This is a genomic window from Snodgrassella sp. W8124 (assembly GCF_016100875.1).
Taxonomy (GTDB): Bacteria; Pseudomonadota; Gammaproteobacteria; order Burkholderiales; family Neisseriaceae; genus Snodgrassella; species Snodgrassella alvi.
Window position 1 is genome coordinate 1419025 of record NZ_JACFRP010000001.1, and the last position, 57671, is coordinate 1476695.

General features: G+C 42.6%; 55 protein-coding genes (1 of these 55 running past the window's edge). 25 read left to right on the plus strand and 30 right to left on the minus strand.

Annotation, left to right across the window (positions count from 1 at the left end; translation table 11 throughout):
* On the plus strand, positions 1 to 513 hold the 3' portion of the coding sequence (locus H3U73_RS06240) for a LysR family transcriptional regulator (protein WP_198190199.1). It extends 456 nt beyond the left edge of the window; the window shows 513 of its 969 coding nt (coding positions 457-969); its start codon lies off the left edge, out of view; the stop codon is at positions 511 to 513.
* Positions 514 to 704: 191 nt separating this feature from the next.
* Positions 705 to 1715: an aldo/keto reductase gene (locus H3U73_RS06245; protein ID WP_078475075.1), complete on the plus strand. Its 1011-nt coding sequence runs from the start codon at positions 705 to 707 to the stop codon at positions 1713 to 1715.
* 73 nt (positions 1716 to 1788) lie between these two features.
* Here the strand turns inward: H3U73_RS06245 and H3U73_RS06250 are convergent, their stop codons facing one another.
* The 5 genes from H3U73_RS06250 to H3U73_RS06270 form a co-directional block, all read right to left on the minus strand.
* Positions 1789 to 2832: a zinc-dependent alcohol dehydrogenase family protein gene (locus H3U73_RS06250; RefSeq protein WP_198190200.1), complete on the minus strand. Its 1044-nt coding sequence runs from the start codon at positions 2830 to 2832 to the stop codon at positions 1789 to 1791.
* A 456-nt stretch (positions 2833 to 3288) separates the two neighbouring features.
* On the minus strand, positions 3289 to 3966 hold the full coding sequence (locus H3U73_RS06255; RefSeq protein WP_025330257.1) for a protein-L-isoaspartate(D-aspartate) O-methyltransferase: 678 nt from the start codon (positions 3964 to 3966) through the stop codon (positions 3289 to 3291).
* A complete protein-coding gene (gene surE / locus H3U73_RS06260; protein ID WP_198190201.1) occupies positions 3960 to 4712 on the minus strand; it encodes a 5'/3'-nucleotidase SurE in 753 nt (250 codons plus the stop codon). The genes H3U73_RS06255 and surE overlap by 7 nt, the downstream gene beginning before the upstream one ends.
* A 455-nt stretch (positions 4713 to 5167) precedes the next feature.
* Positions 5168 to 6304, minus strand: coding sequence for a polyamine ABC transporter substrate-binding protein (locus tag H3U73_RS06265; protein ID WP_096765742.1), 1137 nt, complete (start codon positions 6302 to 6304; stop codon positions 5168 to 5170).
* 176 nt (positions 6305 to 6480) lie between these two features.
* Positions 6481 to 8097, minus strand: a complete 1617-nt coding sequence (locus H3U73_RS06270; protein WP_198190202.1) for an inorganic phosphate transporter — start codon at positions 8095 to 8097, stop codon at positions 6481 to 6483.
* Positions 8098 to 8719: 622 nt separating this feature from the next.
* Between H3U73_RS06270 and H3U73_RS06275 the strand changes: the two genes are divergently transcribed.
* Positions 8720 to 10363, plus strand: coding sequence for a lactate permease LctP family transporter (locus H3U73_RS06275; protein WP_096765744.1), 1644 nt, complete (start codon positions 8720 to 8722; stop codon positions 10361 to 10363).
* A gap of 71 nt (positions 10364 to 10434) precedes the next feature.
* Here the strand turns inward: H3U73_RS06275 and moaA are convergent, their stop codons facing one another.
* Positions 10435 to 11409, minus strand: a complete 975-nt coding sequence (gene moaA, locus H3U73_RS06280) for a GTP 3',8-cyclase MoaA (RefSeq protein WP_198190203.1) — start codon at positions 11407 to 11409, stop codon at positions 10435 to 10437.
* A gap of 186 nt (positions 11410 to 11595) precedes the next feature.
* Between moaA and H3U73_RS06285 the strand changes: the two genes are divergently transcribed.
* The 4 genes from H3U73_RS06285 to glp are packed head-to-tail and all read left to right on the plus strand — an operon-like array spanning position 11596 to position 14096.
* Positions 11596 to 11844: a MoaD/ThiS family protein gene (locus tag H3U73_RS06285; protein WP_174829913.1), complete on the plus strand. Its 249-nt coding sequence runs from the start codon at positions 11596 to 11598 to the stop codon at positions 11842 to 11844.
* A gap of 1 nt (position 11845) precedes the next feature.
* Positions 11846 to 12307: a molybdenum cofactor biosynthesis protein MoaE gene (locus H3U73_RS06290; RefSeq protein ID WP_174829912.1), complete on the plus strand. Its 462-nt coding sequence runs from the start codon at positions 11846 to 11848 to the stop codon at positions 12305 to 12307.
* On the plus strand, positions 12298 to 12909 hold the full coding sequence (gene mobA / locus H3U73_RS06295; RefSeq protein WP_198190204.1) for a molybdenum cofactor guanylyltransferase: 612 nt from the start codon (positions 12298 to 12300) through the stop codon (positions 12907 to 12909). The genes H3U73_RS06290 and mobA overlap by 10 nt, the downstream gene beginning before the upstream one ends.
* Positions 12906 to 14096: a gephyrin-like molybdotransferase Glp gene (gene glp, locus H3U73_RS06300; RefSeq protein ID WP_198190205.1), complete on the plus strand. Its 1191-nt coding sequence runs from the start codon at positions 12906 to 12908 to the stop codon at positions 14094 to 14096. Before mobA ends, glp begins: the two co-directional genes overlap by 4 nt.
* Before the next feature lie 202 nt (positions 14097 to 14298).
* On the opposite strand, the gene H3U73_RS06305 is transcribed toward glp, so the two are convergent.
* On the minus strand, positions 14299 to 14871 hold the full coding sequence (locus H3U73_RS06305) for a TetR/AcrR family transcriptional regulator (RefSeq protein WP_198190206.1): 573 nt from the start codon (positions 14869 to 14871) through the stop codon (positions 14299 to 14301).
* Positions 14872 to 14955: 84 nt separating this feature from the next.
* Between H3U73_RS06305 and H3U73_RS06310 the strand changes: the two genes are divergently transcribed.
* Positions 14956 to 16023, plus strand: a complete 1068-nt coding sequence (locus H3U73_RS06310) for a hypothetical protein (RefSeq protein WP_198190207.1) — start codon at positions 14956 to 14958, stop codon at positions 16021 to 16023.
* Between the two features lie 265 nt (positions 16024 to 16288).
* Here the strand turns inward: H3U73_RS06310 and H3U73_RS06315 are convergent, their stop codons facing one another.
* Positions 16289 to 16687, minus strand: coding sequence for an HPP family protein (locus H3U73_RS06315; RefSeq protein ID WP_198190208.1), 399 nt, complete (start codon positions 16685 to 16687; stop codon positions 16289 to 16291).
* Positions 16688 to 16949: 262 nt separating this feature from the next.
* Here H3U73_RS06315 and H3U73_RS06320 point away from each other — a divergent pair, with 262 nt between their 5' ends.
* Positions 16950 to 17498, plus strand: coding sequence for a TetR/AcrR family transcriptional regulator (locus H3U73_RS06320; RefSeq protein WP_198190209.1), 549 nt, complete (start codon positions 16950 to 16952; stop codon positions 17496 to 17498).
* Here the strand turns inward: H3U73_RS06320 and H3U73_RS06325 are convergent, their stop codons facing one another.
* The 7 genes from H3U73_RS06325 to fdnG all read right to left on the minus strand — a co-directional run bounded on the left by H3U73_RS06325 (position 17499) and on the right by fdnG (position 26386).
* Entirely contained in the window at positions 17499 to 18062 is a 564-nt protein-coding gene (locus tag H3U73_RS06325) for a hypothetical protein (protein ID WP_198190210.1), read from the minus strand.
* A gap of 88 nt (positions 18063 to 18150) precedes the next feature.
* Positions 18151 to 19080: a formate dehydrogenase accessory protein FdhE gene (locus H3U73_RS06330; RefSeq protein WP_198190211.1), complete on the minus strand. Its 930-nt coding sequence runs from the start codon at positions 19078 to 19080 to the stop codon at positions 18151 to 18153.
* 244 nt (positions 19081 to 19324) lie between these two features.
* Positions 19325 to 20650 carry a cation:dicarboxylate symporter family transporter gene (locus tag H3U73_RS06335; protein WP_037393559.1) on the minus strand — a complete coding sequence of 442 codons (1326 nt, stop codon included), beginning with the start codon at positions 20648 to 20650 and terminating at the stop codon, positions 19325 to 19327.
* A 100-nt stretch (positions 20651 to 20750) separates the two neighbouring features.
* Positions 20751 to 21551, minus strand: coding sequence for a formate dehydrogenase accessory sulfurtransferase FdhD (gene fdhD, locus H3U73_RS06340; RefSeq protein WP_198190212.1), 801 nt, complete (start codon positions 21549 to 21551; stop codon positions 20751 to 20753).
* A 141-nt stretch (positions 21552 to 21692) separates the two neighbouring features.
* Positions 21693 to 22352, minus strand: coding sequence for a formate dehydrogenase subunit gamma (locus tag H3U73_RS06345; protein WP_025330240.1), 660 nt, complete (start codon positions 22350 to 22352; stop codon positions 21693 to 21695).
* Positions 22352 to 23266, minus strand: coding sequence for a formate dehydrogenase subunit beta (gene fdxH, locus H3U73_RS06350; RefSeq protein ID WP_025330239.1), 915 nt, complete (start codon positions 23264 to 23266; stop codon positions 22352 to 22354). The genes H3U73_RS06345 and fdxH overlap by 1 nt, the downstream gene beginning before the upstream one ends.
* A 12-nt stretch (positions 23267 to 23278) precedes the next feature.
* Complete coding sequence (fdnG, locus tag H3U73_RS06355; protein ID WP_078475091.1) at positions 23279 to 26386, minus strand: formate dehydrogenase-N subunit alpha; 3108 nt, start codon at positions 26384 to 26386, stop codon at positions 23279 to 23281.
* A 462-nt stretch (positions 26387 to 26848) separates the two neighbouring features.
* On the opposite strand from fdnG, the gene modA reads away from it, so the two are divergent.
* The 4 genes from modA to H3U73_RS06375 all read left to right on the plus strand — a co-directional run bounded on the left by modA (position 26849) and on the right by H3U73_RS06375 (position 29911).
* The gene (modA, locus tag H3U73_RS06360) at positions 26849 to 27616 is read left to right on the plus strand and encodes a molybdate ABC transporter substrate-binding protein (RefSeq protein ID WP_198190213.1); all 768 of its coding nucleotides are present in this window, start codon (positions 26849 to 26851) and stop codon (positions 27614 to 27616) included.
* 65 nt (positions 27617 to 27681) lie between these two features.
* Positions 27682 to 28362 carry a molybdate ABC transporter permease subunit gene (modB, locus tag H3U73_RS06365; RefSeq protein WP_025330236.1) on the plus strand — a complete coding sequence of 227 codons (681 nt, stop codon included), beginning with the start codon at positions 27682 to 27684 and terminating at the stop codon, positions 28360 to 28362.
* Between the two features lie 72 nt (positions 28363 to 28434).
* Complete coding sequence (locus H3U73_RS06370; RefSeq protein WP_198190214.1) at positions 28435 to 29130, plus strand: ATP-binding cassette domain-containing protein; 696 nt, start codon at positions 28435 to 28437, stop codon at positions 29128 to 29130.
* Entirely contained in the window at positions 29117 to 29911 is a 795-nt protein-coding gene (locus H3U73_RS06375) for a TOBE domain-containing protein (RefSeq protein ID WP_198190215.1), read from the plus strand. Before H3U73_RS06370 ends, H3U73_RS06375 begins: the two co-directional genes overlap by 14 nt.
* 366 nt (positions 29912 to 30277) lie before the next feature.
* On the opposite strand, the gene H3U73_RS06380 is transcribed toward H3U73_RS06375, so the two are convergent.
* The 4 genes from H3U73_RS06380 to H3U73_RS06395 form a co-directional block, all read right to left on the minus strand.
* Complete coding sequence (locus tag H3U73_RS06380; protein WP_232336205.1) at positions 30278 to 30832, minus strand: TPM domain-containing protein; 555 nt, start codon at positions 30830 to 30832, stop codon at positions 30278 to 30280.
* Between the two features lie 427 nt (positions 30833 to 31259).
* Positions 31260 to 32177 (minus strand): DnaJ domain-containing protein, encoded by a 918-nt coding sequence (locus tag H3U73_RS06385; RefSeq protein WP_198190216.1) that lies wholly within the window; start codon positions 32175 to 32177, stop codon positions 31260 to 31262.
* A gap of 124 nt (positions 32178 to 32301) precedes the next feature.
* Positions 32302 to 33165, minus strand: coding sequence for a YgcG family protein (locus H3U73_RS06390; protein ID WP_232336206.1), 864 nt, complete (start codon positions 33163 to 33165; stop codon positions 32302 to 32304).
* Positions 33166 to 33560: 395 nt separating this feature from the next.
* Positions 33561 to 34151, minus strand: a complete 591-nt coding sequence (locus tag H3U73_RS06395) for a LemA family protein (RefSeq protein WP_078475098.1) — start codon at positions 34149 to 34151, stop codon at positions 33561 to 33563.
* A gap of 143 nt (positions 34152 to 34294) precedes the next feature.
* Here H3U73_RS06395 and H3U73_RS06400 point away from each other — a divergent pair, with 143 nt between their 5' ends.
* Entirely contained in the window at positions 34295 to 34516 is a 222-nt protein-coding gene (locus tag H3U73_RS06400) for a YdcH family protein (protein WP_025330229.1), read from the plus strand.
* 69 nt (positions 34517 to 34585) lie between these two features.
* Here the strand turns inward: H3U73_RS06400 and H3U73_RS06405 are convergent, their stop codons facing one another.
* The 5 genes from H3U73_RS06405 to H3U73_RS06425 all read right to left on the minus strand — a co-directional run bounded on the left by H3U73_RS06405 (position 34586) and on the right by H3U73_RS06425 (position 39570).
* Positions 34586 to 35026, minus strand: coding sequence for a thioesterase family protein (locus H3U73_RS06405; protein WP_025330228.1), 441 nt, complete (start codon positions 35024 to 35026; stop codon positions 34586 to 34588).
* A gap of 2 nt (positions 35027 to 35028) precedes the next feature.
* Entirely contained in the window at positions 35029 to 36069 is a 1041-nt protein-coding gene (pyrC, locus tag H3U73_RS06410; RefSeq protein WP_084551835.1) for a dihydroorotase, read from the minus strand.
* Positions 36070 to 36210: 141 nt separating this feature from the next.
* Complete coding sequence (locus H3U73_RS06415) at positions 36211 to 36450, minus strand: sulfurtransferase TusA family protein (protein WP_025330226.1); 240 nt, start codon at positions 36448 to 36450, stop codon at positions 36211 to 36213.
* A 324-nt stretch (positions 36451 to 36774) separates the two neighbouring features.
* The gene (gene recN / locus H3U73_RS06420) at positions 36775 to 38436 is read right to left on the minus strand and encodes a DNA repair protein RecN (RefSeq protein WP_100125213.1); all 1662 of its coding nucleotides are present in this window, start codon (positions 38434 to 38436) and stop codon (positions 36775 to 36777) included.
* A gap of 243 nt (positions 38437 to 38679) precedes the next feature.
* Positions 38680 to 39570: an NAD(+) kinase gene (locus tag H3U73_RS06425; RefSeq protein ID WP_078475100.1), complete on the minus strand. Its 891-nt coding sequence runs from the start codon at positions 39568 to 39570 to the stop codon at positions 38680 to 38682.
* A 701-nt stretch (positions 39571 to 40271) separates the two neighbouring features.
* Between H3U73_RS06425 and miaA the strand changes: the two genes are divergently transcribed.
* The 5 genes from miaA (at position 40272) to H3U73_RS06450 (ending at position 45706) form a co-directional block, all read left to right on the plus strand.
* A complete protein-coding gene (miaA, locus tag H3U73_RS06430; protein ID WP_084587181.1) occupies positions 40272 to 41216 on the plus strand; it encodes a tRNA (adenosine(37)-N6)-dimethylallyltransferase MiaA in 945 nt (314 codons plus the stop codon).
* A gap of 356 nt (positions 41217 to 41572) precedes the next feature.
* Positions 41573 to 43090, plus strand: coding sequence for an acetyl-CoA hydrolase/transferase family protein (locus tag H3U73_RS06435; RefSeq protein ID WP_037475978.1), 1518 nt, complete (start codon positions 41573 to 41575; stop codon positions 43088 to 43090).
* A gap of 318 nt (positions 43091 to 43408) precedes the next feature.
* Positions 43409 to 44659 carry a serine hydroxymethyltransferase gene (gene glyA, locus H3U73_RS06440; RefSeq protein ID WP_025330221.1) on the plus strand — a complete coding sequence of 417 codons (1251 nt, stop codon included), beginning with the start codon at positions 43409 to 43411 and terminating at the stop codon, positions 44657 to 44659.
* Between the two features lie 293 nt (positions 44660 to 44952).
* Complete coding sequence (locus tag H3U73_RS06445) at positions 44953 to 45159, plus strand: hypothetical protein (protein WP_025330220.1); 207 nt, start codon at positions 44953 to 44955, stop codon at positions 45157 to 45159.
* Between the two features lie 295 nt (positions 45160 to 45454).
* Positions 45455 to 45706 (plus strand): GlsB/YeaQ/YmgE family stress response membrane protein, encoded by a 252-nt coding sequence (locus H3U73_RS06450; RefSeq protein ID WP_084551839.1) that lies wholly within the window; start codon positions 45455 to 45457, stop codon positions 45704 to 45706.
* A 54-nt stretch (positions 45707 to 45760) separates the two neighbouring features.
* Here the strand turns inward: H3U73_RS06450 and H3U73_RS06455 are convergent, their stop codons facing one another.
* Positions 45761 to 46378 carry a phospholipid-binding protein MlaC gene (locus H3U73_RS06455; protein WP_198190217.1) on the minus strand — a complete coding sequence of 206 codons (618 nt, stop codon included), beginning with the start codon at positions 46376 to 46378 and terminating at the stop codon, positions 45761 to 45763.
* A gap of 85 nt (positions 46379 to 46463) precedes the next feature.
* Entirely contained in the window at positions 46464 to 49091 is a 2628-nt protein-coding gene (alaS, locus tag H3U73_RS06460; protein WP_198190218.1) for an alanine--tRNA ligase, read from the minus strand.
* Between the two features lie 318 nt (positions 49092 to 49409).
* On the opposite strand from alaS, the gene H3U73_RS06465 reads away from it, so the two are divergent.
* A complete protein-coding gene (locus H3U73_RS06465; protein WP_038648710.1) occupies positions 49410 to 50573 on the plus strand; it encodes an extracellular solute-binding protein in 1164 nt (387 codons plus the stop codon).
* Between the two features lie 89 nt (positions 50574 to 50662).
* Here the strand turns inward: H3U73_RS06465 and H3U73_RS06470 are convergent, their stop codons facing one another.
* Positions 50663 to 51157 (minus strand): hypothetical protein, encoded by a 495-nt coding sequence (locus tag H3U73_RS06470; protein ID WP_198190219.1) that lies wholly within the window; start codon positions 51155 to 51157, stop codon positions 50663 to 50665.
* A 234-nt stretch (positions 51158 to 51391) separates the two neighbouring features.
* On the opposite strand from H3U73_RS06470, the gene H3U73_RS06475 reads away from it, so the two are divergent.
* Positions 51392 to 52027, plus strand: coding sequence for a flavin prenyltransferase UbiX (locus H3U73_RS06475; protein ID WP_198190220.1), 636 nt, complete (start codon positions 51392 to 51394; stop codon positions 52025 to 52027).
* Between the two features lie 201 nt (positions 52028 to 52228).
* Entirely contained in the window at positions 52229 to 52804 is a 576-nt protein-coding gene (locus tag H3U73_RS06480) for a hypothetical protein (protein ID WP_232336207.1), read from the plus strand.
* Between the two features lie 18 nt (positions 52805 to 52822).
* On the opposite strand, the gene H3U73_RS06485 is transcribed toward H3U73_RS06480, so the two are convergent.
* A complete protein-coding gene (locus H3U73_RS06485; RefSeq protein WP_198190221.1) occupies positions 52823 to 53215 on the minus strand; it encodes an Lrp/AsnC family transcriptional regulator in 393 nt (130 codons plus the stop codon).
* 105 nt (positions 53216 to 53320) lie between these two features.
* On the opposite strand from H3U73_RS06485, the gene H3U73_RS06490 reads away from it, so the two are divergent.
* The gene (locus tag H3U73_RS06490; protein WP_198190222.1) at positions 53321 to 53866 is read left to right on the plus strand and encodes a cysteine hydrolase family protein; all 546 of its coding nucleotides are present in this window, start codon (positions 53321 to 53323) and stop codon (positions 53864 to 53866) included.
* Between the two features lie 314 nt (positions 53867 to 54180).
* Here H3U73_RS06490 and H3U73_RS06495 read toward each other — a convergent pair whose 3' ends face one another.
* Both H3U73_RS06495 and rsmI read right to left on the minus strand, forming a co-directional pair.
* Complete coding sequence (locus H3U73_RS06495; RefSeq protein ID WP_025330209.1) at positions 54181 to 55116, minus strand: peptidoglycan DD-metalloendopeptidase family protein; 936 nt, start codon at positions 55114 to 55116, stop codon at positions 54181 to 54183.
* A 150-nt stretch (positions 55117 to 55266) separates the two neighbouring features.
* Positions 55267 to 56145, minus strand: a complete 879-nt coding sequence (rsmI, locus tag H3U73_RS06500; RefSeq protein WP_198190223.1) for a 16S rRNA (cytidine(1402)-2'-O)-methyltransferase — start codon at positions 56143 to 56145, stop codon at positions 55267 to 55269.
* Between the two features lie 259 nt (positions 56146 to 56404).
* Here rsmI and H3U73_RS06505 point away from each other — a divergent pair, with 259 nt between their 5' ends.
* Positions 56405 to 56992: an SIS domain-containing protein gene (locus H3U73_RS06505; RefSeq protein ID WP_025330207.1), complete on the plus strand. Its 588-nt coding sequence runs from the start codon at positions 56405 to 56407 to the stop codon at positions 56990 to 56992.
* 30 nt (positions 56993 to 57022) lie between these two features.
* A complete protein-coding gene (locus tag H3U73_RS06510) occupies positions 57023 to 57649 on the plus strand; it encodes a BON domain-containing protein (protein ID WP_025330206.1) in 627 nt (208 codons plus the stop codon).
* Positions 57650 to 57671 lie beyond the last annotated feature (22 nt).

Genomic DNA, 57671 nt, shown 5'->3' on the forward strand with positions numbered 1-57671 from the left:
TTAGCTGAATTTAATAAAAGCAATATTGATCTGGTTATTATTTCAGATTATAAAAAAAATAATGATCAGGCAAATAGTTTATTAGTCTATCAGGAAAAACTGGTACTGGCCTTACCTGAAAACCACCCTGCCTGTTCACGGGATGAAATAGATTTAAATACAGTAATAGACTTACCTCTGTACTGGTGTAAACGGTACCAGAATCCGGGATTGTATGATCAACTGCAAAAAGTCATCAGCAACTTAACTGCTTCTCTGGTTTTACAACCGAAATTACCTAATTTCTTAACCATGCTGATGGAAATTGCCATGGGCAGAGGCATGTTATTACTTCCGGCTTCTATGGCACAGGCACATATCCCGGGAGTGGTATATAAAAAATTAACTACTGAATATGAACAGCAACTATCAATCGATATACATCTGCTCTGGCATCAGCAGGCTGAAAATACTGTGATACAAACCATTATTGAGTATTTTAAGCACCATAATTCAGTTAATACACCATTGTGACATGTATATTTCCGGAAGGTTCAGAAACTCAAATCATTGATATATTTTTTATATCAATGATTTTATATTTCTCTTAGCAAGGTTAATTAATTACTATCACTATCAGTAATTAACAATTATCTGACCGCAGTCGAATAAAAGCATTATTTGATTAAGCGTTTCAGATATAACTAATCTGAGGATAGAAAATAATGAGCCATTCTTTACCACAACGAAAACTTGGACAAAACATTACCGTATCTGCAATGGGCTATGGAGCAATGGGTCTGAGCGAATTTTATGGTGATATGGATACAGCACATGCCCGCACAATGATGCACAAAGTTATTGATAGCGGTGTTACGCTGATTGACACAGCAGATATGTATGGTCGGGGTGAAAACGAAAAACTGATCGGTGCAGTATTGAAAACTCTGCCTGCTTCAGTACGGGCACAACTTACTATCGCAACCAAATGCGGTATTGATAGAAACAATACTTCCGGCTATAACCGCAGCATTAATAACCACCCTGAATATATTAAACAATGCTGCGATGACTCTCTGGCCAGACTCGGCATTGAACAGATCGATTTATTTTATATTCATCGTTTAGATCCTAATGCTGCAATTGAAGATACGATGCAGACTCTGGCAGAACTGGTACAGGCAGGGAAAATAGCCCATGTCGGTTTATGTGAAGTTTCTGCCCCTGTTTTGCAGCGTGCCCATGCAGTTCATCCGGTTGATGTGGTGCAAACAGAATATTCGCTGTGGACACGTCATATAGAAGATGATTCAGTGCTGCCATTACTGAAAGAATTGAATATCGGTCTTGTACCCTACTCACCTCTCGGGCGCGGTTTTCTGACCGGTAAAATTCAGAATAAAAATGAATTGGCTGAAAATGATTTCCGCCGTACCAACCCACGTTTTCAGGATGATAATCTGGAACATAACAAACGTTTGCTTCAGGCATTAGAACCCATGACTGTTAAATATAATTGCACTATGGGTCAAATCGCACTGGCCTGGCTGCTTGCTCAATGGGAACATATTGTACCGATACCGGGAACCAAAAGTGAAAAATACCTGAATGAAAATAATCAGGCTTGCCAGTTAAAACTGGATACAGCAGATATTCAGACATTGAATGAGCTGAAAAATCATATCAATATTCAGGGAGAACGCTATACACCAGAAGGTATGAAAGGAATTTTCTGATCAGACCGATAGAATAAGCGTTGCTGTTCATACAGATAACTCCCGCAGCTTGTTAAGCTGCGGGAGTTATCTATTATTCATGGCTGACAATAACTAATGATTTAATCGCCTGACGCTGATCCATAGCCTGATAGGCAGCCTGAATATCGGTTAAATCAAACCGATGGGTAAATACTTTCCCCGGCTGAATTTCTTCATTTAATACAGCTTGCAGTAATAAATTTTTATCATAAGTGGTGACACTGGCAATACCGCCGCGTAATCCAATATTCCGCCAGAAAACATCGCTGGTTTTAATTTCTGTGTCATGCTGTATACCAACACAACCAACAATTGCTCCGGGGCGGGCTACAGCAACTGCTGTTTGCAGTGATTGCTGAGTTCCCACACATTCCAATACTGCATCAGCACCAGCCTGCCGGGTAAGCGACAACACTTTTTCTGTCGCTTCATCGCCACGCTCAGGCACAATATCAGTTGCTCCGAACTCCTCTGCCAGTTTTGCCCGGTCAGGATGACGGCTCATTGCAATAATTCGTTCAGCGCCGCGCAGTTTCGCCGCAATGACTCCGCACAGCCCAACTGCTCCATCGCCCATCACCACTACTGTATCTCCCGGCTTAACTTCAGCACTGGCAGCAGCATGATAACCGGTAGCCATAACATCGGCCAAGGTAAGTAACGAATTCAAAACAGCATCAGAATAATCCTGCGGCTGACCGGGAATTTTCACCAAAGCCCAGTCTGCATTAGTAAAGCGCAGATATTCACCCTGATACCCGCCATTGCGCTCATCTTCTTTATTCTGACAATTACCATCAAAACCTGCATTACAGGCAGCACAATGACCACAACCATGCGTAAACGGTACAATAACAAAATCACCATTTCGGACATGAGTTACTGCGCTGCCGGTAGCTTCAACCACACCAATAGCTTCATGGCCGACAATTCGTTCCGGCTCACAGGTACTGATTCCGCGATACCACCATAAATCAGAACCGCAAACACAAGCACGAACAATGCGGATAATGGCATCAGTAGGTTTCTGAATAACCGGCTTTTCCATTTCCCGTATAGCTACTTTTCCGGGTTCAACGAATACTGCTACTTTCATAGTTATTTTCCCAGATTACTGTGATTTACCTGTTTCTGACAGCCAAATCACTTTATATAACATAGTGAATCAGTACTATTCAGATTAAGCCGGAAGGAGCCAAAGAATTTTTCCGGCTTTTTCTGTATTGTTTAGCAATAACTCTTTGCTATCATTATTTTTTCCATTAAAAAATATTAAGACAAGATTATTTTACGCTATTTACTGAGTTTTTCATCAAGCAATGCACAGTAGCAGCCGGTTTGGTTATAACCCATATTATTTATTCGTTATTTCATAACGATAACTATTTTTATACATTTAATGGTGTTCAGTTATTTGATACTGTGATCCCGTTTACTCTTTCAGACTCTTCTGACAGTAAAGGGGATCAGTCAGTTTGACAGGCATTGTATCTATGCCTGGATTCAAGTGGTTATGTAAACCGGCAAAATAAAATGACAGAATGCTTTTGGTTTAATTATCATTTACCAATGGTACAAATAAAGTCTGTTGCACACAGGTTTCCTGAAAACCTTCAGCAGTTTTGTCGATTACCCATAAAAACTGCACCCCGCCTTCATCCAGAGGTAAAACCATACGCCCACCAATTGAAAGTTGCTGTAATAAAGGCAAAGGCACCTCTTTCGGCGCAGCTGTCAGTATAATGCCATCAAAAGGTGCTTCCTGCGGCAAACCCAGATAACCATCTCCACAGACCAGCCGTGCATGAGCCAGTAAACGTACTGCACGTAAATTCTGTTTGGCACGCTCATGCAACGGACGCAAACGCTCTATTGAGTAAATTTCACGTAAACCCAGTGCCTGTAAAATAGCTGTCTGATAACCGCAACCGGTACCGATTTCCAGTATCCGCAGATTATTTTGTATTGGCCGTCTGGCAAACAATAACTGCGTCATGACTGCGACCGTATATGGCTGGGAAATAGTTTGCCCTAAACCCAGCGGCAGAGACATATCATCATAAGCATGAGAGCGCAAAGCCTCTTCAACGAATACATGCCGCGGCACAGCAGACATAGCAGCCAATACTTCAGCACGGGTAATACCCATCTGTTTCAGCCGTTCTACCATTCGTGCACGCCGGAATTCATATCCGGTCCAGCTTACGCCCTGTCCCACTTCTGTCACCATTGTATGTCGTGTAAAAATGTACTGACTGCACCCATTTGCTGATAATTAGTTAAGTCCAGCGATAATGGCGTAATGGTAATAAAACCTGCTTCGTTATCACTAAAATCGGTTTCCTGCCAGCGAGTATCAGCGGCACCTACGCCACCAATCCAATACAGGGTTTCGCCGCGAGGACTGCTATACGGCACAATACACTGGTCATGGTGTCGGCGCCCCAGTTTAGCCACACGATAGCCCTGCACTGATTCTGCTTTTACAGCAGGAATATTAACATTCCATAAAACCGGTTCAGCCGGCGGCTGTACACATACTTTTTCCAGAATAGTCATGACGGCTTTTTCAGCCGTTGCCCAGTACTCACCGCTGCGATCATTAATTGAAAATGCCAGTGCAGGTATGCCCATCAGAAAGGCTTCAGTAGCTGCAGCCACTGTACCGGAATACAGCACATCATCACCCATATTGGCACCATGATTTATACCGGACAAAACCAAATCAGGTTTAAAGTCAGTCATGGTATGCATAGCTACATGGATACAGTCAGTTGGTGTGCCATTAACATAATAAAAACCGTTTGCGGCTTTTTTAATCGACAGAGGCCGGTTCAGAGTAAATGAATTGCTTACGCCGCTCTGATCACTTTCCGGAGCAACAACTCTTATTTCAGCAAATTTAGATGCTACCAGTGCCAGTAAAGCAATCCCATCTGATAAATAACCGTCATCATTACAAATTAAAATTTTCATAACCATCCAATTTAAAACTTTAAAACCTTTATCCTGCTAACGCTGCTGCCCTTTACACTTTTTATCCGGCCGTGGTCAGCCAGTCAGATTAAAGATTAAACGTAAAAATTTCAGAACAAACTTTTATTTTAAATGAATAAAAAACCATTACTTCCGATAATGACTGATAATTTCATTGATTTACTATCTGCTATATGAAAATATGCTGATATTCACTCTCAAATTTTGTCTGACCTTCAGCAGTCAGAACTGGTGCTGTAGCCTCTGATTATAAGTGTTTACCCATATTCTGACAGCTAATATCTATAACGATTCTGCCATTATCAGCATACTACACCCTTACAAAGAGTGTTATGTTCCGATAACTCTCCAAGATAAACTAATCATCCTAAATAAAAAACGAACCGGAACGATTCGTTTTTTTATTGAAACCTGCGTGCGCGAATATCAAACAGCTACTGCCCTGCTTTTACCTGCTGGAACAGGCGCACAGCCAGACGCACGGCATCCTGTGATTTCGGTGATACGATAAAACTCTTATCCAGTACTTCCTGAGTGGGAAATATGCTGGGGTCGCTAGCAATTTCACTTCTCATCAGTGCTCGTGCCGGTTTACTGGCTGGTGCAAAAGTCACATAATTACCATTTTTCGCTGCAACTTTAGGTTCGAGTGTGTAATTGATGTATTTCAGAGCATTGGCTACATTCTGGGCATCTTTAGGAATCATAAACGAATCAACCCAGATTCCAACCCCTTCTTTCGGTGCCAGCACCTGTAAATGCACGCCACTTTTAGCATCCTCAGCACGTTTTTTAGCGATGTTTAAATCACCACCGTAACCGGTAGCCACACACAGATCACCGCGAGCCATATCATCAATATAGCCTGATGAGCTAAAACGTTTCACATCATTACGTACGGATTTAATCAGATTGGTTGCAGCACGGATATCATCCGGTTCACTGCTGTTCGGGTCTTTACCTAAATAATGCAAAGCCAGCGGATACAGCTCTGTAGGGCTGTCAAACAGAGAAATACCGCAATTTTTCAGTTTATGTGTATATTCCGGATTAAATACCAGATCCCAGAGATTATCCGGTAATTTGCCATCAAGTGCTTTCTCTACCATAGCGGTATTGATACCGATAGTATTAATACCCCAGAAATAAGGCACTGCATATTTATTACCCGGATCTACCTTATCCATCATTTTCAACAGATTCGGGTCGATATTATTGTAATAGGACAGCTGGCTTTTATCTACCGGCCGGTAAGCACCGGCTTTAATTTCCCGGCCGACATTGGCAATGGATGGTACAACCAGATCATAGCCGGAACGACCAATCAGAATTTTGGCTTCCAATGTTTCGTTACTATCATAATAATCGTAACGAACCTTGATATTATTTTCTTTTTCAAAACTTTTTACTGTATCGGGATCAACATAGTCAGACCAGTTATAGATATTAAGCTGGTCAGTTGGATTCATGACTCCGTTATTGGAAGCAGCATCTTTATTTGCTGTACCGGCATCCGAGCAGGCAACTATCAGCAAGCTTACGATAGCTGACAATACCAGTAATTTTTTCATACACGATTTCCAATTTGTATGCCCCGTTATAACGGGAGGAAGCAAGTATCTATGACGTGCACCAGCACAGCCACCACTAAACCGACATTAAACTGTGAAATACCGTACCATGCAAGAGCATTTGGCAAATTATTACAGAGTTTATAACCACTCAGAACACAAATAGTAATACATACTCAGAAAATCATCCGAAAAAACCAGAATAAGCCTCCAGCCAGCAGAATGGAAACCGGCAGAGTAAGTACCCATGCCATCACCAGATTACGAATTGTGGATTTTTGCAGGCCACTTTTATTGGCAGCCATCGTACCGGCTATACCAGAAGTCAGTACATGTGTTGTGCTTACTGGCAGACCAAAGCGATCAGCAGCAAAAATCAGCGCCGCCGTTACCAGTTCTGCAGAAGCACCCTGTGCATAGGACAAATGGGTTTTGCCGATTTTTTCACCCACTGTTACCACAATCCGTTTCCAGCCAACCAGTGTACCCAGTCCGAGTGCCAGTGCAACCAGTACCTTTACCCAAACCGGAATATACTTAGTGGCATGATCAATTGACGTGTGATATGTCTTTAAACTGTCCATCTGTATCGGATTAAGACTGTATTGATGAACCAGGGCATTTTTTTGCAACAAGGTCATTGATTCAGACACCAGATACATATCGTTGCGAATATTACCTACCTGTTCAGGCGGTAAATTACGCAGACTGTCGCTTTTACTCACATCCTGCGCCACAATTTCTACCAGCTGAGCCAGTGCGTCCAGTTGTTCCGGCGTACCCTGTTTATTTTCCACTAAAGCCGTTACCTGTGCCCGCACATCTGTACCTTGTTGCAACACGAAGCCCACTGGCAGCAAATCATGGATGGTTTTCTGTGCAGCCACTGAATGAGCTGAAAATTTTGCCCATTCTTCCTTGGGTACAGTATGGTTAAGAGCATACGCCATGGGCACGGTACCAATCAGAATCAGCATAATCAGACCCATACCCTTTTGTCCGTCATTTGAGCCATGGGCAAAACTTACTGTAGTACAGGTAAAAATCAGCAGCAGACGAATTGGCCAGGGTGGTGGCATATCATTTTCCGGTGCTTTATATAAAGCAGGGATACGCAATAATTTTTTAGACAGAATTAACAGTAAAGCAGCCAGAATAAAACCGAGTAACGGCGAAAATAATAACGATTCACCAACATTAATTACCTGATTCCAGCTTACGCCGCTGGTTCCCTGATGTGCCGACATCAGCTGATTAGCCACCCCTACACCGATGATTGAGCCAATCAGGGTATGCGAGCTGGAAGCCGGTAAGCCAAGCCACCAAGTGCTCAGATTCCAGATAATGGCTGCTGAAAGCAAAGCAAAAATCATCGCATAGCCAACATCACTGCCCATATGCAGAATCAGCTCTACTGGCAGTAAAGAAATCACACCATAAGCCACGGCACCGGTAGACAGCATCACCCCGAGAAAATTGAACGTTCCAGACCAGATTACCGCAGTATTGGGTTTAAGCGAACGTGTATAGATAACACTGGCCACTGCATTAGCGGTGTCATGAAAACCATTCACAAACTCAAACGCCAGCGCAATCAGAAGTGCTACTGTTAATAAGGCATATACCAACAATGAAGAAGTGGGAATTCCCTGCAAATCATGATAAATACAAACGCCGGCATAGGCCAGACCACCCATTAGTATCAGCAGGAATAAAATTTTACTTACTTTACTGGTTTTACTAGATGCAGACATAATTGCCCCAGACGACGAAGCCGCAGACGAAGCAGACACAGCTTTCTCCCTAATGTTAGGAATTACCCTGACTTATTGTAAAAGACCAACATGACAACTTTGTGACAAACACAATTTTATTGCCAATGCCGGAATTCTCCTTATTACCTAAATTTGGCTGATAAAAGACAATCGGTATACAAACAGCTGCTTTTCTGCGCCAGCACAATATTCATATTATTCTTGCCGCACAGCAATCAAGTACTGTACATCTATCATTCTGCTGTATCAGTATACAGACAGTAATTAAACTCTGCTATCACTAGCATACATCAAATTAACAATATAGTTATAAATCACCTGATCAAACCAGCCTATAATTAAAAATAATCTGCTTTCTCAGATACTAAAATCTAATAAAATAAATAATTAATATATTATCATTGAAAATTTATCTTCTGGTTGAGCAGAAAAAAGACTTATTCAGCCGCATCGGCTTTAATTACAAAGATTAAAATATAAAATACAAACATTGACGTTAACATTTTTATTTTTTAAAGTAACAGCCTGCAAGGCATTATGCATTAGTTAGCATTAAAAAAATTAATAGTACTCAGCATTTTCAAAAACGCACATACCAATCAACTTATCACACACAGACTCATACATTGAGGAGAAATATATGCACCAATGGGTACAAAGTTACTCGGCATTAGGCAACAGCATTTATCTCACATTGCTGGCAGCCCTTTTACCTATCATATTTTTTTTTGCAGCACTCACCGTTTTGCGCATGAAAGGCCACGTTGCCGGAGCCATTACGCTGATTCTGTCAATTATCGTGGCTGTTGCCGCATATAAAATGCCGGTCGCTCTCGCCCTGTCCTCTGCCTTGTATGGTTTCTTTTATGGTCTGTGGCCAATTGCCTGGATTATTATTACCGCAGTTTTTCTCTATAATCTTACGGTTAAAAGCGGACAGTTTGACATCATTCGCTCATCTATTCTGTCTATTACTAAAGATCAGCGTTTGCAATTGCTGCTGATTGGTTTTTGCTTTGGTTCTTTTCTGGAAGGTGCAGCCGGATTTGGTGCACCTGTTGCCATCAGTGCAGCACTACTCGTAGGTCTTGGTTTCAAACCATTATATGCAGCCGGACTGTGTCTGATTGCCGATACCGCACCAGTAGCATTCGGCGCACTGGGCATTCCGATTCTGGTTGGCGGACAAGTATCAGGTATTGATCCGTTTCATATCGGCCAGCTTGCTGGCCGGCAGTTACCTATGATGTCTGTCGTTATTCCGTTTTATCTGATATTCATCATGGACGGGATGCGCGGTATTCGTCAGACATGGCCTGCTTTACTGGTTTCCGGTGTTTCTTTTGCCGCTACCCAGTTCATCACAGCCAATTTTGTCGGACCTGAATTGCCGGATGTGACATCTGCCCTGGTTAGTATGGTGTGTCTGGCACTGTTTCTTCGGGTCTGGCAGCCGAAACAGATATTTACGTTCAGTGGCATGCAGCAACCTGAAAAACAACGCAGTACTTCAGAATACTGCGCCAAACAAATTGCCCTGGCCTGGTCGCCTTTCATTATTCTGACTGTTTGTGTTGCGGTCTGGACAATCAAACCGCTGCAAGAATGGTTTAACTCATTCAGCCTGATTAAAATTCAATGGCCGTGGCTTGATAATCTGGTGATTAAAACCGCACCTATCGTAACGGAAAACACCCCTATCGCAGCCGAATTTAAACTTAATCTGTTAGGAGCAGTGGGCACATCCATACTGCTGGCTGCCATTATTTCCATATTGCTATTAAAAATAAAACCACGTCTGGCTGTCGACACATTCAAACATACTCTGTACGACTTACGCTACCCCGTACTGTCTATCGGATTAGTACTGGCTTTTGCATACGTGGTTAATTATTCCGGTCTTTCCTCCACACTGGCTCTGGCGCTGGCTGATACCGGCAAAGCATTTCCGTTTTTCTCACCATTCCTTGGCTGGGTAGGCGTTTTCCTCACTGGTTCAGACACATCTGCCAATGCTCTGTTTGGCGCCCTGCAGGCTAATACTGCTATGCAGGTAGGTATGGATCCGGTACTGGCTGTAGCAGTTAACTCAGTTGGTGGTGTAACCGGTAAAATGATTTCACCGCAGTCTATTGCCATTGCCTGCGCTGCTGTGGGTCTGGCCGGTAAAGAATCAGATCTGTTCCGCTTTACCGTACGTCATAGCCTGCTTTTCTGTGTAATCGCCGGCTTATTTACCGTCGTACAAACTTATCTGCTACCGTGGACACTCATCCTGTTCTGATTTATTTCTAAACCAAAAGCCCGCTCTCCTGAGCGGGCTTTTGTTCTCCGATAACAGCAATAACCAGGATACTAACCACCGGTTTTGGCCATAATGCGCACAATTTTATCCGGTTTTTCATTGAATTCATGTTTTTCCGGTTTTAAATCCACTGCCTGCTGAATTGCCTGCTCCAGCAGAGTATCAGAACAATTTGCCATTAATAAAGGTTTTAATGCCATACTCTGCTCCTGCCCCAGACACAAATACAATGTCCCATCAACAGACATACGTACCCGGTTACAGGTGGCACAGAAATGCTGGGAACGTGGTGTAATCAGTCCTAAAGTAAATCGGCCATCCGCACTTTCCCAGTATTTAGCCGGCCCGCCGCCATAGACACGTTTACTTTCATACAACTGATATTTCGGGCGCAGATTTTCAATCAGTTCCAGTAAATTAAAATAATCCAGTCCGCGGGCGCTTACACCCATCGGCATTACTTCAATCAGGCGCAGAATAAAACCATTGGCAATACAGAACGCCACCATATCCTCTATATCACCGGTATTAACCCCCGGCAGCGGCACCATATTAATTTTAATCTGCTCAAAGCCTGCATCGCGTGCCGTCTGAAGACTATTTATTACCTTATCAAAGCTATCCTTACCGGAAATCTCCTGTACACATTCACGCCGCAGTGAATCCAGACTCACATTCAATCGGTTCAATCCCGCTTTGCGTAAATCATATGCAAACCTGTCCAGTTGCGTGCCATTGGTGGTTAACGACAAATCTGAAACCCCGGGCAATGCCGCCAGCCGTGCAACCAGATCGGGCAGATTTTTGCGCAATAGTGGTTCACCGCCGGTTAAACGGAAACGTGACACGCCCATACGGGCAAATGCGCCGGCAACACGCTCAATCTCAGCAAACGACAGCCAGTTGACCGGTTTTTCAAACTCTGTGAATCCCTGCGGAATACAATAAGTACAGCGCAAATCACATTTATCCGTTACCGAAATTCGTAAATAATCAATACGTCTGTTGAAGCGGTCAATCAGCATGAGATAGGTAAAAGCCTGTTATCAGAAAAAATTTCAGAATAAGGCAAATGATTGGAATGATTAAGAAAAGAACGGCATTTTATCCTAAATTATTACTTAAATCCAATAGCATTGGCAGCAGCTATCTGCCACAAAAAGAAAAAACACGGCATAATAACCGATTATTGGTTTAACTATGTCTTTATCATGATTACGGTTATTTATCTGGCACGATTTGCCGAAGAACTAGGCATGGCACAGGAAGAGCTTGCATGCAGTTTTGATGACAGCGATACCCTGCTCGCCTATCTGCGGCAGCGCGGAATACCGTTCTCCGAGGTACTGGCCGAGGGAAAAGTATATAAAATTGCTGTAAATAATATTATTCAGCATGGCAACACAGCCATTAGAGACGGAGACAGCATCGCACTGCTACCACCAGTAACCGGAGGTTAAAATGCAGACACGCATACAAATACAGACAGAAGACTTCAACCTCAGTCAGGAACTGGCACTGGCTGAAAAAAATGCGCCGGATTGCGGAGCTGTAGTCAGTTTTATTGGTAAAGTGCGCGGCAACGATAACCCGCAGCAACCACTGAGTCATCTGTATCTCACTCATATGCCGGAAGTAACCGAGCATGAAATCAGCAAAATTATCACCCGTGCCGGCGAACGCTGGTCTTTACCCTACGCCTGCGTCATTCATCGTGTGGGTGAATTACCAGTAGGCGCACAAATAGTACTGGTACTTACTGCCAGCGGCCATCGCGAACATGCTTATCAGGCCAATCATTTTATTATGGACTACCTCAAAACCGAAGCACCATTCTGGAAAAAAGAATGTTTTGCCAATGGTCAGCAGCACTGGGTAGAAATGAAACATACAGACCGGCTGCGCACACAGTCATGGGAATAAATGCAAAGCTCGGGCTGATTATTCTGGCCGGCGGACTCGGTACCCGTGTAGGTGGTGCCAATAAAGCCCTGCTCACATTAAATGGTCAGCCATTGCTGGAACATATTCTGCATCAGCTTGGTCACTGCAGCGAGCACATTATTATCAGTGCCAACCGGGATATTGCCCGAATAGAAAAATACGGCTACCCCGTATATTCTGATCTGCCGGCCTATAGCGGGATGGGACCACTTGCCGGTATCATCAGTGCTGCACAATATTTACCGGAAACTATTGAATATCTGCAAATAGTACCGTGTGACCTGCCATTACTCAACACCGATATCATTGCCGGTTTGTATCAGAAACTATCCGGCCAGCCTGAACTTGATATTGTTTGCGCCGCAGATTCTTTCACTCTGCACCCTGTCGTTTGTCAGATGCGGCGTCGTCACTTACAGCATATCCGGCAACAGCTTAACAGTACCGGCAAACACAGTGTCCGCTCCGTCATTCTGCCTTACCGGCATGCTATCGTTACCTTTGCCGACAATATTCCGTTTACCAACTATAACAGCAGCGCAATGTTTACCAGCATGCGCAGCGGAGAAACAACCTTATGATGGATTTTTACCAAGGGCAGGAAGCCCTGTTGCAACAGGCAAGCCGCATAGTCGAAACTGAAACCGTACCGCTTAATCAGGCTGCCGGGCGTATTCTCGCCCAAAGCATTATAGCTACTACAGACTCTCCCGCATTCGACAACAGCGCTATGGATGGCTATGCAATATGCGGACTCGATTGCTCTGAATGGCAACTAACCGATACAGCCGCAGCAGGAGATACACGACAGCTAACCCTGCAACACGGTCAGGCTATGCGTATCTACACTGGTGCCGGAATTCCGGTAAATACTGATGCAGTAATTATGCAGGAGAACACCTGCGTTGAAGGACTCACCCTCAGCTGCACCAGCACACCCGTTGCCAATGAAAATATTCGCCGTCAGGGCGAAGAGCTGAAACAAGGGGCAACTTTACTGGAAAAAGGTGCATTACTTAATGCTCAGGCAATCGGACTGGCCGCCTCACAGGGATTCAGTGAACTACAGGTTTACCAAAAACTGCGTGTAAGCGTATTTACCACCGGTGATGAACTGATAAGCGGCAATAGCCAGTTACAGCAACATCAGATATATGATAGTAATCGCCCCATGTTGCTGGCCTGTCTTCAAACTTACACATTTATTGAAATCATTGACGGCGGTATTCTGCCGGATAATCTCGATACCATCACCGAAACCCTTTCCAAAGCCGCCACCAGCAGCCACAGCATTATTATTTCCGGTGGTGCTTCTGTAGGTGATCGTGATCTGGTTAAACCGGCACTGCAACAATTAGGCAGTATAGAACACTGGAAACTGGCGATAAAACCGGGCAAACCCTTTGGTTGGGGCAGTATCGGTGAATGTCGTGTCATGCTTCTGCCCGGCAATCCGGTAGCCAGCTTTGTTACCTTCAAACTGCTTGGACTACCGGCACTGCAAACAGCCGCCGGGCGTCATATTCTGCAAGCACTACCCGAATGCTATCAGGCCAAAGCTGCTTTCAGCATAACCCCGAACCGGCAAAAACGACGCGAATTCCTGCGCGGAACCTTGCGCTTTACCAATAATGGTCCGGAGGTTATTCCATTAAATAAACAGGGTTCACATATGCTTTCCGGTTGCGTGAATGCACAGGTATTAATCGATATTCCCGCACAAACTGATATTCAGCAGGGACAGTGGCTGACAGTTTATCCTATATAAAAAAAATTATTCAGCAAAAATAAGGCCGGAAAGAGCAAGAGAGCTTTTTCCGGCTTTCATATAATCAGGATTTTTCTGATTTTATTATCTGATTAGCCAAATAATCTGATAACCCGAGCAGAATTTTAATTTGCTAATGGCCGACTATATTTAGTTTAAATTACTGCTCAATTTGTTTTTATAAATATATTGCGCATCGTGATCAGGTGCTGCTGATAATCAGATTAATCGTATGCAGTAAATCTGCCTTAATTTTATCCAACTCAATGCTCGAGCGTTTTTTCCCCGCAACCACCCATATACCTTCGAGCAAACTAACAATGATTAATGCACGCCGCTGTATTTCATCATTATTGAGTAAAGTATTCTGTGATTGGACGAAACAAGCTATTTTTTTTAAATATTCCTGATAAAACAAATCAATAGCATGATGAGCTTCTGTTGTTCGTTCAGACAGTGCCCAGATTTCCCACATTAACTGACAATTGTAAACATCATCAAGTTCTGAGCAAATGATATCTATCAGTACACTCATCGTTTCAGCATCACTTTTTAGCGCAAGATTTATTTTCCGCTCAACCAGTAGCAGCATATTTTCAACCAGCGCGCTAAAGAGTTTGTCCAGCGTAGGGAAATAATATTGCAGATTACTTAGCCGTATTCCCATTTCATCTGCCACTATCCGCATACTGAAATTCACCCCACCCCGTATCGCCAGCAACCGCGCGGCAGTAGTCAGTATTTGTTCTTTTTTTGGAGATAATTTAGCCATCATGATTTTTATAAATAGGTCAATTGACCAAAAATAAATTATTTAGTATATTATTTTAGGTCAATCAACCTAAAATAGAAAGTCTGCATGAACAATCAGCTGTCAGTATTATTAATCGGTGGCTATGGTGTAGTAGGCAAACAAGTAGCGGCACTGTTAAATCAATATTATCCGGATGTACATATTATTATTGGCGGGCGCAATATACATACTGCAACTGCATTTGCCAGTACCTTATCCAAAGCATCTGCAATACAATTCGATATTAATGCACCACAGCTTCCAGACAATATCCGGCCCCAATTAATCGTAACCCTGGCCAATGATCCCGATAACCGCGTACTGCATTTTGCCATCAAAAATCAGATTGCCTATCTTGATATCACCCGCTGGACGGATAAATTAAAAACAGCGATTACCTATACCCATACATTCGACCAGTTGCATGCTCCCATAGTATTTTCTTCCACATGGATGGCTGGTGTAGCTGCCAGCCTGATACTCCGGCAGGCACTTAAATTCAAGCAGATAAACAGCATAGATATTAATATTCTCTATTCTATGCAAGATAACGCAGGAATCAATTCTGTAGATTATATGGACAGAATGCTGATTCCTTTTGAAGTCATCGCCGAGGGACACACTCAAAGCTGTATGCCATTTTCAGACAGCAGGCTGGTCAGCTTTACAGATAAAAAACGTTTTCGGGTTTATCGCTTTGATACACCTGATCAGTTAACCTTGCCAATGTTAACCCAAGCCAGATCAGTATCCACACGAATTGGTTTTAACAGCAATATAACCAACCGTCTTTTCTATGTATTAATTCATAGTGGCTTCTGGCGTTTAATCTCAGCGCAACGTTTTAAATCATTTCGCCAGAAACTGCTATACAATCCGGGTAAAGGTGATGAGCACCGCATTTTAATCAATATCACAGGTAAAGATTCGGCCAACCGGCCAGCTCAATCCGTCTTATCCATTACAGATCCTAAAGGTCAGTCTCATCTCACCGCTATTGGTGCATTTAACCAGATACATTCGATATTCACTCAGCAATTATCTAATCGGGTTTACTTCGGCGAAACACTGCCGGATATAAATATTGCAACTAATATACTTAAAAAAGAAGGCGTAAAAATTGATTTCGACTAATATTTCTCTGAATTTTATCAAAGTCTTCAGACAATAAATTCTGAAATATTTTAATTAAACAAAAGATTATGATTTATTAATCAGCAGATGAAATGATTAATAAATCATTTCAACTAAGATTTTTTTAACAACTGATTCAACAGATAGTACGAGCTTATCATAAGCTGATATACACTGGATTACCTACCTTTCTGACCAATTTTCTGCGCCAAAAAAGTATCACACAGTTTTTCAATTTACTGATAACAACATGATAGGTTTATTATTATTTTTCATTTTCTTTAAAGAGTGCCAGCCAATAGACAGGCCAATGCGTTTTATTAAAAAGATTATTAACTAAATAAGCAATTGCTACCAATATTACTGACCCGGACAGCACTGGAAACAATAGAAAAGTAAAATCATAATCTATTTTATCTGCTGTTAATAAAATGACTAATGGATTAGCACCGGCTGGTGGATGCACTGCCCGAAAATATTGCATAGCGATAATTGCTATGCCTACAGCCAAAGCAATAGTAATGACATCATGACCGAATAGTTTTAAAAACAGTAACCCGCAAAAAGCTGAAATTAAATGTCCCAGAATAACATTTCTTGGCTGCGCAAGTGGTGATTGAGATACAGCAAACAAGAGTACACAACTTGCTCCAAATGGTGCCATTATTAAAGTATAGCCGGTTACCCGACTAAACCAGAACAGAAAAAATATAGCTACAAAACCACCGGTCAGACTTTGCAATAATTCACTATTTGTGGGCTTTGGTGGCAGTTTCTCCTTGCCGAAAAAAAATGGTTTCATTATTCTTTATATCCTATAAGATTAGCTTGAGTGTTAGCAATTAGTGCCAGCACAAAAGTGAACAAATCTGTTCACTTTTATAATAGTACAGATCTGTCCACTTATCAAACACTTTGGATAATAAATGAAAAAAACATACAGATTAATTGCTGATACAGCAGAACAACTCTTTTATCAAAAGGGTTTTGGCAATGTAGGAGTCGATGAAATAAGAGACCAGTCAGGTTGTTCTAAAACAACGCTATATAAACATTTTGGCAATAAAGACAATTTAATCTTTGAAGTTTTAAAACTAAGAGACTTGCGATTTAAACAAGAACTTACCGAAGCAATAGCTAATCTTGACCAGCAACAGTCCATTATTCAGATATTTAAATGGCATTTAGACTGGTACAATCAAGACGATTTTAATGGCTGCTTATTTGTCAGAGCAAGAGAAGAAATCCATAACGACAATGCAATCAAAGAGCTGGTTATGGAGCATAAAGAATTTATTCGAAATTTAATCCGCGATAAACTCCGGCAAAACCCACAAAATGAGGCAATAACCAATCAATTAATGGTTATATTAGAAGGTCTGAGTAATATCAGTCTTATTTATAAAGATAATAAATTACTTTACGATGAAATAATAAAAAATAGTTTTAATTGGGTATCAGAAATACTTCTTTAATTATTTATCAAGCCTGTTTTTTAAAAAAATTTTATTCCAATAGCTGATTAGAGTAAGAATAATTCCCCCTATAATAATAAAAAAACCTTCAAAAAAGCCATAAGGGCTGGGAATTTCATGAAGAACTTTTGCATATGTCGCGGGTAAATTTATATTTGGATTAGCCGGGTCAAAAATGATTTCTTCTGAAAAAAATTCAGCTGAGTTCAGGCCTCCTGCAGGAAAATAGCGCAGTCCGGTTTTGGTAAAACCAAAACCTTCACTAAAAACACGCAAATCATCATTAATATAGGTTTTATCTGCTATCCGGAAATAATAGCGAAAATGATAAATTGGTGTACTGATGGATTTAGCAGATATATTTTCCGGATGGTTATATATCATCTTCCCCTGTGTAGTGCATTGGCTTGGTGCACAATTCAATGATAAAAGATATTTGGCTTTATTTTGCAAAGGAAGATAATAGTGCTGGTGATTGCTTTTACTTTCAGCTAAACAGATTATCCCCAATACGATAATTAAAGGACCAATTACTCTGGAAAAAAACTTCTCCGCTTTTTTCATCTTTATTATCCATCTGTTAGATCAGATTTTCTTATTTAAGCTGTTTGACTCCCTATCATTTATTCAAGCCAAACAGCTTTAGCTTAATTTAATGTCTGGGTATTTTTCCCATCAGTAAAAACGGATTAGCTCCGCCACGCTGCCATCCCTCTTCATTCAACAGTATATCCAGAGCTAAAGAGGCCAAATCATCAGCAATCGGATCAGCATATTGTTGCCTGGCCAGGCGATAACGTTTGCGGTAAGCATGGCAGCCGGGGCAGCATTCCGCCTCTGCACCAGCCAATACACCTTCTTTCACCTGTTCAATCCGGTGTACGCCCAGATCACGGCTATTATCACAAAAACTACAGCGTGCCCGTACACTGTGCCAGCGACTATTGCATACACCACAACACAAATAGCGCAACCCTTCAAGTTCACCCTGTCCGACTATTACTGAACCCACAGCATCAGTACCACAGCAGGGGCAAAAACCCGGTTCAGACAGAGGTTTTACCGTTGTAACAGCCAGATTTAACGCTGCATGAGTATAAACAATCTGCACCACTGCATTTACCCAGACCTGATAATCCTGCTGAGCTATTCCGAGCTGCTGATTAAATGCATGCTGGCATAACTGGTTGCGGCTTTCACTGTCGAGCTGCAATAACTCTTTCCATACCTGCTGAGCAGTTGGTGACAAATCTGCTTGCAATAAAGCATGTAAATCGGTAAACAGACGCTCTGTCAGGTCTCTATTGGCACTCAGTAATGCCAGAGTAAGCGGAACTTCATCTTTATCAGTATCAGGAATTACCCAGGCTTCCTGTGCATATTGCTCAAGTAAATTTTGCTGAGCATTATTGATAACAGCCAGTAGCTGTAAGTATGGTTGCCAGTCACTATTGTCTTCTGCAGCCAATTCATTCAGCCGTAATGCGCGCCGGCTGAAAATATCAACAGGAGGCTGCTGCCAGAACGGGATATGAAAAAATTCCTGTGCTTGTATGGTTTCTGGTGTTGCTTGTGTTTTCATGTATCAACGCGGTTATATAACGGTATTACTTGTTCAGGTAATGGTACCGTTATCATTATCAACAAATTAAATAACCAAGTTTAACCAAAAATAGGTATTCTGTCTGGATTTACTGTCTATGATTTTCTATATGCCATCAATAGAGAAAGATAATGTCTCTTATCAATTTGTTTTTCAAAATGTGATAAATCGGATAACAAAAAAGGTTCAGAAATTTCTGAACCTTTTTATTACTGAAAACTAATTATTTAATACCAAGTGATTTCTCATATTCCCGCGCTTTTTCATCATCAAAATCATGTTCCCAGCGCGAAATAACCAATGAAGCCAGAGCATTACCGATTACATTAACTACAGTACGTCCCATATCCAGAATACGGTCGATACCCAGAATAAAGCCCAGACCTTCTAACGGAATGGATGTTGTAGCCAGCGTGGCAGACAGTACCAGAAACGATACACCCGGTACACCGGCAATACCTTTAGAAGCCACCATCAGCGTAATCACAATCATTACCTGATCACTTACCGACAGAGAAATACCGTATAACTGTGCCAGAAAGATTACTGCAATACTCTGATACAACGTAGAACCATCCAGATTAAATGAATATCCGGTAGGAATCACAAAGCTGGTAATAGATTTCGGCGCGCCATATGCTTCCATTTTCTCAATCATTTTTGGCAGCGCAGTTTCTGAGCTGGAGGTTGAGAAAGCCACTATCAGCTCATCTTTCAGAATTTTGATAATAGTGAAAATGTTAAAGCGGCAGAAATAGGCCACGCCACCCAGAATCACCAGAGTAAATACTATCATCGCCAGATAAACTATTAAAATCAGTTTCATCAGCGGAATCAGCGAACCGAAACCGAATTTACTGATGGTAACAGTCATCAGACCAAATACCCCGATAGGTGCGTAACGCATAATCATATTGGTGATTTTGAACATTACGTCTGAAATCACTTTCAGAAAATCTGAAAAGAACAGGCGCTGATTATCAGGTAGCTTAGTTAAGCCCAGACCAAAAAACACACAGAAAAAGATTACCGGCAGAATTTCACCGCTGCTAAGCGAATCAAATATATTATGCGGAATCATGTCCAGAATCATTATAACCAGACCATGAGGCTTCTCGGCCAGTGCTTCACTTTTTTGTACGTACTGACTGACATTGCTGTGGTGCAGATTGGAAATATCAATGCCGCTACCCGGGTGAAACAGATTACCGAAAAGTAAACCCACACCAATGGCGATAGTAGTGATAATTTCAAAATACAGAATGGTTTTACCGCCCAGTCGCCCCAGACTTTTGGAGTTACCAAGTCCCGCGATACCCAATGTCAGCGTACTGAGAATGATGGGCAGCACAATCATTTTAATCAGGCGGATAAAAATATCCCCCATCGGTTGTAATACATTGATTACCCACGACTGATAGGTTTTGTAGTAGGGATGAGAAGGATCTGAAAAAGTATGCAGATATAATCCCAGTGCTACCCCCATAATCAGTGCGATTAAAATTTGCCAGGCCAAATTACGGCTATATCGTTTGATAATCGATAACATAGTCGTCCTTACTGTAAGTGGTAATATAGTTCTTATTCAATCTAAAAAGCGAAACAAAAACAATAGAGTATATTCTATTATTTTTTGTTTTAAACATGCGTTAAGGATGAAAAAATTGAGGATGGGTATAAATTACTTGGCGATTATGACGCGCAAAACCCACCAGCGTGATATTGGCCTTGTGAGCCAAATCAATGGCATAGGTGGTGGGCGCAGATACGGCCACGATACACCCGATACCGGTTATTGCTGATTTCATTACCATTTCAAAACTAGCGCGACTGGACAATACCACAAAACCATGCTTCCAATCCACTTTTGCATGCAATCCCCAGCCAATAAGCTTGTCTAAAGCATTGTGCCGGCCGATATCTTCACGGACGGTTACAATCTTTCCAGTCATATCAGCCCACGCCACACCGTGAACTGAACCAGTTTGCGCCCGCAGTTGCTGATGATGGTTAAAATCGGTCAAAGCACGCCCGATTATGCTAAATTCTACATGCCAATCGCGTAAAACCGGTTCTATTTCTGGCTGAACAGCTGCCAGACTGTCAATACCGCACAGTCCGCAACCAGTGCGTCCGCTCATCTGGCGACGGCGACTTTTCAAACGTGCAAATGCTGCGCTGGCCAGCTCAATCTCAGCCACAATTCCATGCAGATGTTCAGTAATTTCAATCGCATAAATTTGCTCTGCATTTTCAATGATGCCTTCACTCAGGCTGAAACCCAATGCCAGTTCGGCAATATTAGCGGGTGTAGCCATTAATACGACATGGGAGATACCGTTATAAACAAGTGCTACCGGGATTTCGGCACTGATATTATCACTGGTACTACTGCATTCTCCAGCCTGTGCCACCCAGACAGTGCGATTTTGGGCGGGGGTGTAATTCATGAGGTTTCTGTATTTATGAACCGGTAACAGCCAGAAAAGACCTGTACCGACATATTAACCGGATTACGCAAGAAGATAAAATATTACTGTCTGTATGACAATACACCATACAGACAGCACTACAGATGATGATTATTTAAATTATTCAGTTGTCTGTGAAGTGGAATTTTGCTGCGCTTTGGCTTCTTTTTTTGCCATCATTTCGCGGTACCAGCGTGGATGGTGCTTTTTCGCCCATTCCTGACTAACCACTCCTTCCACCATCGCCGGAATTGTGCCTTTAATCCACAATGCGGCATATACATGAATAATAATACCGACAATCAGCAGGATAGCAGAGGCAGAATGCACCAGCAAAGCGATACGTACCACCCAGATTGGAAAATATCCGGAAAAAAACTGCCGCCAGGCAATCAGCCCGCTGATAAGCAGCAGTGCCATACTGATGGACATCAGCCAGAACATACATTTTTGTCCAGCATTATATTTGCCAGTATCACCAATTTCTCTTCCCAGCAGAATATGCTTAATTCCCAGTAACCATTTAATATCATCCCGCTCAAAAAAATTATATTTTACATAGCGGAAAAACTGGATAAAAAAGCCCAGAAACATCACCACTCCGATGAACGGATGCAGGATGCGTGCCAATTGCGGAGAACCGAAAACTTCAGTGAGCCAGAAAAAAGACGGATAGAAAAAACCCAGACCGGAAACAGCCAGCAGCACAAAGCAGCCGGCTACTACCCAGTGGTTAAACCGCTCGGATTTTTTATATCGCTGAATTAATAATCTTTTCATTATGCGTCCCCTTTATCTTTGAGGATTTCGCCTTCACGATTCAGAACCTGTTCTTTATCATCGTCAGGGCGATTCGGACCAATGGTAATGTAGTGCAGCCAGCCGGCAAAAGCAGCGGTAGCAATACCGAATGCTGCTATCGGTTTGAGCATACTCTTCCATAATTTAACGGTGGTACTGATACGCGGATTGTCCGGCAGACCATGGTACAGGCTGGGTTTATCCGCATGATGCAGTACATACATAACATGGGTACCGCCCACACCCTGTGGATCGTAGAGCCCTGCCTGCTCAAAACCGCGCTGTTTTAAGTCTTTTATACGCTCCCCGGCCAAAGACTTCATGTCTTCTTTGCTGCCGAAATGAATAGCGCCGGTAGGACAAGTTTTCACACAGGCCGGTTCCTGCCCGACGGCCACACGGTCTGAACACAGGGTACATTTGTAAGCGCGGTTATCTTTTTTCGAAATACGCGGAATATTAAACGGGCAGCCGGAAATACAGTAACCGCAACCAATACAGTTTTCCTGATGGAAATCGACGATACCATTTTCATACTGAATGATTGCACCCGGTGACGGGCAGGCTTTCAGACAGCCCGGGTCAGAACAGTGCATACAGCCGTCCTTACGAATCAGCCACTCCAGCTTGCCGTATTGCTCGGTTTCAGAAAACCGCATTACCGTCCAGCTATCCGCACTCAGGTCAATCGGGTTATCGTATACACCATGATTGGTGCCAACTTCATCACGAATGTCATTCCATTCCGAACACGCAGCCTGACAGGCTTTGCAGCCTATACAGGTCGAAACATCAATCAGTTTGGCAATTTCAATGGGTTTTCTTGCCTGTGGTAGCGGCGTGAGCTGATTAGTAGCCGAACGACGTTTTATATCCAAAGATTGTAAAGCCATGACTTATTCCCCTCACGCTTTTTCGATATTGCATAAAAAGGTTTTGTATTCTGGTGTCTGTGTATTGCAGTCACCAACAAATGGTGTGAGTGTGTTAATGAGAAACTGTTTTTTCTCACCAACATTCACCCAGCCACCATGCAGGGGAATACCTATCTGATGGACGGTCTGCCCGTTAATTTCCAACGGACGCAGGCGTTTGGTTACCACGGCTTTAGCCTCTACCCAGCCGCGCTTAGTACTGATTTTAACCGTATCGCCTTTAGCAATATTTTTTTGTGCTGCCAGCTCTTCGCTGATTTCAACAAACTGTTCGGGCTGAGCAATCATCAGCAATTTCACGGATTTCGTCCAGAACTGAAAATGCTCTGTCAGACGATATGTAGTGCCGACACAAGGAAATTCATCTTTATTGCCGATACGACCTTTAACGCTGTCAAACAAGCGCACTGCGGGTGTATTCAGCACTTTAGGATAGAGCAGGTTTTTACCAACTGGTGATTCAGTAGGCTCATAGAATGTCGGAAACGGGCCATCTACCAGTTTTTTGGTACAGAACAGACGACCAACACCCTCCTCATTCATGATAAACGGATTCATATTAGTGTCAGGTGCCTGATCTGCCTTGTAGTCAGCCACATCCGCCCCAATCCATTTGCTGCCGTCCCAGTGAATTAATATTCTGTCAGGATCCCAGGCTTTGCCGGACGGATCGCAGGAAGCGCGGTTATACAGAATACGGCGGTTTGCCGGCCAGGCCCACGCCCAGCCCGGGGTATTACCCAGTCCGGCATTGCTGTTATCACGCCGTGCCATCTGGTTGCCGTTTTTAGTCCAGGAACCGGCAAAAATCCAGCAGGCGCAGGCTGTTGTGCCGTCATCGCGTAACTGAGCAAAGCTATCCAGTTGCCCGCCTTTAGGCACGATAATATTACCCTGCTCGTCTTTAATATCTGTGAGTGCCCAGCCATTGGATTCCTGTGCCATTTCTTCCGGTGTCGGTGAATGCGGTACCTTATACGGCCAGCTCAGGTTCAGAATCGGTTCAGGTACTTTACCGCCCTCTTTCTCATACAGAGCTTTAATACGTAAATGCAAATCAGCCAGAATCTCAAGATCGGCTCTGGCTTCTTCCGGAGCTTCGGCTCCGGCATAATGCCATTGCAGCCAGCGTGAAGAATTGACAATCGAACCATTTTCTTCTGCAAAACAAGGGACAGGCAGGCGGAATACCGTCGTCATGATAGAGCGGGAATCTACGTCATGCGCATCACCATGATTTTCCCAGAAGGTAGCCGTTTCGGTATTAAGCGGATCCATTACTACCATCCACTTGAGGCGGGAAAATGCTTCGATGATACGGTTGGAATCCGGAAAGGAACCCATGGCATTGAAACCTTGTACCAGTAATCCGTGCATCTGGCCCTGATACATCATTTCGGTCATTTGCAGCACATCATACATTTTGTCCCACTTCGGCAGCCAGTCATAGCCCCAGTCATTTTCTTTGGTAGCCTTATCACCAAAGAACCATTTGAGCAGGCTTACCATAAATTTGGGCGTATTGCTCCAGTAATTAAGCTGTCCCGGACGCATGGCCGCAGGTGTCTGAACTTTCAGATAATCAGCAAAAGTCGGATTTTTCTTTTCGTTAGGCAGGCTCAGATAGCCCGGAAGACTGGTAGACAGCAAACCAAGATCAGACAAGCCCTGAATATTGGAATGGCCGCGTAAAGCATTCACACCCCCACCGGGCATACCGATATTACCCAGAATCAGCTGAATCATGGCCATGGTACGGATATTCTGCGAACCATAAGTATGCTGAGTCCAGCCCAGTGCATACAGAATTGTACCGGCTTTGTTTTTTGCCGAGGTTGCCCCCAGAGCTTCACACACCAGCAGAAAATCTTTAATCGGGGTACCGGTAATTTTGTGCATCATTTCCGGTGTGTACTGGGCATAATGCTTTTTCATTATCTGCCAGACGCAACGCGGATTTTCCAAAGTCGGGTCTACTTTGGCATAGCCGTTTTCATCCAGCTCGTATGTCCAGCTGGCATTATTATAAACAGCCCCGCCTTTAGCACCTTTCGGAGCCGCTTCCGGTGCCGCGCTGCCGTCTTCAGTCGTATAATCGGCATGTCCGGAAAACAGACCTTCATGAAAACCATAGCCATCAGCTAGAATAAAAGCAGCATTGGTATAGTTTTTGACATAATCCCATTGCACTTTATCATTTTTAATCAGCCAGTTGATTACCGCTCCGAGGAAAGCTATGTCGGTACCGGAACGAATCGGCAAATAATGATCGGCTACAGAGGCAGTACGGTTAAAACGCGGGTCGCAAACAATCAGTTTAGTGCCTTTTTGTTTTTTGGCTTCAATAACCCATTTAAAACCTACCGGATGTGCTTCAGCGGCATTACCACCCATAACCAGAATAAAATCGGCGTTCTGGATATCAGTCCAGGTATTGGTCATAGCGCCACGACCAAACGTAGCAGCTAGTGCAGATACCGTCGGCCCATGACAAACCCGTGCCTGTGAATCAGCACCAACCAGCCCGAGCGAACGCATGAATTTCTGAGTCAGAATACCGGTTTCATTGGAGCTGGCAGAAGCGCACAGCATACCCACACTTTCCAGCCGGTTAACCGTAACACCATCAGCATTTTTTTCAATAATATTGGCATCACGTTCTTCTTTAATCAGGCGGGCAATACGATCCAGTGCCTCATCCCAGCTGATGTCTTTCCACTCTGTGCTTCCGGCTTCACGAACCTGCGGATGCAATACACGGTTCGGGCTGTTAACAAAGTCAATCAGTGAGGCGCCTTTAGGACATAAGCTGCCGCGACTGACCGGATGATCGGGATCACCTTCTATGTGAAAAATTTTCTTTTTGGCGTTTTTGGCACCGTCACCCAGACTATACAACAACGTACCACAACCAACTGAGCAATATGTGCAGTTATTACGTGTTTCTGTAGCCCTCAACAGCTTGTACTGGCGGACTTCAGCAAAGGCTGTGGCAGGAGCCATGCCCATCACTGCCAGTCCTGTCGCGCCGGCACCTGCTGCGGTAACCTTGAAAAACTGGCGTCTTGTCAGGTTCATGTGTGTATGTTCCTAATAAAATTTTTATTATTTATTTGCAGGAAATCCATCCCCGCACTGCTTACTAATTATGCTAGAAAATTAATTTATACTAACATTTAATCCTATTATAATACCTTATTTAAACTATTATAAAATTTTATCAGTATTTTCTACTTTAAATAAATAATTACAATTTCATTTAAATTCCGAATTTAATTAGTATAAAGGTTAAAATACAATTTATTACATTAGCAATAAATAGAAATAATTTATTCAATAAATTATTTCTATTAGTCATGAATATTTTGCATACAAATTGATTTATAAATTATTTATTTGCTATGACATATATGTTGTATCGAACATCTCTATGACTATCTATCGCTATATACATAGGTATATTTCGCAATAATTTTCCTTTATAATCGGTATTGCCTGACCTGGCGCCGGATAATAATTTATTTCAAATAAGGATAAAATATGCGCTTTAACCACATTCGTCTGACTACTATTGTTACTGCAATCAGCCTGAGTGTAATGAGCACTGCTTCACTTGCCGCCAATATCACAGTTTCAGCGGCTGCCAGTCTGACCAATGCATTTAATGACATTGCCAAAGCATATCAGCAGCAATATCCTCAGGATAAAGTACTGCTTAATTTCGGAGCTTCAGGCTCTCTGCTTCAGCAGATGCAAAACGGTGCACCTGTAGATGTATTTGCTTCTGCTGATCAGCAAACTATGGATCAGGCTCAGACTAAGAATCTTGTGCGGGCACAGGACAGAATTAATTTTGTAAATAACAGTCTGGTACTGATTATTCCGAAAAAAAGCAGTCTGAATGTACGCGGACTGAAAGATCTGCAGCAACCAGGTATTAAACATATTGCACTGGGCAACCCCGCTTTTACACCGGCCGGACGTTATGCTCAGGCAGCAATGGAGCAGGCAAAAGTATGGAGTACGGTAAAGCCTAAAATTGTGAATGTGAATAATGTCCGTCAGGCTCTGGATTATGTCGCTAATCAGTCAGCGGAAGCCGGTTTCGTATTTGGCACAGATGCGGCCATTATGCCGGATAAAGTTAGTGTAGCTGCAACCATCCCGACCAGTAAGCCAATCAGCTATCCGATTGCTAAGACAGTAGCCAGTAAAGAACCGGCAGCTGCCAGCCGCTTTATTAATTTTATCCAGTCGCCAAAGGGTCAGAAAATTCTTAAGCGTTACGGTTTTCAAAACGCACGCTGAGTATTTTTCCACCGGCAGTTATCCTCCCGCAATTCTGTCTGAATTTTTATTTCAAGGAGTAGATAATGGCTGCGGCCTGGATTGCTCTTGCCCTGTCACTTAAAATCGCCCTGTGGGCAACTGCTATCAATCTGGTTCTGGGGGTTGGTATAGGTTATGTACTTGCCCGTAAAGCTGTCTGGGGTAAGGAGCTGATTGATACCATTCTCACTTTGCCAATGGTAATGCCGCCAACGGTACTGGGATACTACTTACTGGTTCTGATTGGAAAAAATGGCTTTATTGGTCAGTGGCTGGAACGTTATCTGGGTATTAATCTGATTTTCACCTGGCAGGGTGCTGTTGTAGCGGCAACAATCGTATCGTTTCCTCTGGTATTCAAACCGGCACGTGCTGCATTTGAAAGTCTGGATTCCCAGCTGGAGCAGGCAGCGCGTGTTCTGGGTATCAGTAATGCCGGAGTATTTCTGCGCATTACTCTGCCGCTGGCCTGGAGAGGTATTCTGGCCGGCGTATTACTGGCATTTGCACGCAGTATGGGTGAATTCGGTGCTACGCTGATGGTGGCAGGCAGCATTCCGGGGCAGACACAAACTCTGTCGATTGCCGTATATGAAGCAGTACAGGCCGGAGATGACTATCTGGCCAATACTCTGGTCTTGATTATATCTGTGGTCTGTATTCTGATATTACTGCTTACCGGCAAACTTTTATCCGGCAAAGTACCTATGACCAATCTTAAATAATCCGATACCTGAATCAAACAATATTGTTTTCCGATATTGCTTTGCCTGTTTTTAATCCGGCCAATGGTTTTTATGTTAGATTTTAATTTTCAGAAAACCCTTCAGCGTAATGACGGAAGTCATTTTACTCTGGATATCCGCCTGTGCTGTCAGTCACAGCGTACAGTTATTATGGGAGCCTCAGGCAGCGGTAAAAGTCTGATGCTAAAGACTGTTGCCGGTCTGCTGACTCCTGAACAGGGTCATATTAATGTGAATGGTGTTACTCTGTTTCAGGCACAGCAGCATATTAATCTTAGCCCGCAACAACGTAAACTGGCCTTTGTATTTCAGGATTATGCCCTCTTTCCTCATTTAAATGTCCGGCAGAATATTGCCTGCGGTATTTGTCATGGCTTATTCAATCCGAAAAAACGCAGCCGGTATACAGAAGTTGAATACTGGCTGACTGCTATGCAGCTCAATTCGGTAGCAGAACAATATCCGGCTCATCTGTCCGGCGGACAGCGCCAGCGTGTGGCTCTGGCTCGTGCATTGATTGCTCAGCCGCGGGCTATTCTGCTGGATGAACCATTTTCTGCATTGGATACTCAGCTACGGGCTCAAATGCGTTCTGAGTTATCTGCCTGGCAGCAGAAATTAAATTTACCCATGCTACTGATTACTCACGATCCGGAAGATGCAGCTGCTTTTGACGCTCAAATCTGGCATATGGATAATGGATGTCTGTACTCAGCTCCTCGTAACAATCGCAATGAATCAATTTAATCTTAACAGCGAACTAATTCCCACTATTAACGGCCAGCGAATTGGCAACAGCAAACGGATTACTTTACTGGAAAATATCCGGCGTTTCGGTTCCATTACCCAGGCAGCTAAAGCGGTACCTATGAGTTATAAAGCAGCATGGGATGCCATAGATGCAATGAATAATCTGGCGCCTGAACCTTTAGTCTTACGGCAAACCGGTGGTCAGGGTGGCGGAAACAGCGTATTAACAGCTTTTGGTGAAGCTTTTTTAAATTATTATCACACTATGCAGCAACGTCATCAGCAACTCATCCGGCAACTGGAAGCTAACGCTGACAATAGTCATCATAGTTTATGGCAAAAAATGAATCTGGATTTAAGTGCTGATAACCAACTCGCCGGAAGAATCAGCCAAATCATTGAAGGAGCTGTAAATAATGAGGTTCATCTGCAACTGAGCAACGGACAGGAACTGGTTGCCATACTTACCAGACACAGTTGTGAACAGATGGAACTGGCTGTAGGCGTTGATGCACTGGCACTCATTCAGGCATCAGCCATTATGCTTGCGCGTCCCGATCCGAATTTACAAATATCCGCTCGTAACCAGCTAACCGGTCAAATACGCCACATAGATACTGGTGCTGTAAACAGTGTGATTACTGTGAATTTAGGCGCAGCTGTCAGCCTGACCGCCAGTATTACCTGTCATAGTGCACAAACTATGCAATTGAAAAATGAAGATAAAATCATGCTGTTAATCAAGGCGCCGAACATTATTATCGGACGTTTGCGCTGAACGTGCACTCATCAGACAAACTGAAGCCAGAATAATCCTGTCATGCAATATCAGATTATTCCGGCTTATGCTTACGTGCGATAGTCAAACTACCTGCGGCCATGCACATTCCCTCTTTGTCAATCTGTCCTTTTAAGCCGCAGATATATTATAGACCTTATATATTTGTATTTTAATATTATTAAATAAATTTAATTCAAAAAAACTATTTATGGCGTTTTATCCCGAAATATTAATAATTAATTCCACATCTTTTGTAATTATGGGCTAATTTACTGAAAATACTGCACACTGATAATTTAATTGAATATTAAGCCGTTACAGTACCTTGAAAATTTACTTATATAAATACTTAGTTTTTCAAAACTAGCGCAGAATAACTTCATCAGCCAGTTCATTAGTACCGGCATGCGTACGCGGAAAATACTGTACAAGTAATTCCGTCAGCTCATCCAGTCCGGCAGTTAAACCATCCATATATCGTTGATGCTGAAACGCCTGAGTAATGCGATTACATATCTGCTGCCAATGCACCATACTCACACAGGTATTAATACCCCGGTCTGCAATAATTTCTACTGCGCGATCAGCAAAAAGTACATAAACCAAAATACCACTTTTTTCAGCAGTATCCCATATACCCAGATTTCCGAACCAATACTGTGCACGCTGGCGTGCCGTAGTGTGATGACACAAATTCGCGGTATCAAGGCTGGATTCAATCACAAACCGAAGCTGTCCAGTATGACGTTGCTCAGATAATGTAATTTGTTCAGTTAGCTGTTGCAATGCAAGAGCAGGAAAATATTTACTTACTCGTTGGCGCGGATTTACCCAGTGGCGCCAGATACGTGGTAATAATTGCATATTGAGTTTATTTAAGCTCGTACATTCTGCTTTTTCCTGTATATCTGATTTCATAGTTAGCACCACAGATTTATTAAAAAATATATATTGAGTTACTTAATTAATTTCATAATAATCAGCATTCTACTTACACTACCATAAATTTTCTTAATAAGAAAATGCTGCTGTTACCAGGCTGATAACAAAAACAATATATATCATATAAAAACAGAAAACCGGAAAGTCAGATGTAACGGATATTATTGCTGGCGACATTAGTTAGCATATATTTTGATGATAACGATACTAATTGATCTAGCAGGGAAAATTAGCCTGTAAAGTAAAAATCCAGATATTGCCAGAGAGCAAAAATGATTTCTAACATAAAAACCAACCTATTATCAGAGCTGGCTCTGACAAATTCTCTGATTGGAAAATCACAAAATTCTAAGGGTTATATATTTTGAAATAAATATAGATTCTATAATCCCTTATCTATTATCTAAACAAATCCCCGTAACTGTTTCACATAAGCATAGGCTGCCTGTATACGCTGAGCATGTTCAGTTGCCTGCTGCATCTTAGTTTCCGACAGATTTTGCTTAATGAGTTTATCCGGATGATATTTATTCATCAGGCGGCGATATGCCTGTTTAATTTCCTGCGGGCTCGCTTTTGCTGATATACCCAGTACAAGATAAGGATCAGAACCAAACGGTTCTTCAGGCTGTTGTTGCTGTTGCTGGTATTGCTGCTGATATTGCTTCTGCTGTTGCTGATATTGTTGACGGCGTTGCTCTGAACGCGCACGCTGACGCTGCTGTTTCCATTGCTCGTTGGTCTGCCAGTAATGCCGGTATTCATTTTCCTGATGAATAGTCTGGCTGGCAAAAATAAGCATTTGTGCATAAGGAATATGAAATTCATCCGCTATGATATTCAGAATGCGCCGTTCATTATTATGCAGCCGTCCGTCAATCAGCGCTAATTCAAGCATATTTTTACAAAACAGCATTAAACCGCGCTTGTCATCACTATAAGCCCGGTATAGTTGTTTAAGTCTGATTCTGAGCGGATAATTTGTTGTCTGCCCCATATTAAAAGCATAACGCGACAAAACTTCAGTTTCTGCATCCAGCTGCATTTTTTTAATCATGTCATAGACACGCGACCGGTCTTCATCAGAAACATGTCCTTTGGCTGCACATATCTGACCGGCCACTTCAAACATAACAACTATATAAAGATTATTGTCGGCAGCGATAGATGCTTCAGTACCATCATCTACAATCTGCAAAGCTTGAAGATAAAACATAATCAGGATGATTAGTACAATATCAATCAGCACCCCGAACACGCTATAACGCATGACTAAAAAGCACAACAGCAAAAAACAGATACCATAACCGACTTTAGACATGTATACCCACCAGAAACGAAATGCTAAATAATCATAATTATATAAATAAATAACTATACATTATTTTACGTAAAATTTACAAATTGTCAGTATTTAACGGGGAATTCAATTATGACTGCCAGTATTACCAGCTACCGGAGGCTCCGCCACCACCATAGCCGCCGCCTCCTCCGCTAAACCCTCCGCCTCCTGAACCACCGCCAAAACCGCCCCTACCACCGCCAGAGCCGCCAATAAAAATATTACCGGCAAAAATGAGTGCTATTATGAATGCCAGAATTGCACCAATAATCGCTGCAAACAGGCTCCAGCCCGAATACCAGCCAAAACTTAATACCAGAAATCCGACAATTGCACTGCCCAGCGTATTACCAAATATATTTTTCAAAAATGAACCGGCTATAAATATCAGTAACAGAATTCCAAAAATTGTTGAGCCTGAATCATCAGATTCCTGATGTGCAGATTGTTGTGCCGGTAATTTTTCACCGTTAATCAGCTTCTCCAGCTGATTTACAGCCTCACGTACACCTCCGTCTGCATTATTTGCCCGTAACTGCGGACGAAGCACATCATCCAGAATTCTTTTAGCATAAACATCAGGAATAGCCCCTTCCAGTCCGCGACCGGGTGCCAGAAACGTTTTATGTTCATTGCGCACCAGCAACAACAGTACACCATCATCAATTCCTTTACGTCCTGGTTTCCAGCTATCCATAACACGTGTAGCATAGTCAAAAGGTGTTTCCGGTGCGATAGCCGGAACTGTCAATACTATAATCTGACTGCCATGCTGCCGGCTGAACGCCAGTAACTGCTGGTTTAATTCTGCACGGGTAGCAGGCTGTAACATATTGGCTGTATCCATTACCGGATCAGTCAGCGCTGGTACAGGAACCAAACCATTGGCAGCGAGCAAATGCATTGCAAAAAAACAGCCCAGAAAAAGACCGAGTAGCCTGTGGACAGATAAGCGTATTATGTTCATCTTTGCAACCTTAGTGCCATAAAAGCAAATTTGCTTGTATTTTAGTTCATACTAACCTTTTGATTGTCAGGATAAAAGACCACTATTATCTGACTCCATACTTTCAGACAAACAGATTCTGTTATTACAACAGAATACAAGTATTCAGTCCGATACAGCAAATTTCCACAGTTAGTATTGCAAGTTTTTATCGAACTGCTGGTATGTTTAACAATTACTCCTGTCTGTTCGGAAAATAGCCGCAACCATATAAATTTTTAATTTCCATTTTGTCAGATTCTGCAAAAAAACAATTAGCACAATAGTAGCAGCTGCTTACTATACTGATATGCAAACAGCCAGTTCTGACAAACTGGCTGTTTAATTAATCACATAAAATAACAACAGAAAACGAATTAAAATTCTACCTGCGGTGCCTGTTTTACCGCCGCTTCATTTTCCGGTACAAAATTCGGGCGAACATGCATTCCGAAAATTTTGGCTGTGATATTGTTCGGGAAAGAACGCAAAGTAGTGTTGTAAACCTGTACTGTCTGAATATAGCGGTTGCGTGCCAGAGCAATACGGTTTTCTGTGCCTTCAAGCTGCGCTTGTAAATCTCGGAAACTTTGATCAGCTTTCAGATCAGGATAATTTTCTGTTACTACCAGCAAGCGGCTCAGAGCACTGCTCAGATTTCCCTGTGCCTGTGAAAACTGTTCCATTTTTGCCGGATTATCAGCATCACTGCTGGTCATATTCAGACTGCCTACACGTGAACGGGCATTAGTAACGTCGGTTAAAACTTGTTGTTCATGTTTGGCATAGCCTTTAACTGTATTCACAAGATTGGGTACCAGATCAGCACGACGCTGATACTGATTCAGCACTTCCGACCAGGCAGCATTTGCAGCTTCATCCTGTGACTGCATTGTATTATAGCCACACCCGCTGAGGCTTAAAACCAGAATAAATGCGCCTATCCAACCCATTAACCGTTTATACATTATAAACTCCCGTATGTATTATTGTGCCAGTTTAACATGCTCTTGTTACTTTTTACGTCATAACTAGCGCAATCTTATATACCTTAAGCTATAATTAATGCAAAATAATAAAAATCATTTTAACCAACTGTAAAGGATGTTATATGTTTCCTGAATATCGCGACTTGATTACCAAATTAAAGGCGGAAAATACCCATTTTGCTAATATATTCGAAGAACACAACCGACTGGACGATAAAATTACAGGTCTGACTAATAACCCGGTAACCAGTGGTCTGGATAATCTGGACGAACTGAAACGGGAAAAATTGCGCCTGAAAGATGAAATTTACGCCATGCTGCGTGAAGCTGACGGTAAAGCCTGATAGTGGTTGAGTTAAGTCAGTAAAAAACCCTGCCAAGCGCAGGGTTTTTTACTGACTTAACTTATATTGTTACCTGATAGCATTAAATCGTTCTTGTATCGCAGCAGGAAAAGAAATTGCTTTATTGCTTTGCTGATCGAAAGCCATAAACGTCACCACAGCCTGCACAACTGTCTGTCCTGTATTTTTAAGAGTAATCGTTTGATTAACTTCTACTTTGCGCGGTTGTATTTTGCTCAAAGCAGTAGATATCAGCAAATCATCTCCGAAACCGGCACTGCGCCGGTAACTGATATTGATATTTATCACAGCCATTCCACAACCGGCTTCAGTAAACATTGGCGTTAAGCCGGCTTCATCAAAATAATGCCAGCGAGCCTCTTCCAGAAATTCCAGATAGCGTGCATTATTAACATGGCGGTATACATCTATGTGAAAGCCGCGCACCCGAATTTCGGTTTGATGTGCTTGTACTGATAGCCGGTCTGTAATTTGAGTTGAATCTTGCATATTTAATTATTTACCACACTCCAGCTAATGGTCTGATTAGCACGCAACGGAATCAGTCGTTCATGATTACCATACGGATAGTATGGTGGCACTGTGCGATTTATTTTTTCCAGTGTAATGGTTTCCTTATTGATTTCCAGACCATAAAACCGCGGACCGTTTTCTGCTGCAAAAGCCTGTAATTTATCCAGTGCTCCCGCCTGCTCAAAAGCTTCCGCATATAACTCAATAGCAGCAAAGGCACTGAATATACCCGCACATCCGCAAGCACATTCTTTACTGTGCTGAGCATGCGGCGCACTATCGGTACCGAGAAAAAATTTATGTGACTGTGTACCGCTTACAGCCTGTAACAGTGCCTGACGATGGGTTTCGCGCTTTAGTACCGGCAAACAGTAATGATGAGGCTGGATTCCCCCTACCAGTAAAGCATTGCGATTGTAGAGCAAGTGCTGGGGTGTTACCGTAGCAGCCACATTTTCACCAGCCTGAATCACCAGCTCAGCAGCTTGTGCAGTGGTGATATGCTCAAATACTAATTTCAGTTCAGGCAGACGTTGTAATAGCGGCTGTAAAAGTTCATCAATAAATACTGATTCACGGTCAAAAATATCAATTTCACTTTTGGTTACTTCACCATGCACCAGTAGTGGCATGCCTGTTTCAGCCATGGTTTCCAATACTGGCAATAAAGCCCACAAATCACTGACACCAGCCGCAGAGTTAGTTGTGGCACCGGCAGGATAAAGCTTACACGCAATAATACCTGCCTCTTTGGCTTCGCGTATCAATGCCGGAGTAGTCTGGTCAGTCAGATATAAAGTCATCAATGGCTGAAAATGACTGCCCGCAGGTACTGCAGCAAGTATACGTTCACGATAAGCCAGTGCTGCTGCAACTGAGGTTACCGGTGGTTTCAGATTTGGCATAATCAGGGCTCGCCCCATTTGCCGTGCACTGAAAGGTAATACTGCCTTTAATGCTGCACCATCACGCACATGAAGATGCCAGTCATCCGGACGGGTTATAGTGAGAGTCTGCATCTGTATCCGTTCTATCAGCGTGTGTTACACAGCTAAAAATAATAGGTTAATGTACTATTCTGTCGCAGCTTCTACAACCTGAACCTGAATAAAGTTAACAAAATATTGTAATTAATTGTAATAAATTACCGTCTGAAAAACTTAGCGGTGTTTTACCCACATCATTATTACATCATCATTTCTGATTTGCTGATGCAATAATTCATGTCCTGTCTGCCGGCAAAAAGCTGCAAAATCATCAGGAGCAGTTTTATCTGTTGCCAGTACTAGCAATACTTCTCCGCTATCCATTACTGCCAGCGCTTTTTTTGCACGTAAAATCGGCATCGGGCAATTTAAATCGATAACATCTAGTGTTCTATCACTGTGTGGTTCACTCATCAGCAACTCATCATAGAATATTGAAAGTTATTATTATACATCGCGCATGAAACAGACTGAACGTATACACCTTGCTCAGGCTAAAGCAGCCCGTTCCAGTCTATATCAGTCATATATTATAAAAATGCACGCTGACAGGAAAATTATCAGAATATGTTTTGTTATTAAAACTGTTGTAATCAAGAACAGCATGCATAAAACATAAGCAGATAAACGTTATTTTATAATTATTTACTTAAATAAATATCATTTCCGGCTTTTGCAGTAATGACATATATACATTGAAAAATCAGAAAGCTTGCAGATAAATTCGTAATAGTAAAATTAACTTTGCGCTAGCTCCAGCATTTCCCTGGCATGATTACGTGTGGTATCGGTAATGGTTTCGCCGCCAAGCATTCGTGCAATCTCATTCACCCGATCTGTCGCAGCCAGTACGTTTATTTCACTTACAGTCTGCCCTTTGCTGTTATGTTTTCGCACCTGCCAGTGCTGCTGACCACAAGCTGCGACCTGCGGCAGATGAGTAACAGCCAGCACTTGACGATTTTGCCCCAGACTACGCAGTGCGTGACCAACAACATCAGCTACAGCTCCGCCAATCCCGGTATCCACCTCATCGAAAATCAATGTAGGTACCGCATTATACTGACTGGTAACCATTTGCAGAGCCAGACTGATACGTGCCAACTCACCACCGGAAGCGACTTTGCTCATTGCTCTTAAAGGCGTGCCCTGATTGGCAGCTACCTGATACTGTACCTGCTCCAGACCATGCACAGATGGTGAGGCACTTAACAATTCAATATGAAAGCGTGCGCCTTGCATTGATAAATTTTGCATGTGAGCCGTGGTTTGTTTCGCCAGCTTTTTCGCTGCCTGATGGCGTTTCACTGATAATTGCTGTGCTGCATGCATATATTCATTTTCGCGTTCTGCTACCCGCGCCTGTAACGCTTCAATATCCGCAGCCGCCTCCAGTTCATTAAGAGCTGATTCAACTTTTTCTAGCTCTTCAGGCAATTGTGGTGGCTCGATCCGATATTTACGCGCAACACTCATTAACTCCTGCATGCGCTGTCCCTGCTGTGCTAATAAATTTTCATCAGTCTCTACACTGGCAGTGGCTTCACGCAAATACGCACTGACTTCACTCAATTCTGCTTCTACTGATTCCAGTAATGCCACACTGTCTGCAAAAGCAGGAGCTGCTTTAATCAGTGCAGCCAGTTGCTGCCGGCAATGATACAAACGGCTTTGCAAACCCTCATCACCATTGAGAACTTCTTCTACATTTTCCGCCGTTTGCAGTATTTCCGCCGCATGTACTAATGAATCATGACTCTGACTGAGATTTTCCCACTCATGCTCTTGAAGATTCAGGGCATTTAGCTCATCAAAGCGCCATTGCAAGCGCTCACGCTCAATATTCAGACTATCAGCCTGTGTTTGCGCTTTTTCCAGCTCTTTTTTGGCTTCATGCCAGCGCTGATAGGCTTCACGTACCAGAGCAACTTCTGTATCAGCACCCGCAAATGCATCCAGTAATATACGTTGCGCGGATTCACTATTTAAAGAGTGGTGTGCATTCTGACCATGTATATCAATTAATAATTCACCTATCTGCCGCAACTGACTCAGAGTAACCGCCTGATTATTAATAAAACTGCGACTTTTTCCTTTTATATCAATCGTACGGCGGATACTTAATTGCGTTTCGTTTTCATCCAGTAATCCCTGTTCCTGTAGTAAGGTGCGGGCATGCGTTACATCACTGACATCAAACAGTGCTGATAACTGGGCTTCTCTGGCACCATGTCTTATCTGACCATAATCAGCTTTATCACCTAACAACAGACCCAATGCATCCAGCGTGATTGATTTACCCGCCCCGGTTTCACCTGTCAGAACGGTAAAGCCGCTTTGAAAACTCAGATTCAGCTCATCAACAATGACAAAGTCACGCAAAGACAGCGCCAGAAGCATAAACAACCTTTCTTAGAGAAAGTATTAATGATTTATGCCGGATTTTAGTATTTTTTAGGAAAATAAGAAACCATTTTTTAGAAAAATCTAAAATAATCGATAATAAATTTCGGTTTTATTAATTTTTATTGTATTTTTTCCACCAATAGCAACATACACATTATTTTTTCAGAGATGATGTCAGGCTACAAAAATTACTTAAAATCTGATTAACGGCTTAAAGCTTGTTTATACAACACACAGCTATACCAGCTGGTCACCCCAATGCAGTTTCTGGCGCAGAGTTTTGTAATATTGATAATTAACCGGATGTAAAATCCTCAGAGAATTGCGATAGCGGCAAATACGGATTTTATCCATACTATGTAAATCAAAAAACGCCTGTCCGTCAAAATGAGCCCGGGCATCGCTGCCTTTAGTAATCAGCACTTCTATTTCACTGGTATCACTAACAGCGATCGGCCGGTTGGACATGGATTGCGGGCAAATAGGCACCAAACTGAATGCACGCAGAGTTGGCTGTAAAATAGGACCACCGGCAGCCAGAGCATATGCCGTCGAACCAGTAGGTGTAGACACAATCAAACCGTCTGAACGCTGGGTATAAACAAACTCTTTATTGATGAATACCTCAAATTCAATCATCTGCCCCAGTGCACCACGGCTGAGTACAACGTCGTTTAGTGCCAGTGAATGATAAACTTCTTCGCCTGCACGTACCACAGTCGCTTCCAGCAAAATACGTTCTTCGGGCAGATATTTGCCAGTCAGCATGCCGGTTAATTCTGTTACCATCTGAGCACGCGGTACTTGTGTCAGAAAACCAAGATGTCCCTGATGAATACCAATCAGTGGTACCCGGTAAGGTGCCAGTTTACGGGCAACAGACAATAAAGTACCGTCACCACCCAGTACCATAACAAGATCACAGCGCCGCCCCATTTCACATTTATTAATAATATTACAGCGTTGCAGCAATACCGGATTAATCTGGTTATCCGCTTGCGCCTCACTATCCAGATACACCGAAATTTCTTCTTCACATAAAAAAGTAATGAGTTCGTCCAGTACTTCACTCATCATTGGTGTTTGCGGCCGTGTCACAATTCCGATATGGTTAAACTGGCTATTCATGTAAACATTTATTCCTGACTAAGTTACTCTCTCTAAATAACTACCATAACTTTATTTGGCTATTATAAAGGTTAGTGTAACAATAAACTTATATTATGTGCATTTTCATGCCGAATGCAAATATTATGCAAATGCACTGATAGCAAATTTGAAAAGGTATAAATATAAGATATTACTTTCATAGTTGCTGATATCCGCAGCACTTATTCTTTTAGCTGGCTGAAATATCTGCTACTGAGGTATCTGATTATTCCGAATCATAAAATTAAATCTTAACTTAAAACAAAATATTAATTACTAGCAGAATACTTCTTGCACAACAGTTATATTAATTTGCCGGTACAGATCAATTTTAAAGTCGTTTAGCTGACATCTGATTAGAAATACACCTGTATTATGCAAGTAAATTATCATTGCTTCCGCACAATAGCTGTTTCCTTCTCAATTCAGCTAATCAACAATTGAAATTACTCGCTAATTCTTGGTTACTTTATTGCTTCAAATATCTCTGAATAAAAGAAAATTTTAAAATATCTAATGTTCAAAAAATAATCTTCATATTTATGCTTTGATTTTCTTTAACTGCTTTAACAGATTACATAACATTATGCTGCTTATCCCGATTTATACTCTTATCTAACTATCTATCGCTCAATTGAGCGTAAATCGCTACAATAACTGTTTAAACTACGGTAGCCACTATGTCTGCATCTCTGCCAAAAGTTTTTGCTCTGCTTGGTCCTACTGCGTCAGGCAAGACCAGTCTGGCTCTGAGTCTGGCTGAGCAGTTTCCGATTGAAATTATCAGTCTGGATTCCGCCCTGATTTATCGTGATATGAATATCGGTACGGCTAAACCCAGTGCAGAAGAGTTAGAAGCAGTGCCCCATCATCTGATTGATATTATTTCACCGCTTGAAAGCTACAGTGCTGCCCAGTTTGTCAGTGATTGTGTGGATTTAGTCGGGGAAATTCATACACGCGGTCACCTGCCTTTGCTCGTGGGCGGTACCATGATGTATTACCATGCCCTGACACAGGGACTGAACAGCCTGCCCGAAGCCAATCCGCAAATCCGTGCCGAACTGGATAAACTTAAACAACAGCACGGTACAGACTTTCTGTATGCACAATTACAGCGGGTGGATCCCATTACTGCTGCCCGCTTGCCTGCCGGTGATAGCCAGCGTATTGAACGGGCACTGGAAATCTATCACATCACCGGTGTTCCCATGAGCAGCCATCTGGCTAAACAGGAAAGCCGGCAGAGTCCTTTAAATGTATGTACGCTGGCACTTTTACCGGCTGACCGTGCTCGTTTGCATACACAGATTGCCACCCGCTTTCATTCGATGCTGGCACAGGGTTTTGTGGAAGAAGTGGAAGCACTTCGGCTGCAATACCCGGAATTGCATCCTGATTTGCCTTCAATTCGCTGTGTAGGCTATCGGCAGGCTTTTGATTATCTTAATGGCACAACTAACTACAGTACATTTGTTGAACGCGGAATTACTGCCACCCGGCAACTGGCAAAACGTCAGCTTACATGGTTGCGTAAACTGAATCCCGAACATGTATGCGATCCGTTTAATCCTGCAGGGCTGCAAGAACATGCGCAGCAATTAATACAGCAGTTTTTTGCTTAAACTGATTTAATTTAGAAAATTCTCCGGCAACGAAACCTTAGGCAATACTATTAAAATATTGTGTAAACATTGTCTAATCTGATAGTCTGTTTATTTTGCAACTTAATGTATTAATTCAAATTCTTAATTATTAATTTGTAATTATTTATCTGTATCTGCTGTTCTGCACTTTTTCAGTACAAAGACAGAACAGCAAAACAAAATTATTTACAGTAAAATGCAGTCCGTTGTTAGAGTCATTATGTCATAGCATTCGTACTGAATTGAATATACGGCAAAGACAAACACTTATCTTCTACGCCTCACTCTGACCAGGCAAGGGTCAGGCATTTTTGATTTAATAAGGAGAAAACACGATGTCCGTACAGGATCGCATTCGTTATACCTCACTTCATTCCCGCCTTATGTCTGCTGAGCAAGCTGCTACCCTGATAGATAATAATGCCAATGTCGGCATGAGCGGATTTACCGGCGCCAGCTATCCTAAAGTTTTGCCGAAAGCTATTGCTGACTTTGCCCGTGCTGAACATGCTGCCGGTCGGCCATATAAAATTAATGTATGGACTGGTGCTTCCACTGCGCCGGAATGTGATGGCGCACTGGCTGAGGCACATGCAATAAATCAGCGTTTACCATTTAATACTGATCGCCATATGCGTCAGGAAATCAACAATGGCGATGTCAATTTTATTGACATGCATTTATCGCATGTTGCTCAGCAGGCATGGTTTGGTTTTCTGGGTCACATGCATGTAGCCATTATCGAAGTACTGGGCATTACTGAAGACGGACATCTGATTCCGTCTACCGCAATCGGTAATAATCAGACATGGCTGGATATGGCTGACAAGGTTATTCTGGAAATCAATACCGGTTTGCCGATACAAATGGAAGGCATGCATGATATTCCTATGGATAATGCTATTCCGCCCCACCGTAAACCAATTAACATGACCCGCGCTGATGATCGCATCGGTGAAAAATACCTGAAAGTTGATTTAAACAAAATAGTCGCTATTGTTGAATCCAATGCTCCGGATCGCGACAATGTTTTCAGCGAACCTGATGACAAATCCAAACAGATTGCCGCTTATATTGTTGATTTCCTGTCTCACGAAATCAAAATGGGGCGTCTGCCTAAAGAAATGCTGCCAATTCAGTCTGGCGTAGGTAACGTGGCGAATGCCGTACTGGCAGGTCTGTTAACCGGTCCGTTTGAAAATCTGTATGGTTATACCGAAGTATTGCAGGACGGTATGCTGGATCTGATACGTGCCGGAAAAATGGCTACTGCATCTGCTACCGCTATTTCCCTGTCTGCTAAGGCATTCCAGGATTTTGCAGACAATATTGATTTTTACCGTGAACGCATTATTCTGCGCCCGCAGGAAATCTCCAATCACCCGGAACTGGTACGCCGTTTAGGTATTATTGGGATGAATTCAATGATTGAAGCCGATATTTACGGCAACATCAATTCTACCCATGTAATGGGTACCAGTATGATGAATGGTATCGGCGGTTCAGGTGACTTTGCACGCAACAGTTTCCTGAATTTCTTTGTTACCCCGTCTACTGCTAAAGATGACAAGATTTCCTGCATCGTGCCGATGGTTTCACATGTTGACCATACCGAACACGATACACAGATTATTGTTACTGAGCAGGGTCTGGCTGATTTGCGCGGTCTGGCTCCGCGGCAGAGAGCAAAAGTGATGATTGAAAAATGTGCTCATCCGGATTATCGCGATCAGTTGCAGGATTACTACGACCGTGCTTTGCAAACGGCAAAAGGTATTCATACACCTCATATTCTCACTGAAGCTTTAAGCTGGCATGAACAATTCCTGAAAACCGGTTCTATGAAAATGTAATTGATTCCGGATAATGTCAAACAGCCCTGTTTTCAACAGGGCTGTTTTTTATCAGACTGCATCACTTCTCGACCAGATAATTTACTTTCGGTTCAGCATCCGCAATTGATTTACTGAATCCTATAAACAGGTTATTACCCTTACCAGACTGAAATCCAGTATCACATCGTCTGAATGTGTATTTATGAATATACTTCATCATCACACATTATCAAATTCAGCCACATACACATTACTATCAGTTAAAATAGCCACCACTCACTCTCTGCTGCATTCAGCAAATTCTTTATTTCTTCATCCTCAAAAGGAACAACCACCATGTTTTCCAAAGCGTTAACCATCGAAAAATTTGATCCGGAACTGGCCGGTGCCATTGCCCGTGAAGATCAGCGCCAGCAAGATCACGTAGAACTAATTGCATCAGAAAACTATGTAAGCTGCGCCGTAATGGAGGCTCAGGGCAGCCAGTTAACCAATAAATATGCCGAAGGCTATCCGGGTAAACGTTATTATGGTGGCTGCGAATATGTCGATGAAGTAGAACAGCTGGCTATCGACCGCCTGAAAGAATTATTTGGCGCCAGTTATGTCAATGTACAGCCTCATTCCGGCTCTCAGGCCAATCAGGCTGTTTACGCCAGCGTATTACAACCGGGCGACACTATTCTGGGTATGTCACTGGCACATGGGGGGCATCTAACACACGGAGCCAGTGTCAACATTTCCGGTCGCCTGTATAACGCCATTACCTATGGTCTGGATGAAAATGAAATCCTCGACTACAAACAGGTGGAACAGCTGGCACTGGAGCATAAGCCGAAAATGATTGTGGCCGGTGCTTCTGCTTATGCTCTGGAAATAGACTGGGCACGTTTCCGTGAGATTGCAGATAAAGTAGGTGCTTATCTGTTTGTAGACATGGCGCATTACGCCGGTCTGGTCGCTGGCGGAGAGTATCCGAATCCGGTACCTTTTGCTGATTTTGTGACCACTACTACCCATAAAACTCTGCGCGGACCGCGCGGCGGTGTGATTATGTGCCGCAGCGATGAACACGCAAAAGCACTGAATTCAGCTATTTTCCCGTGCCTGCAAGGTGGTCCGTTAATGCATGTGATTGCAGCCAAAGCAGTAGCCTTCAAAGAAGCCTTACAGCCGGAATTCAAACAATATGCCCGTCAGATTAAAGCCAATGCCAAAGTACTGGCAGAAACCTTGATTGAACGTGGCTTGCGTATTGTTTCAGGTCGTACTGAAAGCCATGTATTTCTGGTAGACCTGCAACCAAAAAAACTTACCGGTAAAACGGCAGAAGCGGTGCTGGGCAAAGCACATATTACCGTTAATAAAAATGCCATCCCTAATGATCCGGAAAAACCATTTGTCACTTCCGGTATCCGTTTAGGCACGGCAGCCATTACTACTCGCGGCTTTACTGAAACAGATACGCGTGAACTTGGTCATCTGATTGCTGATGTTCTGGATAATGCAGACAATGAAAAAGTTATTTCAGAAGTCTCAGAAAAAATACAGAAAATTTGCAATCGTTTACCTGTATATGGTAAATAAACCACAATATTATAGTATTAATATAATTTCCAATCATTCCTGTTGATTGACTATAAAATAGTACTTATACTCAAAGCAGACTTTTTCATCATTGAATAAATGATGTTTTAGTCTGTTTTTTATTGACATTAAACATCGCCATTGAGTTTCTCAATAAGAAATTCATCTTTAACTAATCAGGTATTATCAAAATACTAATAAAGTATTAATATAACCATATTGCAAAAGCAAAAATAACAATTTGGCGTTTAAATTTAAAATATTTTGATAATTCATTTTGAAAGGAAACAAAAATGAAAAAATTAGTTTCTTCCGCTTTACTGGCTGCTTCTTTAGCTATGACTGCAGGTTTCGCTATGGCTAATAGTAACAACGATGATACTGATGTTCGTCATTTCAGCGAATCTACTGCTCAAAATGGTCAAAACACTCATGTTTCTGACTCTACACCAGAAAATACCCCTTTCCGTACTGTTAATACCTACGCTGGTAACCACTAACAGTCTGGCAATAAAAAAAAGCATAACTTATTGTTATGCTTTTTTTTTTACTTATCTATTTTCATGCAAAATATTATTCTCTCAGAGAGTAAACTAAGAATTATCTTACACTTTCTCTTTCACGCTGCTTAAATCTTCTGTCAGCTATTCTTGTGTTTATTTTTAAAAGATAACTTATTGATTACATATATTTATTTAAAAAATCATAATTAATATTGATTTTACTTAATAACTCAACTTTTATTATAGCCACAGGATTAAGATAAAGCTTCCTTATTCTCAGGAGTACAACATCATGGGGTTACTCTGGACAATTATAGTTGGCTTTATCATTGGTTTAATTGCCAAACTAATCTATCCGGGCAAACAGCAACTTGGGTTAGTGGTCACCACTTTACTTGGTATCGGCGGCTCATTACTGGCCGGATACGTTGGTCAGGCATTTGGCTGGTACCATGCAGGAGAAAAAGCCGGTTTAATAGCTTCGATTATTTTTGCCTGCATTATTCTGTTTATTTACGGCAAAATTAAAAACAGACAGATATAACGAAACGGTGATGGATATTTAATCCATCACCGTTTTTTTGCTCAAATAAATGCATTATTTATTGATCTGCACTTTACCCAAACCTTTATCACGTAACTGAGCAATAGTTGCATCAATACCCTGTTTCTGAATCAATTGATCAAACTGACTGCGGTATACAGTTACCAGACTGGTACCGTTAACCCGGAAATTATAAATTTTAAACACACCATTAGCATAATACATCTGATAACCCACGGTGTAGTGCTTATTACCGGCACTAACAATTTCGGTAAATGTTTCCAGCCGGTTATTACCCTGATTCACTACTTTAGGTATAACCTTCACAGATGCATTACTAGCACCCATCAATGCTGAATGTGCATAAATGCGCACAATCATACTCTTAAAGGCCGCACTGAAATCCTGTCTTTGCTGTGCAGTAAACTGTCGCCATTGCATACCTACAGCCAAAGCTGAAATACGCTCATAATCCAGATACTGATCGGCATAACGTTCAATCTGACTAATACGCTGTTGTTCATTCAGGCTTTTGTCACGAGCCACTGATAACACCATATCCACATTTTGCTGTAACTGTTGTTGTGCCAGCTGTTCCTGCGTTGCAGCGAACGAACATACTGCAACCATCAGCATCCAGCCTGCCAAACAAGCTTTTACATACCTCTGCATTGTATTCTCCTGTGAATAAGCAAAAAAAACGGCTTATGTTTTTTTATCATCCATAAACCGCTTGCTGTTTTCATTTACTAAGTCTTTATCCTAATTTGGAAGCTAACCAGTCAGTTACACTGGCGAGCGCCGGTTCTAATGCAGCTATATCCTGACCGCCGGCTTGTGCCAGTTCGGGACGACCGCCACCCTTACCACCAACCTGACCGGCAACATAATTAACCAGCTCACCAGCCTTGATTGTTTTAGTTAATGCTTTTGATACTCCTGCTATGATGGCAATTTTACCATCATTTACTGCTGCCAGCAGAACGATAATATTATCACCCTGTGCAATTAAATCAGCAGCAATATCTCTCAGAGCACTGCTTTCTGCCTCAATTTGTCCCAGCACCAGACGAGCTGTACCAATAGTTCTGGCCTGAGCCAGCAAAGCGGTACCTGCCTGTCTGGCCAGTTCACTTCTGGCTTCAGTTAATGCCTTTTCCAACTGCTTGGTTTGAGTATGTATTGCCTGAAGTTTAGGCAGCAAATCTTCAGCAGTCTGTGCTTTTACTTCGGCAACCGCCGCCTTAAGCAGCTCTTCCTGCTGCTGAACAAACTGTAAAGCATTCAATCCGGTCACAGCTTCAATACGGCGTACTCCGGCAGCAATACCACTTTCAGAAATAATTTTGAAAAGACCAATATCTCCAGTCCGTGCAACATGGGTACCACCGCATAATTCGGTAGAAAATTCGCCCATGCTCAGTACACGTACCTCGTCACCGTATTTTTCTCCGAACAGCGCCATCGCACCGGCAGCAATGGCTTCATCAAAGCTCATATCCTGCGCACATACAGGAACATTAGCCACAATTGCCTGATTTACCCGACGTTCAACTTCGGTCAGTTGTGCAGCGGTAACCGGCTGTGGATGTGAAAAGTCAAAGCGTGTGCGCTCAGCATTAACCAGAGAACCTTTCTGCTCAACGTGTGTACCCAATACTTCACGCAAGGCGCGATGCATCAGGTGAGTGGCACTGTGATTACGCATACTGGCTTCGCGCAGTACACTGTCTACCTGAGCGGTAACAGCATCACCCACTTTCAGACTGCCGGACAGCATTTCGCCAAACTGACCAAATACTTTAGCTTTGATTTTTTGCGTATCTTCCACCTGAAAGCGATTTTCACCGGCAAAAATATAACCAGTATCACCAGTCTGACCGCCAGACTCTGCATAAAACGGTGTGAAGTCAATCACGACCACACCTGATTCACCGGCATTTAACTGCTCAACAGCTTCACCATCCTGATACAAAGCAAGAACTTTGCTTTCATTCTGGCGTTGCTGATAGCCGGTAAATTCTGTGTCTGCACCTTCATAGGTAAGCTGAGTATTGGCTTTAAAATTCTGCGCAGCACGGGCACGGGCACGCTGAGCAGCCATTTCACGCTCAAACCCTTCTTCATCCAGACTGATATTACGCTCACGCGCAATATCGGCGGTTAAATCATATGGAAATCCATAAGTATCATACAGTTTGAAAATTACCTCACCAGCCAGTGTCTGACCGCCATTCTGCAAGGCACTTTCCAGCAGAGTCATTCCGGTTTCCAGTGTTTGCGCAAAACGGCTTTCTTCCTGTTTCAGTACATCACTGATTTGTGTCTGTTTTTCAACCAGCTCAGGATAGGCAGAGCCCATTTCCTGCACCAGATCCGTTACCAGCAAATGGAAAAATGCCTGTTTACAACCCAGTTTATAACCATGGCGCACAGCCCGGCGGATAATACGCCGCAATACATAGCCACGCCCCTCATTGCTGGGTAATACACCATCAGCAATTAAAAACGCACAAGAGCGGATATGGTCGGCAATGACTTTCAGACTCGGTACATCCTGACTATAGGGAATGCCTACAACACGGGCTACAGCATGCAGCAAATTGACAAACAGATCGATTTCATAATTACTGTGTACATGCTGCAATACTGCCGACACCCGCTCCAGTCCCATCCCTGTATCAACTGACGGCTTAGGAAGCGGATTCATGTTACCGTTTTCATCCCGGTTATACTGCATGAATACACAGTTCCAGATTTCTATAAAACGATCACCATCTTCTTCGGCACTGCCCGGAGGTCCACCCCAGATATGTTCGCCATGATCATAAAAAATTTCCGAACAAGGGCCGCACGGACCGGTATCGCCCATTTGCCAGAAATTATCAGAAGCATAGCGTGCGCCTTTATTGTCACCTATACGGATAATTTTTTCCGGTGGCAGACCAATCTCATTTAACCAGATATCATAAGCTTCGTCATCATCTGCATATACAGTTGCCAGCAGTTTTTCCGGTGGCAGGTTCAGCCAGTCCTTACTGGTGAGAAATTCCCAGGCAAAATGCAGGGCATCACGTTTAAAATAATCGCCAAAGCTGAAATTGCCCAGCATTTCGAAAAATGTATGATGGCGCGCGGTATAACCAACGTTTTCCAGATCATTGTGTTTACCACCGGCACGCACACATTTTTGTGCTGTTGTCGCACGGCTGTACGGGCGCTTGTCAAAACCCAGAAACACATCTTTAAACTGATTCATACCCGCATTGGTAAACAACAGGGTTTTATCATCCTGCGGAGGTACAAGTGAAGATGAAGGTACAACCTGATGACCCTTACTTGCAAAAAATTGAAGAAATTTAGAACGTAATTCTGCTGTTTTCATGGTAGTTTCAATAAGACGGGTGATTAATCGTATTCAGGCAGTCTGTATAAAACACAGACTGCCTGAACATAGATATAAAAACAGGACACTGGTTAGTCCATCTCAACCATCACCCTTGTTAAAATCATCCGCTTATCTTACCGCAGTTTTACGCATAAGCCTACCTGAACAGACGAAAATCCATGCCAAAATGACAATTCCGACAACACTAATGCCTTATGCGGTATAGTTACCCCCATACGAACAGATTGAAGTTACAAAGGTGGTTAACACATAACCATGCCAGCCAGCCTTGGCACATCTTTGAAAAGGACGGACATGAAAAACACAGCCTGTCTGGGTTTATCCGGTTTGATTTTATGTATTCTGACTGCATGCAGCGGTTCACACGACAATGCCGGTCCTCAACCGGCTTCTGCTGTAGCGGCCAGCAAACCTGGTAGTTTGAGCGACACCAAGACACTTAAAATATTTAACTGGTCAGACTATGTTGACCCGAAAACCATTGGTGAATTTGAAAAAAAATATGGCATTAAAGTCACTTACAATTTTTATGACAGTGACGAAACACTGGAAAGCAAAATTCTGACCGGACAGTCCGGCTATGATATTGTCGGGCCGTCCAACTCATTTGTCGGACGCCAGATTAAAGCCGGAGCATACCAGCCACTAGACAAAAATCAGTTGCCTAACTGGAAATACATTAACCCGAAATTACTGGACTTATTAAAAGACGTAGATCCGGATAATCAGTATGCGGTACCCAACTACTGGGGTATGAATACCATTGCAATCAATATTGAAAAAGTGAATGCCGCACTCGGTGCTACACCAATGCCGCATAATAGCTGGGATTTGGTGTTTAATCCTGAGTATACCGACAAACTGAAAAACTGTGGCATCAGTTACATGGATAGTCCGGTAGAGATGATTCCGCTAGCGTTGCATTATGCCGGCAAAGATCCGAACAGCCAAAGCAAAGATGATATAGATATTGCAGCTAATATTATCAAAGCGAACCGAAGCAATGTATTGCGTTATTCGTCTTCTGGTTATATCGACGATCTGGCACGCGGCGATGTTTGTGTAGCCATTGGTTTTGGCGGTGATTTAAACATTGCCAAACGACGCCGGCTGGATGCAACCGGTAAAAAAGATATCGTGGTACTGGTTCCGACTCAGGGAGTTTCTCTCTGGATAGATACATTAACTATCCCGAAAGATGCAACCAACCTCAAAAATGCCTATCGCTACCTGAACTGGATACTGGAACCGCAAATAGCGGCCAGAAACGCCAATTATGTTAGTTACGCGCCTTCAAGCATGCCGGCAAAAGAACTGATAAAAAAAGAATATCGCGAAGATAACAGTATTTTTCCGTCAGATGAAGTTCTGGCTAACAGTTATCTGGTATTACCGGCAAAATCGGATACCCTGAAATACGAATTGCGATTATGGCAAAATCTTAAAGCAGGAAAATAAATTTCCGGCTAAATCCCATGTTTGCAAAAGCCCCTCCTTTGAGAGGGGCTTGATACATTCTACTTTATGCAAATCAAAACTGATGCCATTTAGCGGCACAGCTCAGGAAATTTTTTCCACGCTTGCGACAAAGTCATACCATTAGAATATAGATTCACTATACTTTGTGACATACCTGCTTTAACTACGTCTATCTGTAAACCTTCTGTCTGTGTGAAAGGATTGACCAGTGCCAGTGTCTGAGTGCCATTAGGATAGGAGCTGATTTTGTAAAATTCCTGCGGCAGTTTAAACCGTGACTGAAATTTTTCATGCAGACACTTACTCACTTCTGTCACCGGCCGTTCAATACGCAGGCTGACTTCAGGTGGTGCGGAACGTTCAGGTTTCATTACAGGTAAGTTTTTTGACGATACCGCACAGCGAACATTATTGGTACCATAAGGCTGATTAGATTGCAATAAAGCCATTGCCATCGCTCTCGAATCACATTCACGCTCTTCAGCAACAGGAGGAACCTGAGCACAGCCGGCCAGAATACTGACACAAAAACAGGGCCACCATAATATTTTTTTCCACAACATGCTTATCATTCCATGATCAGTATTAATATTTGTATTTAGTTATTCAGAAATTTAAGTTTTTTGCCAGCCTGCCATTTTCCGCAGAGCTTGATTAATTAATCACAATTACAGAAAATAAAACTTCAACTGGCTAATAATGGTTTTCATCTGAATATAGCTGTCATATGCCAAATGTTATATTGAAAACAAAATAGCTATAATAACAGGCATATTTGAATATACACTAGTTTTATTATGATTTTTCCCTCTGCTCATTCTGTCAAAACCGTTACACTGGCTCTTACCGGAGCATCGGGTATGCCTTATGCCAAACGTCTGCTGGGCTGCCTGTTACAGGCTGATATAAGGGTCTGGTTACTGTATTCACAGGCTGCCCAGATAGTCGCACAACAGGAAATCAACTGGCATTTACCTGCAAATGCTAAACAGTGTAATGCCGCATTGTGTGCAGAATACGGCGTAGACTCATCCATGCTTACTGTATTTGGCCGCGATGAATGGTTTGCACCTCCGGCCTCTGGTTCCAATCCCGCTGATGCAATGATTATCTGTCCGGCCAGCATGGGTTGTGTTGCTGCCATTGCAGCCGGCACTTCCGACCATTTACTTGAACGGGCAGCTGATGTATCGATTAAAGAAAATCGTCCGCTAATCATCGTACCGCGGGAAACGCCTTTATCAGCCATTCATTTGGAAAATCTGCTTAAACTGTCACGTTTGGGTGTATGCATTCTGCCCCCAGTATCCGGTTTTTATCAGCACCCGCAAACTATTCAGGATATGGTGGATTTTGTAGTAGGACGTATTTTGGACCAGTTGCATATATCTCATCAGTTGATTACACGCTGGGGTGAAAAAAATAATTCTTGACACATGTTTCAATAAGGTTTAAGGTTTAATGATGAAAAACGCAACCACTTTCTCTTTTGCTTATTATTGGTACCACACCTCGGTGCGGTGCTTTTTTGCGTTTATATAATATCTAATAAGCAAAATAAAAAAGTGAACCGCCCGGCCAAACCGAGGCGGTTTTTTGTTGCTACAAACGCCTCATACAGAAAGGCATTACAAATGAATCGACAACTACTGGAGAATAAAATGTCCGCATTACCGCTAAATCAGATACGGCAATCAGAATCACCTGTGGCTCAGCTTCAACGGTGGTACATGATTGTTGACGGCAATCAGCACCGCTCTGACCTATGCCAGCTACAGCCACAATTCCAGACTGCATTTATGCTTAGTGAAGCTCTGATTCCTCAGCTTCGCCTGATAGCAATGTTAATTGCTGCACAGCGTCTGGGCTTTGAACAACCTACTCCTGATATTATCAGTGATGAGGCAGATTGGTTTGCCGCACGTATTCTGGTAATGGGTGTAAGAATTTTTCATCTGGATATTACCCTGATACCCATGCTGAAAACAGCAAACAGCCGTGCACGCAGCTTCGCCCAAAAGCATAATCTGCCGTTTACTCCCGCACAAATGCGCATGAGCCTGCATGCCGGACGGCCGGAACAAATGCTGATTATTGAAACTGAAACTCAGTACGAAGAAGATCTGGGGCTAGTAGAAAATAGTTTATATTTTGCTCACAATCTGTGTCTGAAAGAACATACCATTATGGCCGCATGTCTTACTCAATAAGCTTACGCAGATATCAGATTAAATCAGTCTGCGTAATTTATGGCTTACTTTATAACGTGCGTAAACTGTTATCTGCTGTAAAAACGGTTCCAGCTGCTCGGCAGTAAAATTTGCATGAATATAATAGCAACCATCACCCGTAATTTTATACAGAGCCTGTACCTCAGCAAAGGTACTCACCAAATGCTCGAATTCAGCAAACCGGCTGTTATTCATATAAATAAAAATAAATTGTTCCGATATCAAGTGTTCAGTCAGTGTAAAACGTTCTATCACGCCGGTCTCAAGCAGGTTCTGTACCCTTAGCCCCACTGCCTGTCCGCTAAGAAATACTTTCTCACCAATCTCTTTCCACGACAAACGACTATTATTTTTTAATAAATCCAGAATTGCTCTGTCTTTTTTATCCATAGTTTCATCCTGAAAACAAATAGAGTATATCTTTTTCATCAGCCTATTTTGTCGAAAACAGATAAGGCGCATAATTAAATTATTAAAACCAACAGGATATAACTAATGAAACAAGCACTCATTATAATTGATGTACAAAATGATTATTTTTCAGCAGGTAAAATGGAACTGTACCAGCCACAACTGGCACTGGAAAAAATATTGAAGGTTCGTGAGTATTTCCGCAATCAGCAGCTGCCCGTGTATTACATCCAGCATATTAATAGTAACCCAGGAGCTACTTTTTTTCAGCCTGACAGCCATGGTGTAGAATTACATCATCAATTACTGCCAATTGCGGACACGAATGAATTTATAATTCATAAAAGCTATCCAAATAGCTTCTTACAAACAACCCTGCATGAACACCTTCAACAACAGAATATAGAGCAGTTGGTTATCTGTGGCATGATGACACACATGTGTGTTGACTCTACCACTCGTCAGGCAGTTGAATTCGGTTATCAGCCAATTGTTATTGCAAATGCATGCGCAACAATGAATCTGGAATTCAATAGCACCATCATTAGTGCAACAAATGTACAAAACAGTTTTTTAGCCGCATTGAATTATCTGGCTACTGTACAATCTGCTGAACAGTTCCTCAGTTAATACTTTTAATAGTATAAATTTTACTTGAATCGCAATTCAGTCAGCAGTTTACATAAATTTTTAGAAATACGCCTGTTAACCTTATCCGCTTGCAGAATAACGGAGCGTATTTCTAATGCTGAATTTAACTTTTTGTCAAATTTATCAGTTTTATCCAGCAACCATTATTAATTTTTTCAATCGGGTTTAGTTTATCTCTACCTATATAAATTAATTTATTTTTGCATAAAAACAGCACTTACTCTCTGAATTTATTTATCCAGTGAATAAGTGCTTTTATTGACAACTAAAACATTCAGTTAGTCGTCTGATACTCACATTGGCAGAAAACGGCTGGGATCCTGTGGCTGACCATTTTCACGCAATTCAAAATGCAGCTGAGTGCGTTTAGCATCAGTATTACCCATAGTAGCAATCTGCTGGCCACGTTTGACCTGCTGACCTTCTTTTACCAGAATATTCTGGTTGTTACCATAGGCGGTCAGATATGTCTGATTATGCTGTACGATAATCAGATTACCATAGCCACGCAAACCATTACCGGCATACACTACTTTACCAGAAGCAGCTGCCAGAATAGGCTGCCCGGCATTACCACCATAATCAATACCTTTACTGCTGCCGCCATAACTCTGCAGAATATTACCGGCGGTCGGACGCTGCCATTCAATTCCGCTTACATTGCGGACGCCTCCAACACTCACTGTTTTACTGGTTGATACAGTACTTGTACTGGTTGGTGTAGTTGTTGTGGTAGTACTGGTAGTAGTAGTGACATTTGCTGTTTGTACAGGAGCAGTCACAGTAGTAGTTGTGTTTGTGCTACCAGCCGGCGCCACATAGCCGGCTGGCTTCACGCGCAGAACCTGCCCTATCTTAATATTATTCTCTATTATATTATTCCATGAACGCAGATTATCCTGAGTAATCTGATAACGTTTGGAAATGTTATATACCGTATCTCCGCGCTGTACCGTATGCGTTGCTGCATTAATATCAACCGGAGAGTAATTGCCCACATAACCAGTAGAAGTACCTGCAGCGGCAGGTGTATAAGCCGGAGCTGTATTTGCCGGTGGCGTATAAGGAGCAGCACCATATGGATTGTCGGCAGTGGTAGCAGCAGTACCTGTAGTTACATCACTGCTACCCGTTTCTGTCGGTGCTGCCGGCTGTTTGAAAAGAGTACAGGCACTTAATGCCAGTACCAGCAAGCACCAGCCGGAACGATTCACACTTTTTTTCAACATAACGGTTTACCTTAAATCATTGCAATATTCAGGGGGTGCCAGCGCAACAGCGGCGGCAATAGCCAATTCAGACAGTATCATAAACAATGACCAGCATTGTGTAAAATAGCATCGGGCATAAATTATTTTAACATGTCCTAATGATTGTGTTTATTCTGATAACTTTTTAGCATTAATTGCCCAGTCATATAAAGCTTTTCGGTTTTCACCACTAATCTGCGCAGCCAGTACGGCAGCCTGCTTGGTCGGCAGTTCCTGCACTAAAATCTGCATAATATTAATAGCTTCAGCAGACAGCTCGGTATTTTTTTCTAATGATGCCGGATGAAGTATCAGTACCATCTCACCACGTTTCTGATTAGCATCTGCCTGCACAATCGACTGAATTTCAGAAACTGTGTCGCATAAATAGGTTTCATGAGTTTTACTGATTTCACGTGCCAGCATCAGAGTACGTTGCGGATAAAGTAAAACCATTTGTGCCAGTGTATCTGTAATTCTGTGGGGCGTTTCAAACATAACCACCGGATAAGATACTTCTTTCCATAACTGTAGCTTTTGATGACGTTCACCACTTTTTGCCGGTAAAAATCCCGCAAAATAAAAATCTGACTGAGTAACTCCCGCAACACTCAAAGCTGTCATTACTGCACTCGGGCCTGCTACCGGTAATACCTGATAACCGGCCGCACGTACCCGTGTTACCAGCCGTGCACCAGGATCACACACTGCCGGCGTACCAGCATCAGAAACCTGTGCCACTACCTGACCGGCAGCCAGAGCAGCAATAACGCGCTCTGCCATACTTTGTTCGTTCTGTTCACGCACACTGATCAATCGTGCAGAAACACCGTATGCACGCAGTAATTGCTGTGTTACGCGTGTATCTTCTGCACAAATTAAATCTGCCCGGGATAATACTGCCAATGCATGAAAACTCAGATCTGCCAGATTACCAATCGGAGTAGCCACTACATAAAGGGTTTGCGGTACAATGCTGGCAACAGCTTTCTGGTAATGGGCTTGCATTTATAAATCCGTAATCTGATTAAACTTTATCATCAGGCATTAAACTGAAAACTCAGTACATAAGCCTGAAACTGTTACTATACCACGTAGTGATAATGTTTCAGAGTTTACGGTTAACAATTACACGGGTTATAAACCGTATAATAGTGCCGTTTCAGAAGTCACACAGCCTGAAACCTGCACAGGGGTATTTACGCGTAACACATTGTAAATACCAAGCATATTGCCTGCTCCCGCCTTAATTAACAAATTAATTTATATGACAGAATCCATCTCCGTCCATCAACATTTTGCCGATAGTGCCCAGCTTCTGAACGAGTGTGCAGACTTACTGGCTGAACCAATTGCCGAAGTTGCTCAGGGAATACTGATGGCCTTGATGAGTGATGGCAAGCTGCTTATTGCCGGTAATGGTGCATATGCATCACTGGCAAACACGCTCGCCGCCTATATGGTGACCCGATTACAACAGGAACGCATGGCACTGGCCGCCTTATCACTGTGCAATAATCCTTCTGTACTCAGTATATTAACCGACAGCGGCCCTAACGATATGTTTGCCAAGCAAATTCATGCACTTGGCAAACAGCATGATATGCTCTGTGTACTATCGGCAGATGGTCAGAATATCAATCTGGTTAGTGCGATTAAAACCGCGCATGAACGTGATATGCGAGTGCTGGCGATTACCGGCGGAAGCGGTGGTGAAGTTGCCGGATTATTGCGCGATGACGATCTCTGGCTCAATGTACCCGGCGACCATCCTTTACGTGTACTTGAGGCACATCAGGTAACTATTCATGCCTTGTGCGCACAGATTGACCAATTATTGCTAGGTGGTATATAACCTGCAACAACCAATTTACAGGTGTATTTCATGAAAAAATATCTTTCTGCTCTGGCATTGGGACTTTGCCTGACCACTACCCTGACCGGCTGTCCGGCTGTTCTGGTAGGTGGTGCCACTGTTGGTACGCTTTCAGTTATCGACCGACGTACTACTGGCGCACAGGCAGATGACAAAATAATGGAAGTTCGGATTCATGATGGTGCTATCTCATACCTGAATAGTCAGGCACAGGAAAGTAAATTCCAGCCTACACTGTCCGTTATCAGCTACAATCGGCAGATATTACTGCTTGGCTTAGTAGCCAGTGAAAATGATAAAAATCTGGTAGAGCGCGTTGCCCGTGCCCAGCCTGCGGCACAAAAAATCTATAACTACATTGATATCGCCACTCAGAATCGTAAATTAAGTCATGTTACAGATGATACCTGGGTTACCTCAAAAATACGTTCCAATCTGCTAAATACCAAAGGCGTATCGGCAAATCACGTCAAAGTAGTTACTTATAATGGCGTTACCTATGTAATGGGTATTCTGACACCAGATGAACAACAGGCCGCTACAACGGCTATCAGTACAACGTCTGGTGTTCAGAAAGTTATTACTTTGTATCAAACCTTTGAAAATACTCCGAAGAGTACACCGGCCAACCCCTGATAACCGACATTCTGCTGCGATA

Excerpts from the sequence above, each read along its gene's own strand:
- H3U73_RS06380 (WP_232336205.1), bottom strand. The coding sequence starts at position 30,832 with ATGAAATCAGATATACAGGAAAAAGCAGAATGTACGAGCTTAAATAAA.
- H3U73_RS06375 (WP_198190215.1), top strand. The coding sequence starts at position 29,117 with ATGAATCAATTTAATCTTAACAGCGAACTAATTCCCACTATTAACGGC.
- H3U73_RS06265 (WP_096765742.1), bottom strand. The coding sequence starts at position 6,304 with ATGAAAAAATTACTGGTATTGTCAGCTATCGTAAGCTTGCTGATAGTT.
- H3U73_RS06415 (WP_025330226.1), bottom strand. The coding sequence starts at position 36,450 with ATGAGTGAACCACACAGTGATAGAACACTAGATGTTATCGATTTAAAT.
- H3U73_RS06310 (WP_198190207.1), top strand. The coding sequence starts at position 14,956 with ATGAACAATCAGCTGTCAGTATTATTAATCGGTGGCTATGGTGTAGTA.
- H3U73_RS06480 (WP_232336207.1), top strand. The coding sequence starts at position 52,229 with ATGAATCGACAACTACTGGAGAATAAAATGTCCGCATTACCGCTAAAT.
- glyA (WP_025330221.1), top strand. The coding sequence starts at position 43,409 with ATGTTTTCCAAAGCGTTAACCATCGAAAAATTTGATCCGGAACTGGCC.
- H3U73_RS06320 (WP_198190209.1), top strand. The coding sequence starts at position 16,950 with ATGAAAAAAACATACAGATTAATTGCTGATACAGCAGAACAACTCTTT.
- H3U73_RS06425 (WP_078475100.1), bottom strand. The coding sequence starts at position 39,570 with ATGAATAGCCAGTTTAACCATATCGGAATTGTGACACGGCCGCAAACA.
- H3U73_RS06285 (WP_174829913.1), top strand. The coding sequence starts at position 11,596 with ATGATTACGGTTATTTATCTGGCACGATTTGCCGAAGAACTAGGCATG.
- fdhD (WP_198190212.1), bottom strand. The coding sequence starts at position 21,551 with ATGAATTACACCCCCGCCCAAAATCGCACTGTCTGGGTGGCACAGGCT.
- modA (WP_198190213.1), top strand. The coding sequence starts at position 26,849 with ATGCGCTTTAACCACATTCGTCTGACTACTATTGTTACTGCAATCAGC.
- H3U73_RS06325 (WP_198190210.1), bottom strand. The coding sequence starts at position 18,062 with ATGAAAAAAGCGGAGAAGTTTTTTTCCAGAGTAATTGGTCCTTTAATT.
- pyrC (WP_084551835.1), bottom strand. The coding sequence starts at position 36,069 with ATGCAGACTCTCACTATAACCCGTCCGGATGACTGGCATCTTCATGTG.
- H3U73_RS06455 (WP_198190217.1), bottom strand. The coding sequence starts at position 46,378 with ATGCAGAGGTATGTAAAAGCTTGTTTGGCAGGCTGGATGCTGATGGTT.
- H3U73_RS06450 (WP_084551839.1), top strand. The coding sequence starts at position 45,455 with ATGGGGTTACTCTGGACAATTATAGTTGGCTTTATCATTGGTTTAATT.
- H3U73_RS06395 (WP_078475098.1), bottom strand. The coding sequence starts at position 34,151 with ATGTATAAACGGTTAATGGGTTGGATAGGCGCATTTATTCTGGTTTTA.
- surE (WP_198190201.1), bottom strand. The coding sequence starts at position 4,712 with ATGAAAATTTTAATTTGTAATGATGACGGTTATTTATCAGATGGGATT.
- H3U73_RS06345 (WP_025330240.1), bottom strand. The coding sequence starts at position 22,352 with ATGAAAAGATTATTAATTCAGCGATATAAAAAATCCGAGCGGTTTAAC.
- H3U73_RS06470 (WP_198190219.1), bottom strand. The coding sequence starts at position 51,157 with ATGTTGTGGAAAAAAATATTATGGTGGCCCTGTTTTTGTGTCAGTATT.
- H3U73_RS06330 (WP_198190211.1), bottom strand. The coding sequence starts at position 19,080 with ATGAAAACACAAGCAACACCAGAAACCATACAAGCACAGGAATTTTTT.
- H3U73_RS06465 (WP_038648710.1), top strand. The coding sequence starts at position 49,410 with ATGAAAAACACAGCCTGTCTGGGTTTATCCGGTTTGATTTTATGTATT.
- H3U73_RS06475 (WP_198190220.1), top strand. The coding sequence starts at position 51,392 with ATGATTTTTCCCTCTGCTCATTCTGTCAAAACCGTTACACTGGCTCTT.
- H3U73_RS06385 (WP_198190216.1), bottom strand. The coding sequence starts at position 32,177 with ATGTCTAAAGTCGGTTATGGTATCTGTTTTTTGCTGTTGTGCTTTTTA.
- H3U73_RS06495 (WP_025330209.1), bottom strand. The coding sequence starts at position 55,116 with ATGTTGAAAAAAAGTGTGAATCGTTCCGGCTGGTGCTTGCTGGTACTG.
- H3U73_RS06335 (WP_037393559.1), bottom strand. The coding sequence starts at position 20,650 with ATGTTATCGATTATCAAACGATATAGCCGTAATTTGGCCTGGCAAATT.
- fdxH (WP_025330239.1), bottom strand. The coding sequence starts at position 23,266 with ATGGCTTTACAATCTTTGGATATAAAACGTCGTTCGGCTACTAATCAG.
- H3U73_RS06405 (WP_025330228.1), bottom strand. The coding sequence starts at position 35,026 with ATGCAAGATTCAACTCAAATTACAGACCGGCTATCAGTACAAGCACAT.
- alaS (WP_198190218.1), bottom strand. The coding sequence starts at position 49,091 with ATGAAAACAGCAGAATTACGTTCTAAATTTCTTCAATTTTTTGCAAGT.
- H3U73_RS06485 (WP_198190221.1), bottom strand. The coding sequence starts at position 53,215 with ATGGATAAAAAAGACAGAGCAATTCTGGATTTATTAAAAAATAATAGT.
- H3U73_RS06510 (WP_025330206.1), top strand. The coding sequence starts at position 57,023 with ATGAAAAAATATCTTTCTGCTCTGGCATTGGGACTTTGCCTGACCACT.
- H3U73_RS06370 (WP_198190214.1), top strand. The coding sequence starts at position 28,435 with ATGTTAGATTTTAATTTTCAGAAAACCCTTCAGCGTAATGACGGAAGT.
- H3U73_RS06255 (WP_025330257.1), bottom strand. The coding sequence starts at position 3,966 with ATGGTGACAGAAGTGGGACAGGGCGTAAGCTGGACCGGATATGAATTC.
- H3U73_RS06290 (WP_174829912.1), top strand. The coding sequence starts at position 11,846 with ATGCAGACACGCATACAAATACAGACAGAAGACTTCAACCTCAGTCAG.
- rsmI (WP_198190223.1), bottom strand. The coding sequence starts at position 56,145 with ATGCAAGCCCATTACCAGAAAGCTGTTGCCAGCATTGTACCGCAAACC.
- H3U73_RS06315 (WP_198190208.1), bottom strand. The coding sequence starts at position 16,687 with ATGGCACCATTTGGAGCAAGTTGTGTACTCTTGTTTGCTGTATCTCAA.
- H3U73_RS06445 (WP_025330220.1), top strand. The coding sequence starts at position 44,953 with ATGAAAAAATTAGTTTCTTCCGCTTTACTGGCTGCTTCTTTAGCTATG.
- H3U73_RS06435 (WP_037475978.1), top strand. The coding sequence starts at position 41,573 with ATGTCCGTACAGGATCGCATTCGTTATACCTCACTTCATTCCCGCCTT.
- H3U73_RS06390 (WP_232336206.1), bottom strand. The coding sequence starts at position 33,165 with ATGAACATAATACGCTTATCTGTCCACAGGCTACTCGGTCTTTTTCTG.
- glp (WP_198190205.1), top strand. The coding sequence starts at position 12,906 with ATGATGGATTTTTACCAAGGGCAGGAAGCCCTGTTGCAACAGGCAAGC.
- recN (WP_100125213.1), bottom strand. The coding sequence starts at position 38,436 with ATGCTTCTGGCGCTGTCTTTGCGTGACTTTGTCATTGTTGATGAGCTG.
- H3U73_RS06490 (WP_198190222.1), top strand. The coding sequence starts at position 53,321 with ATGAAACAAGCACTCATTATAATTGATGTACAAAATGATTATTTTTCA.
- H3U73_RS06250 (WP_198190200.1), bottom strand. The coding sequence starts at position 2,832 with ATGAAAGTAGCAGTATTCGTTGAACCCGGAAAAGTAGCTATACGGGAA.
- H3U73_RS06275 (WP_096765744.1), top strand. The coding sequence starts at position 8,720 with ATGCACCAATGGGTACAAAGTTACTCGGCATTAGGCAACAGCATTTAT.
- H3U73_RS06400 (WP_025330229.1), top strand. The coding sequence starts at position 34,295 with ATGTTTCCTGAATATCGCGACTTGATTACCAAATTAAAGGCGGAAAAT.
- H3U73_RS06245 (WP_078475075.1), top strand. The coding sequence starts at position 705 with ATGAGCCATTCTTTACCACAACGAAAACTTGGACAAAACATTACCGTA.
- mobA (WP_198190204.1), top strand. The coding sequence starts at position 12,298 with ATGGGAATAAATGCAAAGCTCGGGCTGATTATTCTGGCCGGCGGACTC.
- modB (WP_025330236.1), top strand. The coding sequence starts at position 27,682 with ATGGCTGCGGCCTGGATTGCTCTTGCCCTGTCACTTAAAATCGCCCTG.
- H3U73_RS06505 (WP_025330207.1), top strand. The coding sequence starts at position 56,405 with ATGACAGAATCCATCTCCGTCCATCAACATTTTGCCGATAGTGCCCAG.
- H3U73_RS06305 (WP_198190206.1), bottom strand. The coding sequence starts at position 14,871 with ATGATGGCTAAATTATCTCCAAAAAAAGAACAAATACTGACTACTGCC.
- moaA (WP_198190203.1), bottom strand. The coding sequence starts at position 11,409 with ATGCTGATTGACCGCTTCAACAGACGTATTGATTATTTACGAATTTCG.
- fdnG (WP_078475091.1), bottom strand. The coding sequence starts at position 26,386 with ATGAACCTGACAAGACGCCAGTTTTTCAAGGTTACCGCAGCAGGTGCC.
- miaA (WP_084587181.1), top strand. The coding sequence starts at position 40,272 with ATGTCTGCATCTCTGCCAAAAGTTTTTGCTCTGCTTGGTCCTACTGCG.